Source organism: Nonomuraea muscovyensis (assembly GCF_014207745.1).
In the GTDB taxonomy this organism is placed as follows: Bacteria; Actinomycetota; Actinomycetes; order Streptosporangiales; family Streptosporangiaceae; genus Nonomuraea; species Nonomuraea muscovyensis.
In genome coordinates this window covers 1,125,777-1,181,378 of sequence record NZ_JACHJB010000002.1, presented here as the reverse complement: position 1 = coordinate 1,181,378, position 55,602 = coordinate 1,125,777, and the positions used below count along the sequence as shown (strand labels likewise).

General features: G+C 70.5%; 55 protein-coding genes and 2 pseudogenes (2 of these 57 running past the window's edge). 29 read left to right on the top strand and 28 right to left on the bottom strand.

Features of this window, described 5'->3' with window-relative positions:
• The 5 genes in view from FHU36_RS46465 to FHU36_RS22135 are tightly spaced (at most 40 nt apart) and all read right to left on the bottom strand, a layout consistent with a single transcriptional unit that may run on beyond the window.
• Nucleotides 1–211, bottom strand: the 5' portion of a protein-coding gene (locus FHU36_RS46465; RefSeq protein WP_185085831.1) for an ABC transporter ATP-binding protein. The gene continues 605 nt to the left of window position 1, outside the view; 211 of the gene's 816 nt are visible here — the first part of the coding sequence; the start codon lies at nucleotides 209–211; its stop codon lies beyond the left edge, outside the window.
• On the bottom strand, nucleotides 208–1,197 hold the full coding sequence (locus tag FHU36_RS22150) for an ABC transporter permease (protein WP_185085830.1): 990 nt from the start codon (nucleotides 1,195–1,197) through the stop codon (nucleotides 208–210). The genes FHU36_RS46465 and FHU36_RS22150 overlap by 4 nt, the downstream gene beginning before the upstream one ends.
• Nucleotides 1,197–2,156, bottom strand: a complete 960-nt coding sequence (locus FHU36_RS22145; RefSeq protein ID WP_185085829.1) for an ABC transporter permease — start codon at nucleotides 2,154–2,156, stop codon at nucleotides 1,197–1,199. The genes FHU36_RS22150 and FHU36_RS22145 overlap by 1 nt, the downstream gene beginning before the upstream one ends.
• Nucleotides 2,157–2,158: 2 nt before the next feature.
• Nucleotides 2,159–3,832: an ABC transporter substrate-binding protein gene (locus FHU36_RS22140; RefSeq protein ID WP_185085828.1), complete on the bottom strand. Its 1,674-nt coding sequence runs from the start codon at nucleotides 3,830–3,832 to the stop codon at nucleotides 2,159–2,161.
• Between the two features lie 40 nt (nucleotides 3,833–3,872).
• Nucleotides 3,873–5,798 (bottom strand): glycoside hydrolase family 127 protein, encoded by a 1,926-nt coding sequence (locus FHU36_RS22135; RefSeq protein WP_185085827.1) that lies wholly within the window; start codon nucleotides 5,796–5,798, stop codon nucleotides 3,873–3,875.
• Nucleotides 5,799–5,945: 147 nt separating this feature from the next.
• Here FHU36_RS22135 and FHU36_RS22130 point away from each other — a divergent pair, with 147 nt between their 5' ends.
• From FHU36_RS22130 to FHU36_RS22115, 4 genes are all read left to right on the top strand, one after another.
• Nucleotides 5,946–6,851: a polysaccharide deacetylase family protein gene (locus FHU36_RS22130; protein ID WP_185085826.1), complete on the top strand. Its 906-nt coding sequence runs from the start codon at nucleotides 5,946–5,948 to the stop codon at nucleotides 6,849–6,851.
• Nucleotides 6,852–7,137: 286 nt separating this feature from the next.
• Nucleotides 7,138–7,461, top strand: a complete 324-nt coding sequence (locus FHU36_RS22125; protein WP_185085825.1) for a pentapeptide repeat-containing protein — start codon at nucleotides 7,138–7,140, stop codon at nucleotides 7,459–7,461.
• Between the two features lie 102 nt (nucleotides 7,462–7,563).
• Nucleotides 7,564–8,193, top strand: coding sequence for a class I SAM-dependent methyltransferase (locus FHU36_RS22120; RefSeq protein WP_185085824.1), 630 nt, complete (start codon nucleotides 7,564–7,566; stop codon nucleotides 8,191–8,193).
• 60 nt (nucleotides 8,194–8,253) lie between these two features.
• A protein-coding gene (locus FHU36_RS22115) for an IS5 family transposase (RefSeq protein ID WP_221496752.1) occupies nucleotides 8,254–9,152 on the top strand; the annotation gives its coding sequence in 2 pieces (ribosomal slippage) (nucleotides 8,254–8,596 and nucleotides 8,596–9,152; 900 coding nt in all).
• Between the two features lie 14 nt (nucleotides 9,153–9,166).
• On the opposite strand, the gene FHU36_RS22110 is transcribed toward FHU36_RS22115, so the two are convergent.
• Both FHU36_RS22110 and FHU36_RS22105 read right to left on the bottom strand, forming a co-directional pair.
• On the bottom strand, nucleotides 9,167–9,544 hold the full coding sequence (locus FHU36_RS22110; RefSeq protein ID WP_185085823.1) for a VOC family protein: 378 nt from the start codon (nucleotides 9,542–9,544) through the stop codon (nucleotides 9,167–9,169).
• A gap of 904 nt (nucleotides 9,545–10,448) precedes the next feature.
• Nucleotides 10,449–11,218, bottom strand: a pseudogene (locus FHU36_RS22105) (transposase family protein).
• A gap of 349 nt (nucleotides 11,219–11,567) precedes the next feature.
• On the opposite strand from FHU36_RS22105, the gene FHU36_RS22100 reads away from it, so the two are divergent.
• Both FHU36_RS22100 and FHU36_RS22095 read left to right on the top strand, forming a co-directional pair.
• On the top strand, nucleotides 11,568–13,391 hold the full coding sequence (locus tag FHU36_RS22100; protein ID WP_221496516.1) for a protein kinase domain-containing protein: 1,824 nt from the start codon (nucleotides 11,568–11,570) through the stop codon (nucleotides 13,389–13,391).
• Between the two features lie 133 nt (nucleotides 13,392–13,524).
• Nucleotides 13,525–14,505: a threonine ammonia-lyase gene (locus FHU36_RS22095; RefSeq protein ID WP_185085821.1), complete on the top strand. Its 981-nt coding sequence runs from the start codon at nucleotides 13,525–13,527 to the stop codon at nucleotides 14,503–14,505.
• Nucleotides 14,506–14,513: 8 nt separating this feature from the next.
• Here FHU36_RS22095 and FHU36_RS22090 read toward each other — a convergent pair.
• Nucleotides 14,514–14,771: pseudogene (locus FHU36_RS22090) on the bottom strand (IS982 family transposase); the annotation flags it as partial.
• A 49-nt stretch (nucleotides 14,772–14,820) separates the two neighbouring features.
• Entirely contained in the window at nucleotides 14,821–15,126 is a 306-nt protein-coding gene (locus FHU36_RS22085) for a hypothetical protein (RefSeq protein WP_185085819.1), read from the bottom strand.
• On the opposite strand from FHU36_RS22085, the gene FHU36_RS22080 reads away from it, so the two are divergent.
• A complete protein-coding gene (locus tag FHU36_RS22080; protein ID WP_185085818.1) occupies nucleotides 15,116–15,352 on the top strand; it encodes a hypothetical protein in 237 nt (78 codons plus the stop codon). The genes FHU36_RS22085 and FHU36_RS22080 overlap by 11 nt on opposite strands.
• Before the next feature lie 244 nt (nucleotides 15,353–15,596).
• Here the strand turns inward: FHU36_RS22080 and FHU36_RS22075 are convergent, their stop codons facing one another.
• Entirely contained in the window at nucleotides 15,597–16,763 is a 1,167-nt protein-coding gene (locus FHU36_RS22075; protein ID WP_185085817.1) for an erythromycin esterase family protein, read from the bottom strand.
• A gap of 90 nt (nucleotides 16,764–16,853) precedes the next feature.
• Between FHU36_RS22075 and FHU36_RS22070 the strand changes: the two genes are divergently transcribed.
• The 3 genes from FHU36_RS22070 (at nucleotide 16,854) to FHU36_RS22060 (ending at nucleotide 19,254) form a co-directional block, all read left to right on the top strand.
• The gene (locus FHU36_RS22070) at nucleotides 16,854–17,537 is read left to right on the top strand and encodes a TioE family transcriptional regulator (protein ID WP_185085816.1); all 684 of its coding nucleotides are present in this window, start codon (nucleotides 16,854–16,856) and stop codon (nucleotides 17,535–17,537) included.
• Between the two features lie 160 nt (nucleotides 17,538–17,697).
• Nucleotides 17,698–18,618, top strand: a complete 921-nt coding sequence (locus FHU36_RS22065) for an alpha/beta fold hydrolase (RefSeq protein WP_185085815.1) — start codon at nucleotides 17,698–17,700, stop codon at nucleotides 18,616–18,618.
• A gap of 9 nt (nucleotides 18,619–18,627) precedes the next feature.
• A complete protein-coding gene (locus FHU36_RS22060; RefSeq protein WP_185085814.1) occupies nucleotides 18,628–19,254 on the top strand; it encodes a TetR/AcrR family transcriptional regulator in 627 nt (208 codons plus the stop codon).
• 51 nt (nucleotides 19,255–19,305) lie between these two features.
• Here the strand turns inward: FHU36_RS22060 and FHU36_RS22055 are convergent, their stop codons facing one another.
• Nucleotides 19,306–20,076, bottom strand: a complete 771-nt coding sequence (locus FHU36_RS22055; protein ID WP_185085813.1) for a TetR/AcrR family transcriptional regulator — start codon at nucleotides 20,074–20,076, stop codon at nucleotides 19,306–19,308.
• A gap of 85 nt (nucleotides 20,077–20,161) precedes the next feature.
• Here FHU36_RS22055 and FHU36_RS22050 point away from each other — a divergent pair, with 85 nt between their 5' ends.
• The 6 genes from FHU36_RS22050 (at nucleotide 20,162) to FHU36_RS22025 (ending at nucleotide 25,813) form a co-directional block, all read left to right on the top strand.
• The gene (locus tag FHU36_RS22050) at nucleotides 20,162–21,106 is read left to right on the top strand and encodes an ATP-binding cassette domain-containing protein (RefSeq protein ID WP_185085812.1); all 945 of its coding nucleotides are present in this window, start codon (nucleotides 20,162–20,164) and stop codon (nucleotides 21,104–21,106) included.
• Nucleotides 21,103–21,924, top strand: coding sequence for an ABC transporter permease (locus FHU36_RS22045; protein ID WP_185085811.1), 822 nt, complete (start codon nucleotides 21,103–21,105; stop codon nucleotides 21,922–21,924). The genes FHU36_RS22050 and FHU36_RS22045 overlap by 4 nt, the downstream gene beginning before the upstream one ends.
• Nucleotides 21,921–22,196, top strand: coding sequence for a DUF1707 SHOCT-like domain-containing protein (locus FHU36_RS45790; protein ID WP_312891734.1), 276 nt, complete (start codon nucleotides 21,921–21,923; stop codon nucleotides 22,194–22,196). Before FHU36_RS22045 ends, FHU36_RS45790 begins: the two co-directional genes overlap by 4 nt.
• 248 nt (nucleotides 22,197–22,444) lie before the next feature.
• A complete protein-coding gene (locus FHU36_RS22035; protein WP_312891733.1) occupies nucleotides 22,445–23,248 on the top strand; it encodes an AraC family transcriptional regulator in 804 nt (267 codons plus the stop codon).
• 90 nt (nucleotides 23,249–23,338) lie between these two features.
• On the top strand, nucleotides 23,339–24,244 hold the full coding sequence (locus FHU36_RS22030; RefSeq protein ID WP_185085809.1) for a sterol desaturase family protein: 906 nt from the start codon (nucleotides 23,339–23,341) through the stop codon (nucleotides 24,242–24,244).
• Nucleotides 24,245–24,439: 195 nt separating this feature from the next.
• Nucleotides 24,440–25,813, top strand: coding sequence for a S1 family peptidase (locus FHU36_RS22025; protein WP_185085808.1), 1,374 nt, complete (start codon nucleotides 24,440–24,442; stop codon nucleotides 25,811–25,813).
• A gap of 159 nt (nucleotides 25,814–25,972) precedes the next feature.
• Here FHU36_RS22025 and FHU36_RS22020 read toward each other — a convergent pair whose 3' ends face one another.
• The 3 genes from FHU36_RS22020 to trpB are packed head-to-tail and all read right to left on the bottom strand — an operon-like array spanning nucleotide 25,973 to nucleotide 28,743.
• Nucleotides 25,973–26,728, bottom strand: coding sequence for a GntR family transcriptional regulator (locus tag FHU36_RS22020; protein WP_185085807.1), 756 nt, complete (start codon nucleotides 26,726–26,728; stop codon nucleotides 25,973–25,975).
• A 9-nt stretch (nucleotides 26,729–26,737) separates the two neighbouring features.
• Complete coding sequence (gene trpA / locus FHU36_RS22015; protein WP_312891732.1) at nucleotides 26,738–27,541, bottom strand: tryptophan synthase subunit alpha; 804 nt, start codon at nucleotides 27,539–27,541, stop codon at nucleotides 26,738–26,740.
• Complete coding sequence (trpB, locus tag FHU36_RS22010; RefSeq protein ID WP_185085806.1) at nucleotides 27,538–28,743, bottom strand: tryptophan synthase subunit beta; 1,206 nt, start codon at nucleotides 28,741–28,743, stop codon at nucleotides 27,538–27,540. Before trpB ends, trpA begins: the two co-directional genes overlap by 4 nt.
• Nucleotides 28,744–29,709: 966 nt before the next feature.
• Here trpB and FHU36_RS22005 point away from each other — a divergent pair.
• On the top strand, nucleotides 29,710–30,261 hold the full coding sequence (locus FHU36_RS22005) for a DUF1062 domain-containing protein (RefSeq protein WP_312891731.1): 552 nt from the start codon (nucleotides 29,710–29,712) through the stop codon (nucleotides 30,259–30,261).
• A gap of 18 nt (nucleotides 30,262–30,279) precedes the next feature.
• Here the strand turns inward: FHU36_RS22005 and FHU36_RS22000 are convergent, their stop codons facing one another.
• Nucleotides 30,280–30,468 (bottom strand): DUF4158 domain-containing protein, encoded by a 189-nt coding sequence (locus tag FHU36_RS22000; RefSeq protein WP_185085804.1) that lies wholly within the window; start codon nucleotides 30,466–30,468, stop codon nucleotides 30,280–30,282.
• A gap of 46 nt (nucleotides 30,469–30,514) precedes the next feature.
• Nucleotides 30,515–31,966 carry a MocR-like pyridoxine biosynthesis transcription factor PdxR gene (gene pdxR / locus FHU36_RS21995; protein ID WP_185085803.1) on the bottom strand — a complete coding sequence of 484 codons (1,452 nt, stop codon included), beginning with the start codon at nucleotides 31,964–31,966 and terminating at the stop codon, nucleotides 30,515–30,517.
• A gap of 75 nt (nucleotides 31,967–32,041) precedes the next feature.
• Here pdxR and FHU36_RS21990 point away from each other — a divergent pair, with 75 nt between their 5' ends.
• Together FHU36_RS21990 and FHU36_RS21985 are read left to right on the top strand one after the other, a co-directional pair.
• Nucleotides 32,042–32,986, top strand: a complete 945-nt coding sequence (locus tag FHU36_RS21990; RefSeq protein WP_185085802.1) for an MFS transporter — start codon at nucleotides 32,042–32,044, stop codon at nucleotides 32,984–32,986.
• Nucleotides 32,983–33,639 carry an HAD family hydrolase gene (locus FHU36_RS21985; protein ID WP_185085801.1) on the top strand — a complete coding sequence of 219 codons (657 nt, stop codon included), beginning with the start codon at nucleotides 32,983–32,985 and terminating at the stop codon, nucleotides 33,637–33,639. The genes FHU36_RS21990 and FHU36_RS21985 overlap by 4 nt, the downstream gene beginning before the upstream one ends.
• A 55-nt stretch (nucleotides 33,640–33,694) precedes the next feature.
• On the opposite strand, the gene FHU36_RS21980 is transcribed toward FHU36_RS21985, so the two are convergent.
• The 4 genes from FHU36_RS21980 to FHU36_RS21965 all read right to left on the bottom strand — a co-directional run bounded on the left by FHU36_RS21980 (nucleotide 33,695) and on the right by FHU36_RS21965 (nucleotide 36,346).
• On the bottom strand, nucleotides 33,695–34,069 hold the full coding sequence (locus FHU36_RS21980) for a VOC family protein (RefSeq protein WP_185085800.1): 375 nt from the start codon (nucleotides 34,067–34,069) through the stop codon (nucleotides 33,695–33,697).
• Between the two features lie 105 nt (nucleotides 34,070–34,174).
• Nucleotides 34,175–35,203 (bottom strand): alpha/beta fold hydrolase, encoded by a 1,029-nt coding sequence (locus tag FHU36_RS21975; protein ID WP_185085799.1) that lies wholly within the window; start codon nucleotides 35,201–35,203, stop codon nucleotides 34,175–34,177.
• A gap of 29 nt (nucleotides 35,204–35,232) precedes the next feature.
• Nucleotides 35,233–35,727 carry a DinB family protein gene (locus tag FHU36_RS21970; RefSeq protein ID WP_185085798.1) on the bottom strand — a complete coding sequence of 165 codons (495 nt, stop codon included), beginning with the start codon at nucleotides 35,725–35,727 and terminating at the stop codon, nucleotides 35,233–35,235.
• A complete protein-coding gene (locus tag FHU36_RS21965) occupies nucleotides 35,720–36,346 on the bottom strand; it encodes a class I SAM-dependent methyltransferase (RefSeq protein WP_185085797.1) in 627 nt (208 codons plus the stop codon). Before FHU36_RS21965 ends, FHU36_RS21970 begins: the two co-directional genes overlap by 8 nt.
• Nucleotides 36,347–36,445: 99 nt before the next feature.
• On the opposite strand from FHU36_RS21965, the gene FHU36_RS21960 reads away from it, so the two are divergent.
• The 3 genes from FHU36_RS21960 (at nucleotide 36,446) to FHU36_RS21945 (ending at nucleotide 40,052) form a co-directional block, all read left to right on the top strand.
• Nucleotides 36,446–37,039 carry a helix-turn-helix domain-containing protein gene (locus FHU36_RS21960; protein WP_221496747.1) on the top strand — a complete coding sequence of 198 codons (594 nt, stop codon included), beginning with the start codon at nucleotides 36,446–36,448 and terminating at the stop codon, nucleotides 37,037–37,039.
• A gap of 136 nt (nucleotides 37,040–37,175) precedes the next feature.
• Nucleotides 37,176–38,081, top strand: coding sequence for a phosphotriesterase family protein (locus FHU36_RS21950; protein ID WP_185085795.1), 906 nt, complete (start codon nucleotides 37,176–37,178; stop codon nucleotides 38,079–38,081).
• Nucleotides 38,082–39,005: 924 nt separating this feature from the next.
• Nucleotides 39,006–40,052 (top strand): serine hydrolase domain-containing protein, encoded by a 1,047-nt coding sequence (locus FHU36_RS21945; RefSeq protein WP_246502533.1) that lies wholly within the window; start codon nucleotides 39,006–39,008, stop codon nucleotides 40,050–40,052.
• A 154-nt stretch (nucleotides 40,053–40,206) separates the two neighbouring features.
• Here FHU36_RS21945 and FHU36_RS21940 read toward each other — a convergent pair whose 3' ends face one another.
• Both FHU36_RS21940 and FHU36_RS21935 read right to left on the bottom strand, forming a co-directional pair.
• Complete coding sequence (locus FHU36_RS21940) at nucleotides 40,207–40,923, bottom strand: response regulator (protein ID WP_185085793.1); 717 nt, start codon at nucleotides 40,921–40,923, stop codon at nucleotides 40,207–40,209.
• Nucleotides 40,920–42,137 (bottom strand): sensor histidine kinase, encoded by a 1,218-nt coding sequence (locus tag FHU36_RS21935; RefSeq protein WP_185085792.1) that lies wholly within the window; start codon nucleotides 42,135–42,137, stop codon nucleotides 40,920–40,922. Before FHU36_RS21935 ends, FHU36_RS21940 begins: the two co-directional genes overlap by 4 nt.
• Nucleotides 42,138–42,405: 268 nt before the next feature.
• Here FHU36_RS21935 and FHU36_RS21930 point away from each other — a divergent pair, with 268 nt between their 5' ends.
• Together FHU36_RS21930 and FHU36_RS44720 are read left to right on the top strand one after the other, a co-directional pair.
• Nucleotides 42,406–44,622 (top strand): MMPL family transporter, encoded by a 2,217-nt coding sequence (locus FHU36_RS21930; protein WP_185085791.1) that lies wholly within the window; start codon nucleotides 42,406–42,408, stop codon nucleotides 44,620–44,622.
• Nucleotides 44,623–44,757: 135 nt separating this feature from the next.
• Nucleotides 44,758–45,000 (top strand): response regulator transcription factor, encoded by a 243-nt coding sequence (locus tag FHU36_RS44720; protein ID WP_376774150.1) that lies wholly within the window; start codon nucleotides 44,758–44,760, stop codon nucleotides 44,998–45,000.
• Between the two features lie 50 nt (nucleotides 45,001–45,050).
• Here FHU36_RS44720 and FHU36_RS21920 read toward each other — a convergent pair whose 3' ends face one another.
• Together FHU36_RS21920 and FHU36_RS21915 are read right to left on the bottom strand one after the other, a co-directional pair.
• Entirely contained in the window at nucleotides 45,051–46,214 is a 1,164-nt protein-coding gene (locus FHU36_RS21920; protein WP_185085789.1) for a CU044_5270 family protein, read from the bottom strand.
• On the bottom strand, nucleotides 46,211–46,762 hold the full coding sequence (locus FHU36_RS21915; RefSeq protein WP_185085788.1) for an RNA polymerase sigma factor: 552 nt from the start codon (nucleotides 46,760–46,762) through the stop codon (nucleotides 46,211–46,213). Before FHU36_RS21915 ends, FHU36_RS21920 begins: the two co-directional genes overlap by 4 nt.
• Before the next feature lie 159 nt (nucleotides 46,763–46,921).
• Between FHU36_RS21915 and FHU36_RS21910 the strand changes: the two genes are divergently transcribed.
• Nucleotides 46,922–48,097 (top strand): acetate/propionate family kinase, encoded by a 1,176-nt coding sequence (locus tag FHU36_RS21910; RefSeq protein ID WP_185085787.1) that lies wholly within the window; start codon nucleotides 46,922–46,924, stop codon nucleotides 48,095–48,097.
• Nucleotides 48,098–48,139: 42 nt separating this feature from the next.
• Here FHU36_RS21910 and pta read toward each other — a convergent pair whose 3' ends face one another.
• Both pta and FHU36_RS43660 read right to left on the bottom strand, forming a co-directional pair.
• On the bottom strand, nucleotides 48,140–50,215 hold the full coding sequence (gene pta, locus FHU36_RS21905; RefSeq protein ID WP_185085786.1) for a phosphate acetyltransferase: 2,076 nt from the start codon (nucleotides 50,213–50,215) through the stop codon (nucleotides 48,140–48,142).
• 299 nt (nucleotides 50,216–50,514) lie between these two features.
• Nucleotides 50,515–50,913, bottom strand: coding sequence for a hypothetical protein (locus FHU36_RS43660; protein WP_221496513.1), 399 nt, complete (start codon nucleotides 50,911–50,913; stop codon nucleotides 50,515–50,517).
• 68 nt (nucleotides 50,914–50,981) lie between these two features.
• Here FHU36_RS43660 and FHU36_RS21895 point away from each other — a divergent pair, with 68 nt between their 5' ends.
• The gene (locus FHU36_RS21895; protein WP_185085785.1) at nucleotides 50,982–51,236 is read left to right on the top strand and encodes a hypothetical protein; all 255 of its coding nucleotides are present in this window, start codon (nucleotides 50,982–50,984) and stop codon (nucleotides 51,234–51,236) included.
• A 38-nt stretch (nucleotides 51,237–51,274) separates the two neighbouring features.
• On the opposite strand, the gene FHU36_RS21890 is transcribed toward FHU36_RS21895, so the two are convergent.
• Nucleotides 51,275–52,498 carry a sensor histidine kinase gene (locus FHU36_RS21890; RefSeq protein ID WP_221496512.1) on the bottom strand — a complete coding sequence of 408 codons (1,224 nt, stop codon included), beginning with the start codon at nucleotides 52,496–52,498 and terminating at the stop codon, nucleotides 51,275–51,277.
• 3 nt (nucleotides 52,499–52,501) lie between these two features.
• Nucleotides 52,502–53,158 carry a response regulator transcription factor gene (locus FHU36_RS21885; RefSeq protein WP_185085784.1) on the bottom strand — a complete coding sequence of 219 codons (657 nt, stop codon included), beginning with the start codon at nucleotides 53,156–53,158 and terminating at the stop codon, nucleotides 52,502–52,504.
• A 244-nt stretch (nucleotides 53,159–53,402) separates the two neighbouring features.
• Here FHU36_RS21885 and FHU36_RS21880 point away from each other — a divergent pair, with 244 nt between their 5' ends.
• The 3 genes in view from FHU36_RS21880 to FHU36_RS21870 are tightly spaced (each overlapping or abutting the next) and all read left to right on the top strand, a layout consistent with a single transcriptional unit that may run on beyond the window.
• Nucleotides 53,403–54,293: an ABC transporter ATP-binding protein gene (locus FHU36_RS21880; RefSeq protein WP_185085783.1), complete on the top strand. Its 891-nt coding sequence runs from the start codon at nucleotides 53,403–53,405 to the stop codon at nucleotides 54,291–54,293.
• The gene (locus FHU36_RS21875) at nucleotides 54,290–55,351 is read left to right on the top strand and encodes an ABC-2 membrane transporter-related protein (RefSeq protein WP_185085782.1); all 1,062 of its coding nucleotides are present in this window, start codon (nucleotides 54,290–54,292) and stop codon (nucleotides 55,349–55,351) included. Before FHU36_RS21880 ends, FHU36_RS21875 begins: the two co-directional genes overlap by 4 nt.
• On the top strand, nucleotides 55,348–55,602 hold the 5' end (the start) of the coding sequence (locus tag FHU36_RS21870) for a S41 family peptidase (RefSeq protein WP_185085781.1). The gene runs 1,167 nt beyond the window's last position; only the first 255 of its 1,422 coding nucleotides appear in the window; its start codon is at nucleotides 55,348–55,350; its stop codon lies beyond the right edge, outside the window. The genes FHU36_RS21875 and FHU36_RS21870 overlap by 4 nt, the downstream gene beginning before the upstream one ends.

Below are 55,602 nucleotides of genomic sequence, written 5' to 3'. Positions count from 1 at the left end.
CCAGCCGGACGCTGCCCTTGGTCGTCGCGCCGCGTGGCAGCAGTCCCATGACGGCCAGGCTGGTCATCGACTTGCCGGAGCCGGACTCGCCGACGATGCCGACGGTCTCGTCGCGGCCCACCGTGAACGACACGTCCTTGACCACGTCCACCGGGCCGCGGCTGGTGGGGAAGGTGATGGTGAGGTTCTCCACCTCGAGCAGCTCGCTCATCGGACCCTCACTCTCGGGTCGAGGCCGGTGTAGAGCAGGTCGACCACGACGTTGCCGACCACCACGAAGAACGCCGCCAGCAGGGTGACCGCCATGATGACCGGCTGGTCGTTCTTGGCGATCGAGTCGGCGGCCATCTTGCCGACGCCGTTGAGGCCGAAGACGGTCTCGGTGATCAGCGCGCCGCCCAGGAGCGCCGCGAAGTCCATGCCGAAGATCGTGGCGATGGGGGTGAGCGCGGGCCGCAGCGCGTGCCGCCGCAGGGTGAGCGCGGGACTCAGGCCCTTGGCGCGGGCCGTGCGCATGAAGTTCTCGGCCAGTGTGTCGATGACGTTCGACCGGGTGAGCCGGGCGTAGAGGCAGGCGTACCCGGTCGCCAGGACCAGCCACGGCATCAGGTACGACTGGAACCACAGCACCGGATCGTCGGAGAAGGGCACGGCCGAGGGGAACGGCAGGATCTCCAGCTGCACCACCAGCACGTACTGCAGGGCCAGCGCGAGCACGTAGTTGGGGACACTGGCGCCGCCGAGGGCCAGGCCCATGGCCGCGCGGTCCCACCAGGAGCCCTCCTTGACGGCGCTGACCAGGCCGGCGGTCAGGCCGATGAGCAGCCACAGCACGGCCGCGCCGACCGCCACGGTGGCGCTGACCGGGAGCCGGTCGAGGATCATCTCCCACACCGACTGGCTGGTCTGGAAGGAGTAGCCGAGGCAGGGCGCCGGGCAGTGCACGAGGTTGACGCCGGTTCCGTAGTCCCGCCCGGCGAACAGCCCGAGCAGGTAGCCGCCGAACTGCGCGACGAACGGCTCGTCCAGCCCCAGGACGGTGCGGATCTGCTCGATCCGCTCCGGCGTGCAGGTCTTGCCGCAGATCATCAGCGCCGGGTCCGGCGACAGCTTGAAGAAGATCAGGTACGTGAACAGGCAGACCAGGAACAGGATCATCGCCAGCCCGGCCAGCCGGCCGGCGAGGTAGCGGGCCATCAGGACGCCTCCCCGGCGTCGGCGGCGGCGCGGACCCGGTCCCCGAGCACGGTCAGGGACAGCACCGTGAGGAAGAGGAAGGTGCCGGGCACCGCGAAGTACATGGGGTCCATGGCGTACCAGCTCACCGAACTGGCGATCATCTGCCCCCAGGAGGGCGTGGGCGGGCTGACGCCCACCCCGAGGAACGACAGTCCGGCCTCGGTGCCGATGTAGCCGGGCACGGCCAGGGTGGTCATGACGATGACGGAGTTGCGCAGGTTGGGCAGGATCTCCTTGAACACCAGCGCCCCGGTGGAGGCGCCCGACGCGCGGGCCGCCTCGACGAACTCCCGGTTCGCCAGCGTCAGCGTCTGCCCGCGCACCAGCCGCGCCAGGTACGGCCAGCCGAACAGGGAGATCACCGCGACCAGCAGGACCGACCGGTCACCCGAAGGCAGCGACGACAGGATCGCGATCATGAAGATCAGCGCCGGGAAGGCCATCAGGAAGTCCATGATCCGGCAGATGACCTGGTCGACCCACCCCTGGTAGAACCCGGCCAGCATGCCGAAGACCACGCCGAGCAGAGTCGTCAGCACGGTCGCCGACAGCGCGATGAGGAACGACACGCGGGCGCCGTAGGCGATGCGGGCGAGGATGTCGCGGCCGTTCTGCGGCTCCACGCCGAGCAGGTGCTCGGCGCTGATCCCGCCGAACGAGCCGCGCGGCAGGCCGCCGAGGTCGGAGTTCACGGCGGCCGGGTCGAAGGTGTTCGGGCCGTGACCGGTGAGCGCGGTGATCAGCGGCGCGCAGATCGCCATCAGCACGACCAGGGCGAGGAACCCCGCGCTGAGCACGGCGCCCCGGTCGCGCAGCAGGGCGCGGACGATCCGCCGCCCCTCGGTGGGGGGCGCGCCGGGCGCGTCCCCCACCGAGGCCGCCGCCTTCGCCTCGTGCGAGGGTGTGGCGATGGCCATGCCTACTTGCTCGCGTCCTTGAGGCCGACGGAGACCAGGTCGATGCCGCCGGAGTACGAGTCGTGCAGGTAGGCGCCGGCGATGTTGGCGCCGGTGACCGTCACGTTCTTCTCGTACAGCAGGGGCACGAGCGGCGCCTTCGCCATGATCTGCTTGTCCAGTTCGGCGTAGGCCGCGTTCGCGGCGTCGACGTCGGCCATCGCGGCGATCTCGTCGATCCTCTTGTTGATCTCCGGGTCGTCGATCTGGGCGAGGTTCGTGTTGCCCTTGTCGAAGATGTTGCGGCCGTCGAACAGCGGCGGCAGGAACGTCGCACCGGACGCCCAGTCCGGGCACCAGCCGGTGATGGCGGCGTCGTGCTGCCGGGAGGGGGTGCCGATCACCTCGTAGAAGGTGGACGTGTCGATGTTGTTGATCTTCACGTTGATGTTCAGCGGCTTCAGCGACTCCTGGATCGCCACCGCCATGCCCTGCTGCCGGGGTACCGGGCGGACGTCGAGGGTCAGGTCGAAGCCGTTCGCGAGCCCCGCCTCGGCCAGCAGCCGCCGCGCCTTGTCCAGGTCCGTCGGGTACAGGTCGTAGTCCACCCGCCCGACGATGGTCGGCGGCTGGATGGCGGTGGCCCTGGTCGCCAGCGCGGTGCCGCCGTCGCCCGACACCACGTTGTCCTTGTTGATCGCGTGGTTGACGGCCTGCCGGACCCGCACGTCGCCGAGGTTCTTCTTGGTGGTGTTCAGGCTCATGTACGTCGTGCAGCCCATGTAGCCCGACAGCGTGCGCTCCTTGTAGCGCGGGTCCTGGATCCGGGCCACGGTGGCCGGCTGGATCGCGCTCGCGATGGCGTTCGCGTCCGTGCCCTGCCCGGCGAGCATGCGCTCGTCGATCGTCGCGCCGTCGAGGCCGAAGGTGAACTCGAAGGCGTCCGGCCTGGCCGCGCGCACGGTGTCGGTGGCGGCCTTCCAGTGCGGGTTGCGCACCAGCTTCAGCTTCGAGCCGCGCTGGTAGCTCTCCACCTTGTACGGGCCCGAGGCGATCGGCTTGCTGTCGAACGCCGCGGCGGCGCCCGTGCCTTTCGGGAACGGCACGAAGTTCGGCTGGGTGAGGGCGCTGGGGAAGTCGGCGAACGGCTTCTTCAGGTGGAAGACGACCGTCTTGGCGTCCGGTGTCTCGATCGTGTCCAGGTCACCGGACAGGTACGGGCCCTTGTAGTCCTTGGGCGCCTCGATGAGCAGCTTGGCGTACGGCGAGCCGATGCCCGCCTCCGGGTCCCAGGCGCGCTGGACGCCGAACTTGACGTCCTCGCTGGTGATCGGCTTGCCATCTTCGAAGAAGATGTCGTCCTTGAGGGTGAACGTCCAGGTCTTGTTGTCGTCGGACGGGGTGCCGGTGGTGGTCGCCAGGTCGGGGACGATCTTCGTGCCCTCCGCGCCCTTGCCGGCGCCGAAGGTGGTCAGGCCGCGGTAGATGAGCCGGTAGAAGTTGTTGACCCCGCCGTCCCAGCCCCTGACGGGGTCCAGGTGGGAGTAGTCGGCGGTGAGCAGGACCTGGACGGTGCCGCCGGAGGCGGACGCCGTCGCCGGGGAAGCGGCGGTGGACGCGGGCTTGCCACCGCCGCACGCGGTCACCGCCAGCGTGGTGAACACCGCGATGCTGGCCAGAGCGGCCGATCTCCTCATGTTGCCTTCTTTCAGAATTGCTCGACGGCCGGGTGTGCCGTTACTGCGCCCTGACCCACACGCGCATGGCCGCGGCCGTGCGGTTGCCCCACAGGAAGTAGGGGACGAGGGTCAGGGGGACCTCCGCTTCCCGGGCGGCGGGAGGGGCGGGGGTGAGCTCCGGATAGAGCTCCGCCGGCGGTGGGGGCGCGACGCCCGCCGGCATCCGGAGCACGACCGCCCCCGGCAGCCCGCACTCCGACGTTGAGGTGCCCGCGGACACGCTCGCCTGCGCGAGCGCGTCCGCGGACAGGACGAGGTCGTCCACGGGGACCGGCGTGTCCTGCTGCTCGACGCAGTAGACCAGCGGGCCCCGGGCGACGGCGACCGTGCCGCGGGTCGCGTCCAGGTGGGGGTGGGAGACGTGGCCGCGCACCGGCATCGGCAGCTCCACCCGCAGCCGGTCGCCGTCGGCCCAGTGCCGCTCCACCGTCAGCCAGCCGTCCTGGGCCGCAACCGGCTCGCCGTCCAGCGTGACGTCCCGTGCCCAGGCGGGGATGCGCAGTCTGATCGCGTACGGGCGGCCGGGGGCGCGTTCGACGGTCAGCCGCACCGCGCCGTCCCACGGGTAGTCCGTCTCCAGCCGCAGCGCGAGGTCGCCGGTCTCGATCCTGCTGTCGGCGTACTGGGCGACGTACAGCGTGTCGCCCCGCTCGGCGGCCAGGTAGTCGCCGAGCTGCGCCATCCAGCGCACGACGTTCGGCGGGCAGCACGGGCAGCCGAACCAGGGCCGGCGCAGCGGGTCGCCGCCGGTCTCCGCGCCGCTGCGCTGCTCGTGGTCGGGGCGGCGCTGGAGCGGGTTGTCGTAGAAGAACGCCGTCCCGTCGGCCGACAGGCCCACGGCGTAGGCGTTGAACAGGACCCGTTCGAAGACGTCGAGGTACTTCGCCCCGCCGGTGGCCAGGAACATGCGCCAGGCCCACTGCATGACGCCCACGGCGGCGCAGGTCTCGCTGTAGGAGCGCTCGGGCGGCAGCTCGTACCGGTCGCCGATCGCCTCGTCGGAGTGGCGGCTGCCGAGCCCGCCGGTGATGTAGAGCTTGCCGGCGACCATGTCCTCCCACAGCCGGTCGAGCGCGTCGAGGAGGGTCCGGTCGCCGGTCTCCAGGCAGACGTCGGCCGCCCCGGCCGCCAGGTACGCCATCCGCACCGCGTGGCCGGTGACCGACGGCAGCTCGCGCAGCGGGAGGTGGTCCTGGAAGTAGTCAGGCGGGAAGATGCTGTGCGTGAGCCCGCCCCGGCCGCGCCGCTCCACGAACAGCTCGGCCTGCCGCAGGTAGTCGCGGTCACCGGTCTCCCGGTAGAGCTCGACCAGTGCCATCTCCACCTCGGGATGGCCGCAGACGGCCTCCTCGCCGCCCTCGCCGAAGCGCCGCACGACCAGGTCGGCGAATCTGACGGCCACGCCGAGCAGCCGGTCGTCGCCCATCCGCCGGGTGGCCGCCACGGCGGCCTGGATCAGGTGGCCCAGGTTGTAGAGCTCGTGGCCCCAGGCGAGGTCCTCCCACGGCCTCTTGGTCGCGGCCGGGTCCTGGAAGAACGAGTTGAGGTAGCCGTCGTCGGCCTGCACCCGCTCCAGCAACTCGACGACCTCGTCGAAGAACTCCCGGACGCCCTTGCCGTCACGGCCGGCGCCGATCTCGTAGGCCAGGCCCTCGAGCGTCTTGTACAGGTCGGTGTCGAGGAACGGGTAGCGGCCGCGGTAGGGCGGGGGGTCGGCGGCGAGCAGGCGGCTCAGGTTGGTGACGTTGCCCGCGGCGCGCAGCCGCTCGACGGTGTGCGGGATGGTGGCCCGCCGGTTCCGCTCCTGCCACGCCTGGAGCAGCCCGCCGGTGACGTGCCCGGCCGCCGGCGTGACGGCCCCCTCCGCGGTCCGTACGGCTCCCGGGCGTACGCCGGTGCGTGGCTGGACGGGCACTGAGGTCATCCATTGCTCCCAGTAAGGTGTGCTATTGCAGTGTGGCATTGCACTGTGGCATTGCACTGAACCTTAGGGGTCCGACAGCCGACTGCCAAGAGTCCGCGAAGGATTCGTCGGCTTCACGTCCGTCGCCGGTGGTTCACACTTGCGGGCATGGACGGACATGCCGCGCCCCGGGTCCGGTCGAGTGAGCTGCTGGGGTTCCCGCCCGACGCCCGGGTGCTCATCGTCAACTGCGACGACTTCGGGATGGACGACGCGATCAACGCCGGGGTGATCGAGTCGATCGAGGAGGGGATCGCGAGTTCGTGCAGCCTGATGGTGCCGTGTCCGGCGGCGCCGCAGGCGATGCGGCTGCTTCGCGGGCGGCCGGGGATACCGTTCGGGATCCACCTCACCCTCGTCTGCGAGACGGTCGGGCACCGGTGGGGGCCGCTGAGCGCGAGGGAGGAGGTGCCCTCACTGCTCGACGGCTCGGGCGAGCTGTTCGCGCCCACGCCCGCCGGGCGTGCTGCGCTACTCTCGCGGGCCCGGCTGGACGAGGTGGAGACCGAGTTCCGCGCGCAGATCGACGCCGTGGCCGAAGCCGGGCTCACGCCGACGCATCTGGACTTCCACTGCCTGGCCGACGGCGGGCGCGACGACATCCTCGACCTGACCGCGGCGCTGGCCGCCGAGTACGGGCTGGCCGTGCGGGTCTGGCTCGAACCCGGACGCCGCAGGATGCGCCGGCACGGCCTGCCGGTCGTCGACAACGCGTTCCTGGACAGCTTCTCCCTCGACCTCGACGGCAAGGCGGCCCGGTACGCCCGGCTGCTGCGCGACCTGCCGGCCGGGCTGAGCGAATGGGCGGTGCATCCCGCGGCGCACGCCTGCGCCGGCGGCGACGGGCCGGGGGAGACCGACGGCGGCCGGGGCGTGCGCCGGACGGATCGCGACTTCCTGACCTCGCCCGAGGCTCGCGAACTCGTCCGCCGGGAGAACATCGTCGTGATCGACTACCGGACGATCCAGCGGGCCTGGTCCCGGCCGCGCGACGACCTTCTGCCCGGCAGATGATATGTGGCACCCTCATGGCCGGCGGGATCGGGCCGCCACCGGCACGCCGGGAACGCGGCGTTGACCCATGGACTACGGGCATCCGCCGGCGTTCGGCGTCGCAGCTCACCCCCGCGAGTTCCGCTCCGCAGGCGCCCGTCGAGCCGGCCCGGCTGGGCGAACGACTCGGTTACGACGTGGTCGCCTTCCGGGACGACTCCGGCGAGCCCGTGACCGCCGACGTCTGGACGCTCCTGAGCTGGGTCGCCGGCCGCACCGAGCGGATCCCGAAAGGGCCGGACAGGACGTGGCCGCGCTCGGCGAGGCAGGCAGCGGGCGCGATCCGCAGGAGGAACGCCAGGCCCGTCTCACCGCCCAGCGCATCCTGGCCGACCACCTGCACCACCGCCCCCCGACCCCACGGCGCTGGCGGCAATCACGCCGCGCCGACCCCAATCTCCGCCACTGGCCCGACACCCGGCTCGACCTCACCGGCGCCGCTCTTGTCGACCTCAACCTGCGCGACTGCCGGATCGGCGAGGCTCGGTTCGACGGGGCGACCTTCACCGGCGACGCCTGGCCCGATGAACAGGAGGCGATGCGCCGGGCGGAGGAGGCGCTGGCACCCTAGGGCCTGTCCCGTGATCATGTGATCGGACAGTCAGACCTTAAGGGGTTGGGGGACACGGGGCCGAGAAACTGCGAACGTGCGCGGATGCTAGTTTCTTTCCCCGTGATGAAACATCAGGACGACACCAGGGCGGCCTACGACGGGGTCGTCGAGCTGTATGCGTCGATGTTTGCTAATCAGTTGGAGACGCAGCCGTTCTCGCGGAACATGATCGGTACCTTCGCTGAGCTGGTGCGCGGGACGGGGAACCTGCGGGCAGTCGACGTCGGGTGCGGGCCTGGACATCTGACGGCCATGCTGCACGATCTGGGGCTGGACGCCTTCGGGCTCGACCTCTCCCCGGGCATGGTCGACCACGCCCGGCGGGCCTATCCGGCGCTGCGGTTTGATGAGGCGCGGATGGAGGCCCTGCCGGTCGAGGACGGCGCGCTCGGCGGCGTGCTGGCCCACTACTCGATGATCCACACCCCTCCTGGGGATTTGCCCGCGCTGCTCGCCGAGCAGGTGCGTGTGCTGGCACCGGGCGGCCTGCTCCTGGTCTCGTTCTTCGCGACCGACGGATCGGAGCCGGTCCGCTTCGACCACAAGGTGACGCCCGCCTATAGCTGGCCAGCGGACCGGTTCGTCGAGTTGCTGGCCGGGGCCGGGCTCGTCCCGTTCGCCCGGCTGCTCCACGACCCGGCCTCAGAGCGGGGCTTCCTCGACGCCCACTTGCTGGCCCGCCTCCCCTAGATCGTGCCCGTGGCCTTTGGGGGCGTTTTGGTGTAGATCATCCATGTGGATGAGGAACGTCTGAAGCGTCATGATCTGACGGATGCGGAGTGGCTGCTGTTGGAGCCGCTGCTGCCGTCGCAGACCGTGCATGGAGCTCGGTGGAGTGATCATCGGACGGTGATGAACGGGATCTTCCATCGGACGCGTACGGCCACGCCGTGGCGTGACCTGCCGCCCTGTTATGGCAGGTGGAAGACGGTCTACAACCGGCATCGCCGGTGGTCGCTGGATGGGACGTGGGAGCGGATCCTGGACGGGCTGCGGGCGGGCTGCGACGAGGTCGAGGGCGAGGATTGGACGGTCAGCGCGGACTCGACTGTGGTCCGCGCGCACCAGCACGCGGCCGGGGCACGGCACGCTCCGGCCGTCGACCTGCCTTCAAAGGGGCTTGCAAAGATCACGAAGTGACGTCGGCGGGTCGGGAGGCCCTGGGACGGTCACGGGGCGGGTTGTCCACGAAGATTCATCTGGTGGCCGATCGGCGGTGCCGACCGATCAGCCGGATCCTCACCCCGGGCCAGCACGCGGACTGCCCGAAGTTCATCCCGCTGCTGAAGTCCATCCGCATCCCGCGCCGTGGCCCTGGACGACCCCGCAACCGGCCGGCCAGGGCGATGGCCGACAAGGCCTACTCCTCTCGCGCCAACCGCCGCTACCTGCGCAAACGCAACATCAAGGCCGTCATCCCGATGAAGAAGGACCAGGCCGCCAACCGCACGAGACTCGGCTCCAAAGGCGGCCGGCCCCCGGTCTTCGACCGGGAGGCCTACAAAGAACGCAACACCGTCGAGCGCTGCGTGAATAAACTCCGCCAGCATCGTGCCGTGGCCACCCGCTACGACAAACGACAACGCATCTACCAGGGCACCATCGACGTCGCCTCGATCCGCATCTGGCTCCGCGACCCCGTCACATGATCACGGGACACGGCCTAGCCGCCGTACGGCACCGTGATGATCTCCAGGTTGTGCCCGTTGGGGTCGGACCAGTAGAGGCCGCGCCCGCCGTCGTTGGTGTTGATCTGCCCCGCCCGCCGGTGGAACGGATCGGCCCAGTACGTCAGCCCGCGCTCCTTGATCCGGCCCCAGATCTGGTCGAACTCGTCCTCGCCGACCAGGAACGCGTAGTGCAGCGACGGCAGGTCGTCGCCCGCCTGCACGACGTCGATCGACACGTCGTTGCCGAGCGAGACGACCCGAAACGGGCCGTACTCCGACGCCGGCTCCAGGCCGAGGATCTCGACGAGGAAGGCGGCGGTCGCGTCCCTGTCCCTGGCCGGCATGATGGTGTGGTTGAGATGCACGGACATGCTTGCAGGCTACGCCAGCGCCACCGGGAGCGTCGCGACGCCGTTGACGAAGTCCGACGGCAGCCATGTCACCGGGCCCGTCACCTCGACCCTGTTCGCGTCGTGCGCAGTTCCGCCAGCCGGGCCGCGATCTCGGCGCGGGTGAGCTGCGCGGCCAGGCGGAAGTGCGGGCGTGACCGAAGGTCGGGTGCCTGTTCGGCCGCCTGGCCACATCGAAGCGGTCGGGGTCGTGGAAGACCGCCTCGTCGCGGTTGGCCGACACCGTTCACAACGCCACCACGTCGCCCGCCTCGATGCGCCGCCCGCCCAGCTCAGCCGGGCGGGCGACGACCCGGCCGATGTGGGCGGCCGGCGTGGTCCAGCGCTGTCGAGCAGTTGGCCTTCTGTTCGGAGGTCGTGGCGGAGGGCCTGGCGGCGGATGACCCGTGGCGCGGGTTCTGCCTGGTGATCGAGAAGCTTGCGGCAGGATTTCGTGCTGGAGGACGTCAGCCTGGCGCTGATGGCGAACGAAGGCCTCCGCACCGGGTCACCCCGGATGAGGGTGGCGGCGTCGCGCCGCTTCGCGGCCCTGATGATCCAGTCGTTCCGGGCCGGCCCCGTCCCGGTGCCACTCCCGCCGCCCGTCCGGCTGCCTCTTTAGTTGGACCAGGTGTAGCCGTTGGTGGAAACCTGGCCTCCGGTGGGCGGCTCGTCCACGGCGTGAGCCGGGCTCGCGAGCGCCATACCCGCAGCGACAACTGCCGCGGTGATGAGTATTTTCGTTGCCCAGTTCCTTGAAGCCATGGTTTACCTCCGATTATGAAATCCCAGGTACGGAAGTGATCGTACATATGCCATTGAACCCCGACAAGGGCGCAATTTAGGCGTATTCCATTACGCGGATTACGGCTTTAGTGACCTCTTTTCATCCTCGGGCGACTTCGTAGTTCTGCAGGACGGCGATGGCCTTGCCCAGGCGCCCGGTCTTGAGGGGGCAGCAGCGGAGCTTGCGCAGGATGCGCCAGGTCTCGTGCTGGGCGTTCGCGCTTTCGCCCGGACCACGAAGACGGGCGTGTGATCGGTTGGCCCGCTTCTGAGACTGGGGCTTGTCTTGCCCTTGTAGGGAGTGATAACCGGGTCTTCGGCACCCTGACAGCCCTTGTCGGCCAAGACGATGATTCCGGCCCGCTCCAGCGCACGCAGGATGCCCCAGATCCGGGCGGCGCTCAGGTCGTGCGTCTTGCCCGGCAACACGCCCGAGGTCCACAGGAATCGTCCCGTCCAGCGAGGCGATGACCCGGACGTTCATCCCATGCACGCGGTGCTTGCCAGAGAAGTACGGCCGGTCGGCCTTGATCCGGTCGGTGCGGAACGCCGTGCCGTCCAGCGCCAGGTAGTGCAGTCCGTGCCGCTTGGCCTTCCTCAGCGCCTGATTAGCTTGGGTGAGCGGGCCGACAACAACATCACCGTCTCCTCCACATACCGCCACGCCGGCGCCGTGGACACGCCGAAACCGGCTCCGAGCTCGTCGAACGTCTCGCCCTTGCGCAGGTAGACCAGCACCAGCAGAGCCTGCTGCCCTGGGTTGAGCAGCCGCCAGGCCGACCTGATCGCTTTGCGGTGCCGGCGGATCAGTCCGGCCACGTAGTTCAGGGTCGAGCGCGACAAGTCGACGGCAGCGCGATCGAACAGCACCCGCAGCTCCTGGTTGTGACGGGTGTGGTGGGATGTGATCGGCCTGTGGGGCCTCGCGCCGGCGCCGGACGACTGGCCCCGTTACAGGACCGTGTACTGCCTGGCCGTACCGCTGGACGGCCGGAAGATGACGAGACGGCTGGTCGAGTGACCACGTGTCTCGTGGCGCCGGCACTCCAGACGAGAAAGGCTGATGGCGACACGGGCCTGCATCACGATCGCACTCGGAAGGAACCCGCCTTTCCCTAAGGGCCAGGCCTGCCTGGACTGCAGACCACCCAATTCTCCTGACGAGCCAAGGCTAGTCTTGATCAGCCGCATGATACTCAAGGGAAGGGAGCCACCAGCGGTGCAGTCTCTGCAAGGACAGGACCCGGACCGGATCGCCGACTACCGGCTCATCGGCAGGCTGGGGGAAGGCGGCATGGGCGTGGTCTACCTCGCCCGCTCGCCGCGTGGCCGGATGGTGGCGGTGAAGACCATCCGCGCTGAACTGGCGGCGGCCCCGGATTTCCGCCGTCGGTTCGCCCAGGAGATCGCTGTGGCGCAGCAGGTCGGCGGGCAGTGGACGGCCGCCGTGCTGGCCGCCGACCCCGATGCGGCATTGCCCTGGGTGGCCACGGCGTACGTTGCCGGGCCGACTCTGCATCAGGTGGTAGCGGAGCAGGGCGGGCCGCTGCCAGAGAACTCGGTGCGCGGTTTGGCCTCCGGGTTGTGCCGGGCGCTGGGCGACATCCACGCCGCAGGGCTCATCCACCGTGATTTGAAGCCGTCGAACGTGATGCTGACCATCGACGGACCGAAGGTGATCGACTTCGGCATCGTCCGCGCCTTGGATGCCTCCACCACCGGGGGTCTCACCTCCGCGGGGGCAGTGATCGGCTCTCCCGGCTTCATGTCGCCGGAACAGATCCGGGGCGAGAAACTGACCGGGGCGAGCGACATCTTCTCGCTGGGCACGGTGCTGGCCTTCGCCGCCGCCGGGCGGCTGCCGTTCGACGCGCAGGACAGCCAGTTACACGCTCTGATGTACCGGGTGGTGCACGAGCCGCCGGACCTCACCGGTGTGCCAGAGCCGCTGCTGGGGCTGATCAAGGACTGCCTGACCAAGGACCCGGCTGACCGGCCGACCCTGGAGGAGCTTCTGGCGCGGGAAGAGACGCAGTACTGCTCGCTGGGGCCGTGGTTGCCGTCGGAGGTGCTGGCCCGGCTGGGCCAGGAAGCGGTGCAGCTTCTGGACCAGGAGGATCCGCGCACCCGGATGATCCTCGCCGCGGGCGCCGCGCCTGGCGCGGACCCGGTCGCCGAAGCAATGACCGTGGTCCCGGCCGCCTCACCGCAACCGCTCACTGCCCGGCTCACCATGTCTTTCGCTGACCCTGAGGACCCTGTCGCCGGCAATCAGCCGCATCAGCAGGCTGCCCGGACCGGGAAGTCGGAGGCGCCACAGTTCCGGCTGGTCGACGAACGCCGCCGCGCGCGCGGTCGGGCGCTTCCGGCCGACGGGTACCGGGCCGCTGTCTACTGGCTCCTCGCCCTCTTCGCCCTGGTCTCTGTCCTCACGGCCGTCCAGCAGCTCATTGTCGCCGTCGACGGAGCGGACCAGGACGGGTTATCCACCTTGTGGGATTCGCGGACAGAAATCGAGGAGATCGCCTATGTCCTGCTGGGCGCCCAGATCCTCTCCGGCGTCGGCCTGGTGGTGGGCTGGTTGATCTGGTTCGTCCGGGTGCGCGCCGTCGCTGAGCGGTTCGCGCCCGGGCAACTGCGGTACCGCGAGTTCATGGCGGTGGTCGGCTGGTTCATCCCGGTGGGGAACCTCTTTCTTCCCAAGCAAATCGCCAATGACGTCTGGCATGCCTCCAGCCCGCCCCGCCGGGGCGGCGGCATGGACCCCGCCGGTCTGCTGCACACATGGTGGTTCGTCTGGCTGGCCACCTTCCTGACCTGGCCTCTCTACTGGACCCCATGGACGGAGATGGGCAAGGTGATACATCCGGAAGGGGACCAGCCCTCCTGGTACGAGTTCGAGCCGCTGGCCTGGATCAGTCTGGCCCTGCACGTGCTGGTTGTGCCGACAACGGTCGTGGCGGCTCTCTATGTTCGCCGGCTGACCGCCATGCAGGCGGCCAAACTCGGCGAGCGACCGCTCACCCGCGCCCCGGCGGTGTGACGGCCCGGGTGCCGGGTCGGGTTGGATCGGTGAGCCGCCGTCCGTCTGCGTTGCTTTCAGGGGATCGTCAGACACCCGGTCGCCGGGCGTTCACCCCAAGGGAACAGCGCCGGAGGCGCTACGCTGTCGTGCCGTGCAGGAGACGCGCCTCGACACTGCTCGGATCCGGGCGGCTCGCCAGGTAATCGACCCGATTTTTCTCGACACTCCGATGTACCGCTGCGAGGCGTTGGAGCCCGACCTCGGTTGCACGGTGAGCATCAAGCTCGAAACGGCGAACCCGGTCCGCAGCTTCAAGGCCCGCGGCACCGAGTTGGTCGCCAGCCTGCTCGCCGACAACGGCTCGCGGGCCGTGGTGTGCGCCAGCGCGGGCAACCTTGGCCAGGCCCTCGCGTGGTCCGGTCGCGGCCGGGGGCTCGACGTCACCGTCGTGGCATCCCGCTTTGCGCCCGTGGCCAAGCTTGATCGCATCCGCGCATTGGGCGCCAGGCTGGAGCTGGTGGACGGCGACTTCGACCTGGCTCGCGAACGGGCGGCGACCATCGCGCGGCACGACGGCATCCGGCTGGTCGAAGACAGCCTGGACATCGAGACCTGCGAGGGCGCGGCGACCATCGGCCTGGAACTGGTGGACACCGTGCCGTCGTTCGACGCCGTCCTGATCGCTCTCGGCGGCGGGGCGCTGGCCACCGGTGTGGGTCATGTGGTGAAGTCCTTGGCACCCGGAGTCGAGGTGATCTGCGTCCAGCCGCTGGGCGCACCGGCGATGACACACTCGTGGCGCCGACGGCGCGTCGTGACCACCGACTCGACCGACACCATCGCTGACGGCGTCGCCGGCCGGTGTCCCATCCCGGCCGTCCTGGACGACCTCCTCCTGGTCGCCGACGATGCCGTCCTGGTCCGGGAGACGTCGATCATCGCCGGGATGCGGATGCTCCTCGACCACGCCGGCCTCGTCGTCGAACCGTCGGCCGCGCTCGGCATCGCGGCGATCCTCGAGGACCGTGACCGCTTCGCCGGCCGACACGTGGTCACCATCGTGTGCGGCAGCAACGTCGACGTAGACGCCTATCACCGCTGGGTCGGTGCGGCTCCCATCCACAGGTCTTGACAATCGCTCTGCCGGTTGTATCCAGGCTGGCCTGGGATGCAGGGGAGCATCCCGCTCAGCTCGGCGCGGGCGTGACGCAGCCGGCGGCGTTCGGAGGTGAAGCCCAGCAGCGCTGACAGCACCGCCAGGGTGACCAGCTCGGCATCACTCAGCGTCGGCGCGATGCCGACCTTCGGCCGCCACCGCGCCAGGTGCGGCTGGGCCTTCAACGCATCGTCGATTTGCACGTACAGTGCGGTTGCGAGGGTGTCCAACTCTTTCGTCACACATCGAGGATGGGCACCCTCGCCCTGTCTCCGCAGCTATGCCTTCGCATCAATCATCTAGATCGAGATCACCGTCGCCGACGGCGTCGAACTGCCACCGCTGTCCGACGGGACCGAGCGGATGTCGGAACGGACCCTCACGCTCTTTGTCTTCACCGTCGGCCTCGACGACAACCTGGGCGACTGGACACTTCCACCCCTCGGCGACAACTCGCACAGCTACTACGTGGACACCGGAGGCAAGGTCGAAGGCACCAGGCCCGGCAGCGACGTCGTCCATCGGCTGCGCCTGGACGAGGCCATCCAGGTCGACCTCGCCCGCCCGCCCGAACACGCTCGCCTTCGTGTACGCCATCCTGGCGACGCCGGTCCTGCTCGTCTTCGCCCTCGCGCTGCGGCGGCTGCGCAACAAGAACACCAGTCCTCTGGAGCTGGCGGCGGCTCTGCTCGCGGTCATCCCCCTCCGCCAGGTCCTGGTTCCGTCGGACATTTCAGGCTTCACCTTGCTGGACAAGCTGCTGGGGATCGAGGTGGCGTTCATCACCGCCGTGAGGCTCTTCGCCTACGCCCGCGATAGCTGATCAGGGTGCGATGAGGATCCAGTCGGCGCGGCCGACCTGCCGTCCCTGGCCGGCAGCTCGGCCGGCGTCCCCGACCCCGCCATGCGCCGGCCTCCAGGCTGCTCGTCGGGTTGCGTGCGGGTGTCTCCTCGTCACCAGGAACATGGGATCGCGTCTGCCCTGGTCATCGGAGGTTCTTCCGGATCGTTCGCGGTTTCTGGTGTGGTCGCGTGCGTGTCGGCAGAGCCTGACCCGCAGGCGCCTGTCAACCCAGCTTTTTCAGCCTGACAGCCTGCTTGAGGAAGACGATGCCGTCGATCAGGTCGAGCTGGGCCGGGTCCAGCGGGAAATAGGCGAAATCGTGGGAGATGCGCTGGGCGGGCTTCGTGGTGGCCTCGGCCAGGCGGCGGGCGTCGATGAGAGCGTGGTCCCATGGGAGCGTGGACAGGATGCCCTCGACGGTGTCCGGGGACGGGGTGTTGTCGCCGACCGTGCCGAGGGCTGAGGCCAGGAAGGCGTACCGGTCGCCCAGGTGCGTCCCCGTGATCGCCCCCGCGCTCCACCACTCCAGCGTCTGGTCGCCGAACGACATGAAGGTCTTGTTCCGCTGCAGGTGGAGGTTGCTGGAGTAGACCAGGGCCGGCCCTTGTTCGGCGACGGCACGCAGGTTGGCGGCCATCATCGCGTCCCGCAGGGCCGACAGCCGGGCCCACCGCGCCGGGGACGCATCGGCCATCCAGTAGTGGTAGCGGAGCAGGCCGGTGGCGGTGCGCCCGTACAGCTCCGCCCGCTGCCTGTCCTCCGCGCTCAGCCGCGGCGCCTGCGTGTCGAGCAGCGCCACCAGGTCGTCGGCGATCAGTCGCAGCCGCTGGGCGTCGGCGGACTGGCCGATCGACTGGGACGGATCCATGGCCGTGGCCTCGTTCGCCCACCGGTCGTCGGGGCCCAGCAGCGTGTCGAGGGTTTCCCTGGTGCAGGGGAGCGGGCCGTCGAGGAGGGCGTAGAGCGCGGCGAGCGCCTGGCGCGGGCTCGCCGCCCAGTACTCCAGAGGGCTGTCGACGCCGAAGAACCGGAGCTTTTCGTCATGCTCCTCGTTGTACGTCCGCATCCAGCGTACGAGGTCGCGGTTGGCCGGGGACGTGCCGAAGTCGTGGCTGAAGCCGCGTTCCATGACGTCGTCGAGCGTGCCCGTACCCGTCGTGATGTAGTCGTCGACCACGAGGCCCATGAGACAGTCGCTCTCGATGGCGAACGACCGGTAGCCCTCGTGCTCGACCAGATGCCGGAAGATCTCGTTGCGCAGGTCGCCCAGTTCCTCCACGAAGTGCCTGGCCTCGCCCAGGCCGAGCAGCAGGGGCTTGGCGGGAAGCGACCGGAGGAACGCCGAGACGCCCGTGCCGTCGAGTGGGCGGGCTGTGTCCTTGATATCCATGCCTTCAACGGTATCGTTGAACTTTCGGTGTAGACTTTGCCGATAAATCCCTGCTCCTATCGCGATGGACCTTCAATCGGTGATGCACCCATGAGGCCAGTGGACCTGGCGCGCGAGCACGGCCTGTCCACCCAGGCGATCAGGAACTACGAGGACGCCGGCATCCTGCCCGCCGCCGAACGCACCGTCCACGGCTATCGCACCTATACGCCGCTGCACGCGCAAGCCCTGCGCGCGTTCCTCGCCCTCGTGCCCGGGCACGGTCACCAGACGGCCACGTCGATCATGCAGGCGGTCAACCGGGGTGCCGCCCAGGACGCGCTGCGGCTCATCGACGAGAGTCACGGCCAACTCCTCGACGACCGCCGCACCCTCCAGGCCGTCGAAGCCGCGCTCGGCGATCTGGCGCCCGTGCCGCAGGAGCGCGGCGACACGTTCATCGGCCCCCTGGCCAGGAGGCTCGGCATCCGCCCCGCCACCCTGCGCAAATGGGAGAACGCCGGGGTGGTCCGGCCGCGCCGCGATCCGCAGACGGGCTACCGGATATACAGCGCGGCCGACGTACGGGACGTCCGGCTGGCCCACCAGCTCAGGCGTGGCGGCTACCTGCTGGAGCAGATCGCCCCGCTGATCGCTCAGGTCCGCTCCGCCGGAGGCGTCACCCCGCTGGAGTCGACCCTGCGCGACTGGCAGGCCCGCCTGTCCGCCCGGGGTCGCGCCATGCTCAAGGGCGCCGCCGACCTGGACGCGTACCTCTGCGCACGCGAACCCTGAGGCCGAGTCACGTCCTTGAACCGGAACGAGGCCGGCGCTTGGCGGAAACCATCCACACCCTGGCCCGGTCCGCCCTCCCATGAAGGCCGGGCAAGATCCGCAGGATGGGCAGTCAGCTGTTAGGATACAACTGTATCCTTTCGGAGGAGATGAGGTCGCCATGCGCGCACCCGACCGGCCGTCGACCTTCACCAGCGATTCTGCCCGTGACAAGTACTTCGCCGTCTATGGCCGAGCGGTCGACGAGCTATGGCGCGTGCCGGTGGGGGCCATCGACGTCGAGACCCGCGCCGGCAGTGTGCGGATCCTCCGGGCCGGGCCCGCCGAAGGGGATCCGGTGATCCTCCTGGCCGGTGCCGGTGGGAACGCGTTGGCCTGGTACCGCTACATCGAGCCGCTGGCACGCATGCGTCCGGTCTTTGCCGTCGACCCGCTCGGCGAGCCCGGTCGCTCGGTTCAGACGCAGCCGCTTACCACCGGTGCCGAGGTCGGCGGCTGGCTCACCGACGTCCTGGCCGCGGTCAGCGCCGAGCGCGCGCACGTGGTGGGTTCCTCTTACGGCGGCTGGACGGCGGTGGAACAGCAGCTTGGCGGGGGCGGCCGGGTCGCGGCGCTGACGCTGGTGGATCCGGCCGGCTTCGCGCCGTTGACCGGCCGGTTCTACCGGTGGCTCATCGTCGGCGGTACGGCCGCCCTGCTCCCGCGGGCGCTGCGGCGCCGCGTCGCCGGCGCCGTCGGCAACGGCACGCTGCGCGAGGACGCGCTGATGAAGCTGATGGCGGCCGGCCGGTCCTTTCGCCGGCGGCTGCCCATCCCGCCCGCCTACACCGACGAGCAGGTGCGTGAGCTGTCCGTACCCGTGCAGGTGCTGCTCGGCGCCCGCAGCGCGCTGCACGACGCGCAGGCGGTGGCCGCGCGGCTGGCCGAGATCGCCCCGTCGTGGCGGGTGGAGATCGTGCCCGATACCGGACATGCGCTGCCCGTCGAGGCTCCAGACCTGGTCATCGAGCGGATCCTCGCCTTCCCCGGCCGAGCCCGGGCTGAGATCGCGACGCCGGAGCACAGCACGGACCGCAGCTAGGCAACCGCCATGCCCAAACAGGTGAACCATGATGAGCGCAGACGCCAGTTGACCGAGGCGCTGCTGCGCATCGCCGGCACCCGCGGCTTGCAGGCGGTGTCGATGCGTGAGATCGCCGCCGAGGCCGGAGTCTCGCTGCGCGTCGTCCAGTACTACTTCACCGACAAGCAGGCCCTGCTCGACTCCGGCCTCGCCGAGCTGACCGCCCGTCTGGACCGCCGAGTCCGGCAGCGGGCCGCCGCCGCCACGGGCGGGCTGTCCACGCGGAGCGTCTTCGAAGCCGTCCTCGGCGCGATCCTGCCCTCCGACGAGCAGAGCCGGCTGGACTCGCTGGCCTGGACCGCCTACTACACCGCCGCCCTCACCGACCCGGCGCTCGCCGCGGCCGCGCTCACCCGACCCGACGCGCTGGAAGAGTTCCTCACCACCCGGCTCACCACCGCGCAGCAGGCCGGGGCCCTCGCCTCCGATCGCGACCCGCGCACCGAGGTCGCCACACTTCTGGCTCTCGCCAACGGCCTGACCGCCAGCGTCCTGGGCCGGCAGCGCAGCCACGAGGCCGCCACCGCGATCATCGGCTACCACCTCGACCGCCTCTTCGGACCGACGGCCACACTCCGGCCGCCCCCTGACTGAGCCGTACTCGGACCGCAGCACGCGCTGCCGCCGGCCATCGCCCGGCCGGTGCTAATCGTCGCGGTCTTCCTGCCCCTTTCGGGGCGCCGCCGCCGGAGGCTCGACCGTTGACGGGAGGGCCGCGGCGATGCAGTCGAGGACGCGCTCCAGCCCGTACCGGAACTGGTCGTCGCGGCTCAGGTGCGGCTGGCGCGCCTCTGTCACGATCTTGGTGAAGATCGGGTACTCGCGGCTCTCCAGCAGCTGGTTGACGCGCGGGGAGCTTCGCGCCATCCACTCCGACTCGCTGAGCCCGCTGCGCCGGACTTCCTCGGCCACGCTGACCTCCTCGCGGACGGCGCCCTCGACGTAGCCGTTCAGCATGGCCATGAGGCCGAGGTTCTCGTCGATGGGGACGTGGGCGTCGAGGACTCCGATCACCCGTTCGATCAAGAGCAGCTGGTTGGGGCCGAAGCTGGGGAGTGACCGGTGCACGGTGGCGATCCACGGGTGCCGCAGCCACATCGCCCGCAGCCCGTCGGCGTAGCGCGTCAGGTCCGCGCGCCAGTCGCCGGAGGGCATGCCCGCGACGTCGATCTCGCCCTGCAGCCGGTCGGCCATGAGCTCGATGAGGTCGTCGCGGCTCGGGACGTACCGGTAGAGGGACATCGCACCCGCGCCGATCTCGGCGGCGATCCGCCGCATGGTGGCGGCCTCCAGCCCTTCGGCGTCGGCGATCCGGACGGCCGCCTCGGTGATCTGCGCGCGGCTGTAGGTCGGCTTCGGCCCGCGGGCCGGGCGCTCGGGCCGCATCCAGATGTTCACGTACTCGGCGTCGGTCACCGTTCCACCTCCTTGTTGCGTACATGGTACCCAGTGACCTAGTCTGGCCGCTGTAACCGCGTACAACGTACCCAGTGGAGGGGTAATGACGGATCCGATCGTGGTCGCCGAGGGGCTGCACAAGTCCTTCGGCGACAACCATGCGCTGCGGGGGCTGGACCTGAGCGTCCCCGCGGGAACGGTCTGCGGCGTGCTGGGACCGAACGGCGCGGGGAAGACGACCGCGGTGCGCATCCTGGCGACCCTGTCCGACCCCGACGCCGGGCACGCCCGCATCGCCGGACACGACGTCGTCCGCGAGGCCCACAAGGTGCGGGCCAGGATCGGGCTCGCCGGCCAGTACGCCGCCGTGGACGACAAGCTCACCGGCCGTGGCAACCTGCGCATGTTCGGGCGCCTGTCCCACCTGCCCCGGCGCGAGGCGCACCGGCGGGCCGACGAGCTGCTCGAACGCTTCGGCCTGATGGACGCCGCCGACCGTCAGGTCACCGGCTACTCCGGCGGCATGCGGCGCCGCCTGGACCTGATCACCAGCCTCATCCTGCGCCCCGAGGTGCTCTTCCTGGACGAGCCGACCACCGGCCTGGACCCACGCAGCCGCGGAGAGATCTGGGACAGCGTTCGCGAGCTGGTGGCGGAGGGCACCACGGTGCTGCTCACCACGCAGTATCTGGACGAGGCCGACCACCTGGCCGACGACATCGCCGTCATCGACCACGGGCAGCTGATCGCCACGGGTACTCCCGACGAGCTGAAGGCCACGATCGGGGACCGCCTCGACGTCGTCGTCGAAGACCCCGCCGCGCTGCGTCCGGCGGCGACCGTGCTGAACGCCCTGACCAGAACCGATCCCACGATGACGGGCGCCGACCAGCTCAGCGTGGCCCTGCCCGGCGGCGGTTTCCGGCTGGCGGACATCGTGCGCGAGCTCGACCGCGCCGGGGTCGCCGCGGCCGACGTGAGGTTGCGCCGCCCCACCCTCGACGAGGTGTTCCTGCGCCTCACCGACCGCAAGGAGACCGTCTCATGACCGACCTCGCCCCGCCGCTCGGCCACCGCCTGCGCTGGACGTTCATCGACGGGCTGACCCTGGTCGGCCGCGAGCTGGGACGGCTGCGGCAGGATCCCGGAGAACTCGTCGCCGCGCTGGTCTTCCCGGCCGTCATGGTGGTGCTGTTCGGGTACGTCTTCGGCAGCGCGATCCAGGTGCCGGACGGCGGCGACTACCGCGAGTACCTCATGCCCGGCCTGTTCGCGATGGTGACCTTCTCCGCGGTGATGGGGGTCATGACGCGGATGGCCGCCGACGCCTCCCGCGGTGTGATGGACCGGTTCCGCTCCATGCCGATGGCGCGCTTGGCGGTGCCGTTCGGGCAGACCGGCGCCGACCTGCTGACCGGCCTGCTGATGCTGGCCATCATGGTGAGCGCGGGCCTGCTGGTGGGCTGGCAGCCGCACCGCGGCCTGATCCCCACGGTCCAGGCGTTCCTGCTGATGATCGTGCTGCGGTACGCGCTGGGCTGGGTGGGCGTCTATGTGGGCCTGGCGGTGAAGAACGACCAGGTCGCCGATGCGATGGTGCCGCTGTTCCTGCCGTTCACGATGCTGTCGAACGCGTTCGTCCCGACCGGCGGCATGCCGGGATGGCTGCGGTTCCTGGCCGACTGGAACCCGGTGAGCGCGCTGACGGCCGCCTCACGGGAGCTGTTCGGCAACCCGGGCGCCCCGTCCGGGGACGTGGCCTGGCCGCTCGCACATCCGGTGGCCGCCGTCCTGCTCTGGTCGGCCGCGCTGCTGGTGGTGTTCGTCCCGCTGTCGCTGCGTGCCTACACGCGCAGGGGACGGTGAAGGGCCGGGCCGGCGGGTCGGACCACCGGCCGCCCCTGATCAGCGAAGACGACCGCGACATGGCCGTGCGGCGCGTGCAGGAGGCGTACACCGAAGGGCGCATCTCGCACGAGGAGATGGACGAACGCCTCCACCAGGTGCTCACTGCCAGGACACACAGCGAGCTCGTGTCGGCTGGGACGGTTGAAGATCCGCCACGCGCGGCGTTGAGGCCCCATCCGGCACCAGGACCACCTGTCCGGCACTTCTTCGTCCCCGCTCGACGCCGATGAGCCGGGGTGGTCAGCATCGCGTCGAGGTCGTACGGGGCCCGCGGTCGTAGGGCAGCTTGGCCGGCGCCATGCCGGGGGCGCAGGTGCCCGACAGGGCGGCGAAGGTCCGGCGCCGAAGCTGGCGTGGGCAGTGCAGGTCAACGACCAGGTGATGGGGGTCGGCGGGCTGGTCGTGCCCGGCACGGTGCGCCGCGTGAAACCACTCGGGTCTGTGCCACGATTCGTGATGGTTTTGCATGGGAGGCAACGTGAGCGTCACGACCACTCCTGCCGGCCTGGCGGCCCCGGCAGGAGTGCCGCGTAAGCAGCAGGCTCAGGGAGGGCACTGGGCGGGGACGGCCACGGCCGCCCCGGGCCTGCTCGCCTTCACCGGTGCGATCGGGTCGGCCGAGCCGCATGCGCACGCCGCGGTGCAGGTCCTGCTGGTGCTCGACGGCGAGGTGATCCTGACCGACCGGCACGGCCACCAGCGCCGCGCGGTGGCCGCGATCATTCCGGCCGGTGTCCGGCACGAGCTTCACGCCGTCCCTGGCGCTCATGGTCTGCTGGCCTACCTTGATCCGGCCGGTCCGGCCGGGCGCGCGGCCGGCGCCCGCGTCGCCACGAGCGGTGCCCTGGACGTCGTCGGCACCTGGCTGGCCGCCGCATTCACCGACCCGGTCACCGGCGCGGCGGCTCTGCCCGGAGTGCTCTGCGCGACCGGGTCGGCTGCCGGCAGCAAGGGATTTCCCCCTGCCTTGTCCCGCGCGCTGGAGGCGATCCCGCAGCTCATCGAGGGGCCGCTGCTGCTGGGCGAGCTCGCTGCCCGGGCCGGGGTGTCGGCCAGCCGGCTGGGGCATCTGTTCGCCGAGCACCTGAGGTTGCCGTATCCGGCTTGGCGGCGCTGGGCCCGCCTGCTGCACGCCATCGAGACGGTACGCGGCGGCGCCACGCTCACCGAGGCCGCGCACGCGGCCGGCTTCGCCGACAGCTCCCACCTGACCCGCGTCTGCCACCAGATGTTCGGCCTGGCCCCCTCCCACCTGGTCCACCTCGTACGCCCCACCGCCTGACAGCTGCGCCTGACACCTACGCCTGACGCGCCTGCGGCTCAGCGGATTCGTCCAAGCCTGGGATGGCCGGCGGCCACGATGCTGATGCGCATGTTGAAATCCGTTGTCCGCTACGGCTACGTGCCGTTCATGCTGCTCGGCGTCAACGGCGCCGCCATGGCCCTGGCGGCCTCCGGCGCCTCCAAGCTTTTGCTGATCGGGCTGCTGCTGGCGGCGATCGGCTGCTCGTTCGCCGCCGAACGCGTCCTGCCGTACGAGGCGGAGTGGAACAGCCCGGCCGGTGATGGCGGCCGTGATGTCGCTCATGCCGGCGTCAACGAGCTGCTGCTGCTCATCAGCGTGGGCATCATCCCGGTGCTGGCCGCCGCTGTCACCGTCGCCGACGTGTGGCCGCATGCGTGGCCGTTCGTGCTGCAGGTGCTGGTCGCCATCTTGATCGCCGACCTCGGCATCACGCTGACCCACTACGCCAGCCACAAGATCGGTCTGCTGTGGCGCTTCCACGCCGTCCACCACAGCGTCAAGCGCTTCTACGGCTTCAACGGCCTGATGAAACACCCCCTGCACCAAACCCTGGAGATGAGCGCCGGTGTCGCCCCGCTCGTTCTCATCGGCCTGCCCGTCGATGTCGCCTCGGCCCTGGCCGTCACCGTCGCCGTGCAACTGCTGCTGCAGCACTCCAACGCCGACTACCGCATCGGCGCCCTGAAGTCCGTGCTCGCCCTCAACGAGGGCCACCGCTTCCACCACCTCAAATGGGCCGGCGTCGGCGACGTCAACTTCGGCCTGTTCACCCTGGCCTGGGACCATCTGCTCGGCACCTTCTCCTACGACCCGATGCGCCGCTTCACCTCCGACCAACTCGGCATGGCCGCCAAACCCGACTACCCCACCGCCTACCTGGCCCAGCTCGCCGAACCCTTCCGCGCCTCCGGCGCCTGCCATGCCGACCCCACCGGCCATGAGCCCGCCGTCCAGGAGCAGGCGGTGACGTGATCCGGCACCGCCTTCCCGCGCTCGCGCAGGCTGCGCGGGGGCCGTCAGGGTCGAGGGTGATGGTCTCGCCCTTGGCGTTGTCCCTCTCGGTCGGTTGCTCCCGGGCATCGCGTGCACCTACGACTTCGCCGGGATCAAGTGGATCTTTCCCATTATGATCATCTCGCTTCGTCAACCCCGCTGAAAGGTGAGCCCGTGAAGAAGTCCGCCTCCGTTGCGGTACTCGCGTTACTCGGCGTCCCCCTGCTGACCGTCCCGGCGTCCGCCACGCCGGGTGCCGAGATCCGGGTACTGGCCGCCAGCACCCAGCCGAAGATCGACAGGCCCCAGCTCGACAAGATCAAGGCCGACGCCGCTGCCGGGGGCGTCCCGCTGGCGCAGGCGCTGACCGACTACTTCGCGCAGGCCAGGACGTCCCTGACCGTGGCCGACGAGCCGGATGGGCCTGTCGCCGTACCTGAGCTGAACGTGGACGACCTGACTGCCGCCGAGCTCACCGATCTCACGCAATACGCCAAGGATCAAGGGCTCGACCTCGCACAGACGATCGACCGGCGCGGCTGGCAGACCAAGTTCTCCGACGTCGCCGAGAAGCTGGAGGCGGACTTCGGGGCCGAGTTCTCCGGCGCCGCCATGGCCGAGGACGGCTCGTCGGCCTGGTTCGCTTTCAAGGGCGAGACGCCGGAGGCAGCGCTGGCCCTGGCCAGGACGCTGCCCGTGGAGGTGCACCTGCAGAGCAACCGCGGCTACTCCGAGGCCGAGCTCGCGGCGGCAAGCGAGAGCGTGAACGCGCAGCTCAGCGCCGATCCCCAGATCGCGAGCACGTCAACGGCCTACAACATCCGGTCCGGCACGATCGAGGTCGAAGCGATACCGACCCCGGCCGCCCAGCAGACGCTGAAGAGCGTTCTCGCTCCCTCTTCCGGGATCGAGGGCGTCGGCGTCAACGTGACGATCATCGACAAGCCGAACGAGCCCTACGACAAGTACGTTCGCGGCGGCGGCTATCTCACCGATGCCGGCAACTGCACCGCTGGATTCAACTTGAAGTACGCCACGTCGGACACCAAGCGGCTGGCCACGGCAGGGCACTGCGACCCGGCGACCTGGGTCTACCGCAACCACCCCGGACAGGGCGGCACCCGTACCGTCAAGAAGGTGTGGACGCACATCGGCAAATATGGCGACATCGGCTACTACACCCACGGCGGAGGGACGCCGACGCGCACGTTCTACTACGCGAAGAACCTGGCGCGCTACGCCACCTCCGCGGCGATGAGCCGACCGGCCGTCGGCACCATGATCTGCAAGTACGGCTGGAACACCGGGGCCAACTGCGCAACAGTGAAGTACCGGAACGTCACAGGCGGAACCTGGTCCGATGGCAAGGCCCGCAAAGGCCTCGTGCAGATGAACACGGGCATCGCCAAGGGAGGCGACAGCGGCGGCCCGTTCTACTATGGGGGCAAGGCCTATGGGCTCACCACCGGCGGCAGCCCCGCGCGGACCTTCTGGACTCCGACGTTCATGTTCAACGACGCCAGAAACTACAAGGTCTGGACGAAGTAGGCACCCTCAGCCGGGGCGGGCCTGCATGGGCGCCGCCCGCCCCTGGCGCTGCGGTCGCTTTCCCCAAACCCTTCGTGCCGCGCTCCGCCCGCGAACGCGACGGGCAAGGTCCGCGAGAACCTGCTCGTCGTCACGGTGGGACATACCGCGCACAGGTTCTCAGCTGGTGGCGCCCCAGGTGAGAGACAGGCCGGTGGCGGCGCGTTCGGTGCGGATCTCCATCATGCTGCCGAGGATGGTGGCGTGGTCGGACACCACGGGCGTGGCGTCGAGCGTGTAGGTGATCCGGGTGCTGACGAGCACCGGGCTGCCCTGCGGCTCGTGGAGGTGGCGGGCGGCGGCGGGGTCGAGCAAACCGGGCCGGACCACCTCGGACGCCCGGGCGACCGCCACTCCCGCGTCAGCGAGGGCCGTGTAGAGGGAGACGGCGGTGAAGTCGCGGTCGCGGATCTGGTCGGCCACCGGCCGGCGGACCCAGGACACCTGGTGTACGGCGGGACGTCCCGCGAACTCGCGGACCCGCTCCAGTCGCAGGGCGGTGTCGCCGGGACGCAGCCGCAACTCCACGGCGATCTGGGCGGGGGCCCGGCGCACCGCCCGCCCGGCCACCGCGGTGCGCACGTCGTGGCCCTGTTTACGCAGGTCGTCGACCAGACTGCGGAGCGAGTCGAGCTGGTAGGCCAGGTGGGGCGGGGCGACGAACGTGCCCCTGCCGGGCTGCTGCACGATCAGCCTCTCGTCGCTGAGCTCCCGCAACGCCTGGCGCAGCGTCATGAGGGTCACCCCGTAGGAGGCGCTCAGCTCCCGTTGTGGAGGCAGGGCCTCACCGGGGGCGTAGTGTCCCGACCGGATCTTCGCGGCGAGGTCGGCGGCGATGGCGCGGTATCTCGCCTCGTGCCCGGCGTCGGGGGTCATCGTGGTCGGTCACACCTCCTGGTCGAGGGCCCGCCGCAGGGTCGCGACGAAGGCCCGCAGGTCGTCCGGCCCCGCCCCGTCGAGCACCCGGCGCACGACCGCGGCGCCGACCACCACGCCATCGGCGTGCCGGCCGGCCTCCCGCGCCTGGTCGGGCGTGGAAATGCCAAATCCTAGCAAGACCGGCCGGTCGGTGCCCCGTCTGATCCGCGCGGTGAGCTCCGCCGCCGAGGCGGCGAGGGCGGCCCGCTCGCCGGTGGTGCCCATCAGCGACACCGCGTAGACGAATCCGCGGCTGCGGCTCGAGATCTCTGCCAGCCGCGGCTCCGGCGTCGCCGGCGACGCCAGCAGGGCCAGCTCGATCCCGGCGGCGGCGGCCACCTCCGTCAGCTCGTCCGCCTCGTGCACCGGCAGGTCGGGAACGATCAAGCCGTCGACGCCGGCCCGGCGCAGCGCGGCGCAGAACGCCTCGGGGCCGTCGTGCAGCACCAGGTTGTAGTAGGTGCTGGCGACCAGAGGCACGTCCAGGTCCGGCATGCCGGACAGGTCGGCGAGGATCCGGCGGGTGCTCGCCCCCCGGGCCAGTGCCGTGTGGCCGGCCTGCTGGATGGTGACGCCGTCCAGCGTGGGGTCGGAGAAGGGCAGGCCGACCTCGATCGCGTCCGCGCCGGCGGCGGCGAACGCCCGCAGGTAGTCCGTCCAGCCGGGCGTGATCCCCCCGGTGACGTACGGCATGAGCAGGCCGCGGCCGGTGTCCCGGCGGGCTCGCAGGTGGCGTTCGACCGCGCCCGCGGCCAGGGTGGGGTTCGTCACAGCAGCTCCTTCAGGGTTGAGACGTCCTTGTCACCCCGGCCGGACAACGTCATCAGCACCGTCGATCCTGCGGGCAGGTCTCCGCCGCCCGCCTCGCGGATCACCCAGGCGAGGGCGTGCGCCGATTCGAGCGCCGGGACGATGCCTTCGGTACGCGCCAGCCGTACCGCCGCGCCGACCGCCTCGTCGTCGGTCACCGTGACGTAGCGGGCCCGGCCCAGGTCGCGCAGGTGGGCGTGCTCCGGGCCCACTCCCGGGTAGTCGAGCCCTGCGGCGATGGAGTGCGCCTGGGTGATCTGCCCGTCGTCGTCCTGCAGGAACAGCGAGCGGCAGCCGTGCAGGACGCCGAGCCGGCCGCGGGCCGCGCCGGCGCCGCCCTCCGCCTCGACACCGACCAGGCGCGCCGGGGTGTCGGCGAATCCGGCGAACGTGCCGGCCGCGTTGGAGCCGCCGCCGACGCATGCGACCACGTAGTCCGGGACGCCGGTCCGCAGCTCGGCGGCGCACTGCCCGCGGGCCTCGTCGCCGATGATCCGCTGGAACTCCCTGACCATCCATGGGTACGGATCCGGCCCGACGACCGAGCCGATGCAGTAGTGGGAGTCGCCGGTCGCGCCCACCCAGTGCCGCATGGCCTCGCTGGTCGCGTCCTTGAGGGTACGGCTGCCCGTGGTCACCGGGACCACCTCGGCGCCCAGCATGCGCATCCGGAAGACGTTCAGCGCCTGCCGCTCGATGTCGCGCTCGCCCATGAACACCGTGGCCTCCAGCCCGAGCAGCGCGGCGGCGGTCGCGGTGGCCACCCCGTGCTGGCCCGCTCCCGTCTCGGCGATCAGCCTGCGCCGTCCCATCCGGGTGGCCAGCAGGGCCTGGCCCAGCACGTTGTTGATCTTGTGCGATCCGGTGTGGGTGAGATCCTCGCGCTTGAGGTACAGCTGCACGCCCAGGGCCTCCGACAGCCGGCGGGCCGGTGTGAGCGGGGTCGGCCGCCCGACGTGCTCGGCGAGCAGCCGCGCCAGGGCGCCGCGGAACCCCGGATCCGCCCAGGCCTCCCGGAACGCCCCGTCCACCTCGCGGCACGCCTCCACCAGGGACTCCGGCGCGTACCGGCCGCCGTACTCGCCGAATCGGCCCCGCGCTCGGGGCTCGCCCATCGTCCCGTCCAGCGGGACTGGCTCACGCCAAGGCAACACGTCTTGCATGCCATGCTCCATCGTTCTATAACTCTGCAATGAGTTCTATAACAGTGAGTGTGGCATGTGCGGCGTGGAAGCGCCACCACCGGTGCTCGGCACGGCAGACAGGAGGGCCTTCGGCCGCGAATCGCAGCACAGCTCGGGCGCGCCACCGGCGCGGTCACACACATGATCGACCGCCTGGAGAAGGGGGCACCGTGGACTCCCGGAGGGCGTGACATGAAGCGGTTGGCGAGCAACGCGACCTGTGGAAACGTCCCCCCGCCGACGGCATCGCGACGGCGAGCCCGACACCTTCCCGCCGGCGGCAACCGACTGCCTTCACGCTTCGGCGAACCTAGATCAATTACCGGGCGTCGGAGCTCAGGGGCCGTTCACCGGTGCGAGCCGGTGGCGGGTTCAGGCGATCAGCATGCGAAGGCCAAGCTCTGCCGCGTCGAGGTCGACGAGGTCTCGGTTGCGTTCGGCCCACCGACCGGATGCGAGGTCATCCCGGAGGCTGTCTTTCCGGCTGTCACCCATCGTCCCCGCACAGTGCCTGTGCCTGGCCAGCGTGTCACTACGCGGGATGTCGCTTGATCGCTATTTCACCATATTGATCGGCAGGTGAGGAGCCGTCGTCTGCGTCTCCTGTGGTGCGTTACCGCCATCCACGCTCCGATGCGGGAGGCGGATGGCGGACTTGCTGGGTGAACGCGAGCGACAGGGGACCACCGCCGCCGGAAAACCGTTTGAGCCTTCCTTTCGTGTTCCCGTACGTTGTCTGCGGCCCGTCGCAGTGAGGACAGAGGACAAAACCGCGTGACCCCGCCTGCTCTTTAGACCTGACACCTTCTTCCGCTCACCTTCAAGCCGACCCTCCCGTCGGCTCTGCCGGGCTGCCCGTGTGCGCCCGGTCATACAGCGTTTGAGGCCGCGCGCAATCGGCCTCGTGTCAGGTCTAGAGAGATCATGTCTTCACAACCTCATACTGTGCTGCCCTGGGTCGTCCGTCGGACCAGGCTGCCCCTGCTGTCGTTGCGGTGCGTGGACTGCCGGTCGGAGTCGGCCACCACCGGCGAGGGCAGGTTCCGCGTCAACGCCAACGGCAAACTGCTGGACGTGTGGCTGCTGGTCCACTGCGTGTCCTGCGATCGGACGAGCAAGCTCACCGTGCACGAGCGAGCGCCTGTCAGATCCTTCGATCCGACCGAGCTCGACGGCTACCACGCCAACGATCCGAAGCTGGTGGCGTCCAGGCTGCTGGATCCGCTGCTCGCCCGGCGCAACCGCTTCATCCTGGACTGGAAGGATGCCTGGCGGCTGGACACCCCGTCGGCCTGGCTCGACGAGGCGTGGCCGGTCCAGGTGGAGGTCGTCTTCGAGGATCCGGTGCCGCTGCGCCCGGATCGGCTCATCGCGCAGGGACTCGGCCTCAGCAGGAACGAGGTGCTGCGCCGGATCAAGTGCGACATTCCGCTGCGCCGTCCGACAAGTGCCGGGTTCACCTTTACCGTGATGGCCGGGGGATCAGCGGGGACGTAGCCGCGGCGCGTGATCCCCTCAAGCATCGGCGGTGACGGGCTGGAGGCTGAAGCCGAGCTTCATGTGCGCGCCGCGGCGGCGCTCGATCAGCCTCCGGTCCTCGTCATCGAGGAAGAACACCCGTTCCAGGTCTGCCTGCGACGGCACCTCCGCGTACTCGCCGTACGCGGATCCTTCGTCATGGGTCAGGACTCCACCACCGGGCAAAGGTCCAGGACCCCTACGGCTACGGCCAGGGGGCCGGCCTCGGACGCTACGTCCGCCGTGGCGAGGAGACCTCCGCGCGCCTGACCGCCGATCGCAGGAATCCCGGCGAGACCCCCTGTAGCTGGGAGTTCGGCCCTGGCTGGGCGAAGCAGGCGGCGAAGGTCGCGGTCAGAGCGTCCAAGGCCGAGGTGTAGGCGTGGTCGGGGGGACGGCCGTAGCCGATGATGACACCCTGGCGGGTGGAAGGCAGTTCGCTGCGCTCCGACAGGTAGCCGAGGGCGAGTCCGTGGGCCCGCGCGGCGGTTCGGATGTCGGTCTCGGTGGGGCCGTCCGGGGGGAGGAGGGCCAGGGCGTGCAGGCCGGCGGCGATGCCGGTCAGCGCAATCGGAAAGCCTGCGAGATGGTGTCGGAGTTGGTCCCGGCGGCGGAGGTACCGCTGGCGGGACGTGCGGATGTGGCGGTCGTAGCCGTGGCGGGTGATCAGGTCGGTCAGGGTCAGTTGACCGAGGTGCTCGGTGTGGTGGTCGGTGTGCAGTCTGGCGTCGGCGACCGGGGCGACCAGGCGGGGCGGCAGGACCATCCAGCCGATCCGCAGCGCCGCACCGAGCGTCTTGGACGTCGTGCCCAAGTAGGCCACGTGGTCGGGGTCGGCGCCTTGCAGCGCGCCCACAGGCTTGCGGTCGTAGCGGAATTCGGCGTCGTAGTCGTTCTCGACGATCAGGCCGCCGGACGAGCGCGCCCAGTCCAGCAGGGCGCGCCGCCGGTCGGGGTGGAGGGTCCGGCCGGTGGGGTACTGGTGGGCCGGGGTGACCTCCACCGCGTCGGCGCCCAGGCCGCCGAGGAGGTCGGTACGGGCGCCGAGATCGTCGACTGGTAGCGGGATCACCCGTGCGCCGGTGCGGCGGACCGCCTCGCGGTGCATCGGGACACCCGGGTCCTCCATCGCGAACGTCCCGCCGATGACCGCGGCGAGCAGCGTCAGTCCCTGTAGGTACCCGTTGGTGACCAGGATCGAGTCCGGGTGGGCCGACACGCCCCGGGCCCGTCCCAGGTATCCGGCCAGCGCGGCCCGCAGCTCCGGGCGGCCCCGCGGATCGCCGTAGCCGAAGGCTCCGGCTGGAGCCGACCCCAGGGCGCGCCGCGACGACTCGAGCCACGCCGCCACCGGGAACGCCGACGCGTCCGCGCTCCCCGGACGCAGATCGTGCCGCGGCTGCTCCACCGCCGCCGGCGCGGCTGAGGGCGCCGACGCGACCTGCGGCGGTAGCGCCACCACGGTGCCCGAACCCTGCCGCGCGGCCAGGTACCCCTCGGCGATCAGCTGGTCGTAGGCCGCTCGCACCGTGCCCCGCGCCAGCCCCAGATCCTCCGCGAGCCTGCGGGTCGCCGGCAGCCGCGTCCCGGTCGCCAGGCGCCCCGACCGCACCGCCTCCCGCAGCGCCCGCTCCAGCCCCGTCCGCAGCCCCTCGGCGGCGTCCAGTTCCAGATGCAGATCCATCCCAGGATTGGGCCACTCATCCACCATGGAATTGGATCTTACCGGCGGCCCAATCGTGTCCTTAGGGTCGTCCGGGTGACCACGGTTCGACCTTCGCGGGCCGTCTCCCGCAAGACCATCCGGCTGCTCGCGGCGGCGTATGGGCTGACGATCGCGAACCTCTACCATTGCCAGCCCCTCCTGACGGAGACATCCCGATCCCTCGGCCCGCACGCCGCCGCCCGCACCGCCGGCCTCCTCCTGGCAGCCGGGGCACTCATCGGGCTCACCGCCGCCGCCGTCGTCAACACCCTCATTCCCTACGCCGCCGCCCTGGCCGCACCCGATGAACGCGGTCGCGCCATAGGGACGATGCTCACCGGTGGCCTCACCGGCATCCTGCTGTCCCGTACGGTCGCGGGTCTGGTCGCGCAGGTCGCCGGTTGGAGGGCCCTGTTCGCGGCGGCGGCGGTCGTCACCCTGCTCCTGGCCGTCGTCCTCACCCGTGTCATGCCGCCCGCCCCACCCGATCTGGCTCTCCCTTACCGGGCCCAGTTGCGCGCCACCGTCCGACTGGCCGCCACCCACCGCCTGCTGCGACGGCGCTCCTTCATCGGGGCCTGCTCCTTCGCCGCCTTCGGCGTGTTCTGGTCCGCAGTCGCTCTCCGCCTCACCGAGCCGCCCCACGAGTACGGCCCCGCCCAGATCGGATTGCTGGCCCTGGTCGGCGCCGCCGCGTCCTTCGCCGCCGTGTGGGCTGGCGGACACCATGTCGCCTGGCTACTCATCGGGCTCCTGGCCATGGACACCGCCATCAACGCCACCCATCTGCTCAACATGAGCGTCGTCTACGGCATCGACGACGCCCGCGCCCGCCTCGCCTCGGTCTACATGACCGTCTACACCCTCGGCGGCGTCACCGGCGCGGCCGCCGGACCCTCCGCCTACGCGGTCGGCGGCTGGAGCGCGGCCGGCCTCCTCGGCGCCGCATTCCTCGCGACCGCCCTCGTCCTGACGTTCACCCGAACGGAGAACCCATGAAACCCCAGCTGGTCATCTTCGACAACGACGGCGTCCTCGTCGACAGCGAACCCACCGCACACCGCGTGCTGTCCGAATACCTGACGGAACTGGGCTTCCCCTTCACCCTTGAAGAGTCCTACCGGCACTTCCTCGGCAACGCCGCCCGCAACATCCACACGGTCGTCGCCGACCGATACGGCGGCACGCTCCCCGCCGACTTCACCGCACGCTGCCACGAGCGGGTCTTCACCGCCTTCAAGCAGGGACTGGACGCCGTTCAGGGCGCTGACACGGTCCTGACAGAGCTACGGCGCCGTGGCATCCCCTACTGTCTGGCATCCTCCTCCGACCACGCCTGGATCGACCTCACCCTTGACCGGACGGGGCTGCGCCCCCTGCTGCCGCCCGGCGTGGTCTTCAGCGCCCAGGACGTCGGCGGCGTCGGCAAACCCGCCCCCGACCTCTTCCTCCATGCCGCCGCCTCGTTCGGCACCGAGCCGCGCGACTGCCTGGTCGTCGAGGACAGCCCCAACGGCGTGCGCGCCGCGAAAGCCGCTGGCATGCCCGTCGTCGGCTACACAGCTCTCACCCCTGCGAGCAGGCTCATCGGAGCCACATCCTTCATCACCCGCCTGACCGGGATCCTCGACCACCTCGACCACGACCGTTGAAATACCGAACCCTGGCTCCAACCCGCCACGAACGCGATGAGGCCCACCGAGCAGCTCAGCTCAGGCGGGCTCGCAGAAGGCAGAATTCGTTGCCTTCGGGGTCGGCCAGGACGTGCCAGGGCTCCTCACCGCTCTGGCCGATGTCGGCCGGGCGCGCCCCGAGCTTCAGGAGGCGTTCGAGTTCGGCGTCCTGATCGCGGTCGGTGGCGTTGACGTCGAAGTGCAGCCGCAGCCTGCCCGCCTTGGGCTCGGTAGTGGGGCTGAAGACCAGAGTCGGCTGCAAGCCGCCGAATCCTTCCCGTGGTCCGATCTCCACCGCGCCTTCGTCCTCGGTGTCGAGCACGATGAAGCCCAGCACCTCGCACCAGAACGCCGCCAGCCGTTGCGGATCCCGGCAAGGAATTATCAGTTCGGAAATGCGACACGCCATGAGCGGCATCCTATGGGGCGTCAACCGCCAATCCTTGAACGGGCCAGGGCCGCAACACAGTGGGCACCCGGGAGCGGCGGGTGTCAACGCCATCAGCGACCGGACTCATCCGCCGAGGAAACGTAGGAGCTCCGCAGTGACGAACCGAGGGTTCTCCTCGACGAGCCAGTGCCCCGCGTGCGGCACGTCCACGGCGCGCACGATCTTGGTCATGCGCGGGGTCACTGTGGCTCGGATGGCGTCGAGCTGACCCTGGGCGGTCATGAGCAGGGTGGGGACATGTACCGGTGCCGCTGCCGCGGTGTCGCGGACGTCTTTGTCGAGGGCGCGGTAGAGCTCGAAGCCGCCCGACAGGGTTTCTGGCCGGCTGTAGGTCCGCGCGTACTCGTTGATCTCGGTGTCGGTGAACGGGGACCGGTCTGAGGTGCCACCGAACGCCGTCCCGCCGAACGAGACCTGGGGATAGAACAGAGCCAGGTACTCGCGGACGTCGTCGCCCACGACCGCCTCGGGGACCCGTCGTTGGGAGTGGAAGGCGATGTGCCAGCTCAGTGAGCGGTACGTGGCCGCATCGACCGTGGGGCCGGGCAGCGGCAGGTCGAAGTAGCCGAGGCGTGCGGTGTCGTCGGGAAATCGGCTGGCGTACTGGAATGCCACCGCGGCGCCGAAGTCGTGGCCGACGACGGCGGCGTCCCGGACCTTGAGCCGGTCGGCGATCAACGTGTGCACGTACCGCGCCAGGGTGGCCTTGTCGAAGCCGGTCGGTGAGCCGATACTGTCGCCCAGTCCCGGAAGGTCGACAGCGTAGACGGTGTGGTGTTCGGCGAGCGCCGGCATGATCGGCCACCAGCCGTACCAGGTCTGGGGCCAGCCGTGGATCAGTACCACCGGTGTGCCGCTGCCGCCGGTCACGTAGTGCATGCGGACGCCGTCGACATCGGCGAACTCGTGCCGGAAGGTGTTCTCGAACTCCGGGTCGTCCTGGGTGGCGACGGCGTATGGGGGAACGTCGCCGGCTTCCGGCGTGGAACAGGCTGCGGTGCCGATCGTGAGCAGGAGAGTGAGCGTGACGGTCGCCAGCGTGCGCGCGGATCGGAGGAACCGGCGCGACAACGGCCGGATTGCAGTGATCATGTGTTCCTGTCCTGGAGAAACTGGTGAGGTCAGCGTCCGGTCGTGCCGTCGATCAGTTCGCGGAGGAGGTCGGCGTGGCCGGCGTGGCGGCCGGTCTCCTCGATCATGTGGGTGAGTGCCCAGCGGATGCTGGGAGCGGGGCGGTCCGGCCGCGGCCGGGGGACCGGTGCGCCGGGGTCGGTGCACGTGTCGAGAACGTCGTTCGCGCGCTCGACCGTCTCCCGGTAGCGGGCGACGACGTAGGCCACGCTGTGCGCCGGTGCGGCCTGGAACGTCGCCTGCCAGTCGGTGACGTCGTCTCCGAGGAACGTTGCGCGTTCGACGAAAGTCAGGTGATTGAGCAGGCCGAGCAGGTTCGTGCCCGATGGCACTGCGGCTGTCCGGACCTGAGGTTCGGGGGCACCGTCGACCTTCGCGGCGATCGAGACCCGGAGGTGGTCGAGGAATCCGCACAGGACCTCGGCCTCGCTGCTCCCGGTCCGGGGCGGCGGAGTGTCGCGGCGGCGGCGCACGGTGTCAGGCACCGCGGCGGATGAGCAGCACGTGGTCGGTGACCTCGGCGGTGCGCCCGCCCGGCCCGGTCGCGATCCTGCGGGGTGCGTCGGCCCGCTCGACCGTCCACGTCGCCGGGTCCAGATCGATGCCCGCGGCGACCTCGTGCGGGGTCGGGTACCGGACGTCGGGATCCTGGTTCCACGACCACGGCGCGGTCGAGCCGTGGTCGACGATCAGCAGCCGCCCATCCGGGCGCAACGCGTGCGCGGCCGAGCGCAGGACGGCGGCTCTGTCCAGGTCGAAGGGGGTGTGCAGATAGTGGGCGCAGATCAGCTCGAACCCGCCCTGCGGGAACGAGTCGCGCAGGTCGTGCCGCACGGCGGTGACGCGACCGCCCAAGCCGTGTGCGCGGGCGAGTGCCGCGAGCCGCTCGACCGCCACGGCCGAGATGTCGGCGGCGGTGACGTGCCACCCCTGGCGGGCGAGCCACAGCGCGTCGCCGCCGGCGCCGCAGCCGAGGTCCAACGCGTCACCGGGCGGCAGGCTCGCGACCACTTCGGTGAGGCGGGCGTTCGGCCGCGGATCGGTGGCCGCCGGTCGTGCCGCGTACACGTCGTCCCAGAACATGACGGCATCGGTGGTATTCATCAAGACTCCTTCCGTCGGTGTCCGCTCAGTCTCGCCAGGCGCGCACCGATCTGGCACGAAATCTTGCGGTTCTGGCAAGATGGCCTCGTGGACCATGAAATGGACGAGGTGCTCGGCGCGGTGGGGCCGCGGCTTCGTGCGCTGCGTCGTCACCGGGGCATCACCCTCGCCGACCTCGCGACGACAACCGGCGTGTCGGAGAGCACCCTGTCCCGGCTGGAGAGCGGGCAGCGCCGGGCGACCCTGGAGTTGCTGTTGCCGCTGGCCCGTACGTACAACGTTCCGCTGGACGACCTTGTAGGCGCCCCGCGCACCGGCGACCCCCGGATCCACCTCACGCCGATCCGGAGGTTCGGGATGACCTTCGTGCCGCTGTCCCGGCGGCCGGGCGGGGTGCAAGCGTTCAAAATGATCATCCCCGCGCAGCCGGAACCGCTCGTACCGACCCCGCAGACCCATGACGGCTTCGAATGGTTGTACGTGCTCAACGGACGCCTGCGGCTCATCCTCGGTGAGCGCGACCTGACGTTGCCGTCCGGCGAGGCAGCCGAGTTCGACACGTCCTTGCCGCACTGGCTGGGCAGCGCCGACGGCGGCGTGGTCGAGCTTCTCATCCTGTTCGACCCGCAAGGGATGCGTACGCACATACACGCCGACCCGCATCGGCCGTCACACGGCGGGAGGCAGCTGTGAGCTCGGCGAGAAATTTCAGTATTCGCGTGCGGCAGGTCTTCGTGCACCCGACGCCCTACATCGGCGTGCCCCAAGCGCTGGCCGGGCTGCGCGTCGCCTCGGCCGCGCTAGCCGACGCGGAGCAGGAGGCCGGACGATGAGCGCGACGATCCGGACCGTGCTCGGGGACATCCCGCCCGAGGAGTTCGGTACCTGCGACGCCCACGACCATCTGTTCATCAGCTCGCCGACACTGCCGGGCCAGGAACTGGACGACGCCCAGGCCGCGCTCGCCGAACTCGACATCTTCGCCGCCCTCGGCGGTCGCGCCGTGGTGCAATGGACGCCGTGGGGAATGGGACCACGAACGGAAGAACTACCCGGTCTGTCCCGGCAGTCCGGCGTCCACATCATCTCCGCCACCGGAATGCACCAGGCCAAGCACTATGACCCAGGTGAGCTGGAACGCCTCCACGGAGGGCTGGCCGACCTGTTCATCCGCGAACTGACCAACGCTCCCGTGAAGGCGGGAATGATCAAAGTCGCCGGCGCCTATCACCGCCTCGACGACCACACCCGTCACGTCATGGCGGCCGCCGCTGAGGCGCACCACGCCACCGACGCGCCCATCGGCGTCCACCTGGAGGCCGGAACCGCCGCCTTGGACGTGCTCGACCTGCTGTGCGGGACCCACGGGGTCGCTCCGCACCGCGTGGTCCTCGGGCACCTGCACCGATTCCCGGACACCAGAATCCACCGGCAGGCCGCCGAAGCCGGCGCGTTTCTCGCATTCGACGGCCCCTCCCGTGTGCACCACGGCACCGACTGGCGCATGCTGGACAGCCTCGCGGTCCTCGCCGAGGCCGGCCACGCCCACCAGATCCTGCTCGGAGCCGACACGGTCACCCCGACCGCCCGGTCCAGCGCCGACGGACCGGGAATGCCGTTCCTGCTCAGCGGCCTGCGCCCGCGGATCGAGCGGGAACTCGGCCCCGAACTCGCGTCCGCGATCTTCACCGAGAATCCCGCCCGCGCGTTCGCGGTGCGATGGCGGCAGCCATGACCTGACGCCTTCCGAGGGGCTGGCTGCTTCGCCGGACTGATCGCTGGTCGAGCTCCAAGAGCTTCTGGATGAATGGCTGATTGCGAAGTGGCAGAACCGGCCGCACGACGGGCTGCGTCGCCCGCTGACGCCGGGACAGCCGGCGACGCCCAACGAGGAGTACGCCGCGCTGGTCGAGACCGCAGGATGCGTTCCGGCGTAGCCGCACCGGTCATGGATCTGCGTGCATGCCTTCAGCAGGGCGGAGCCGACGCCGTGGCGGCGGGCTGTCTCGGTGACGGCGATCGCCTTGATCTTGGTGAGGTCCGTCGCTCCGGACAGCAGGAGCATGTGGCGGAAGCCGTCACCGCCGCCGCGTAGCCCGGCCTGCAGGGCCGCGCCGCTGAGGCCGGACCACACCGCGGTGGCCACCACCTCATCCAGCCTGACGCCGGCCATCGGCGCCAGAGCCGCGACGCTGTCCAGGTCGGCGCCCGTGGCCTGACGCAGGCGAACACCGGCGCCGCCACCGGGTGGCAGCACCGGCGGCGGCAGTCAGCGGAGCCGTATCCGGACCGGGGGACCAGGACCAGGGTCCTGGTCGCGGGCCGGGGGAAGGATCCAGGGCCCCGGTCCGGATCATCCGCTGCCAGGAGGTTTGCCGCCTCTCGGGGTGATGGTCTGGATATCGGGAGGGAGCCCCCGGCGGGCGTTCGTCTTCAAGTCCGACCGCCGGAGGACAGCGTGATCCGCCCTGACCGGACACTCCACCGGACACCCATGGTGGGCAGCATCGAATCTGCCGGGAGGCAAGGAATGATTATGAAGAGTGTGGGCTGGCGTCGTTTCCATGCGGTCGTGGCGTCAGCGGCCGTGGCCGCGTCCGTCGGCGCGCTGGCGGTGGGTCCGGCTCACGCATCGTCGTCCGGATACGATCGGGCGGCCTTGCAGGCGGATCTGGATGCGATCCGCGACGCCGGCACGCTGGGAGTGCAGGCGCGGGTGGTCTCACCCGGCGGTGACCTGGCCGCGGCGAGCGGTACGGCGGTGCGGGGCCGCAGCGTGCCGATCCCGCTCGACGGGCACTTCCGGATGGGCAGCAACACCAAGACCTTCGTCGCTGCTGTGATGTTGCAGTTGGAGGCGGAGGGCCGCCTGTCCCTTGACGACAGCGTCGAACGGTGGCTTCCCGGGCTGGTGCGCGGCAACGGCAACAATGGGCGCGCGATCACCATCAGACACCTGCTCCAGCACACCAGCGGCCTGTATGACTCCGTGGGCGACATCGAGAAGAAGATGCGCACCGAGCGGGGTTACCGCACCTACCGGTTCCTGCGCATGAACCCGCGGCGACTGGTGGCTCTCAGCGTCGCCCACCGCCCGCTCTTCGCCCCCGGCTCCCGCTGGAGCTACTCGAACATCAACTACCTCTTGGCCGGACTGGTCATCGAGCGGGCCACTGGGAACTCCTGGCGCAAGGAGGTGAAGCGCCGGATCATCACGCCGCTGCGGCTGCGGAACACGACGTTGCCCGGCGACTCCCCGCTCCTGCCCACGCCGCACGTGCAGAGCTACACCCAGGACGCCGAGACCTCCAGGCCGTTTCGCGTCACCCTGCTCAGTCTCGGCTGGGCCGGTGCGGCGGGCGAGGCCGTCACCACCACCGGCGACCTGAGCAGGTTCTGGCGTGCGCTGCTGGGCGGGAAGCTGCTGGCGCCGCAACAGTTGAAGAAGATGACGACCACGGTTCCCATCGGCGCGCCCGGCAGGGAGTTCGGCCTGGGCCTGGCCAAGCAGCAACTGAGCTGCGGGGTCACGGCCTGGTCGCACCCCGGCGGCACACCCGGGTTCATCACCGACAACGCCGTCACCCAGGACGGCCGCACCAGCGTGATCGTCTCACGCACCACCTACCCTGGCACGCGAGAGCAGGGCCAAGCCACTGCCCGCCTGATCGACAACGCGCTCTGCGGCACCTCACCGACCGATTGATCATCCCGTGCGGCAGGACCGGTGGTCCGCATGGTGCTTTGCTCGCTGCCCGACGTCGGGGTGGCGCTGGCCGAGGCCCGGTGGGTGCTGAAAGCCGACGGGCAGATCCGGTCCCTGGAGCACGTACGCGCCGACACGCGTGTCCTGGCCCGGGCTATCCGGGGTGCCGGTCGCCGGGCGGGTCCCCGGCTGCCACGCGGGCGGTGACCAGGCCCGATTCGTAGGCCACGATGACCGCCTGGGCGCGGTCGCGGACGGCGAGCTTGTCGAAGATACTGGTGATGTAGTTCTTGACGGTGGAGAGGCTGATGTCAAGGACGCGGGAGATCTCGGTGTTGTCGAGGCCGGTGGCCATCAGACGCCACACCTCCACCTCGCGGGGCGTGAGTTCACCCAGGCCCGTGGGGGTCGGTGGCGCACCGTGGGGTGTGCGTACGTAAGTGGAGATCAGCCGGGTGAGCAGGCGCGGGGCGACGGCGGCCTCGCCGGCGTGGACGGTGCGGATCGCCGCGCTCAGGTCCTCCGGAGAGCTGTCCTTGGGCAGGAACCCGTAGGCTCCGGCGCGAAGGGCGCCCACGACGTACTCGTCCATGTCGAAGGTGCTGAGGGCCAGGACCCGGGAGCCGGGCACGGTGGCGGCGAGTTCCCTGGTCGCGCCGACCCCGTCGAGGACGGGCATCCGGATGTCCATCACCACGACGTCGGGGCGCAGCCGGCGGGCGAGGGTGACGGCCTGCGCGCCGTTCTCGGCCTCTCCCACCACCTCGAAGGACGGGTCAGGGGAGAGGATCAGCGACAGGCCGCGCCGTACCAGCAGCTGGTCGTCCACGAGCAGCACCCTGATCGGCGGCGTCGGTCCGGTCCCGGTCATCGGCGTGCCCCCTCGTGCTGGACGGCCGCCCCGTCCGTGGTCAGCGGCAGGTCGGCCACTACGGCGAACCCCCCGTCGGCCTGCGGGCCGGCGGTGAGAGTGCCGCCGTGCAGGGCGACGCGCTCGCGCATGCCGATCAGACCGTATCCGCCGGGGCCCACCGCCGGCGGCCCCTCCTGCGGCGGTGTGCCCCCGCCGTCGTCCCGCACCTCGACGGTGACCCGATCCTGACGGTACGTCAGCTGTAGGAACGCGCGGGCGGGCCCCGCGTGCTTGCGGGCGTTGGTGAGGGCCTCCTGGGCGATCCTGAACACCGTGAGGCCGACGGTCGGCGACAGCGGGTGCCGCGGCCCGTGGACGCTGAACTCGGTCGGCAGTCCGGCGAGGCGGGACTCGGCCACCAGGCGGTCGAGGTCGTCGGCGCCTGGCTGGGGCTGCGACGGCACGGCCTCCGGTTCGTCGCCGTCCCGCAGTACGTCGAGGAGTTGCCGCATCTCGCGCAGCGCGAGCCGCCCGGAGGACTCCAGAGTGACCAGGGCGTCCTGGACCACCTCAGGTTCGGCGATGTTGGCCCGGGCACCGCCGGCCATCAGCTGCATGGTGGTGATGTGGTGGGCCACGATGTCGTGCAACTCGCGTGCGATGCGGCGGCGTTCGTCGGCCACCGCACGGTCGGCGAGGAGCCTGCGGTTGGCCGCCACCTCCTGCTGCCAGCGGTTGACCGCCATGGCGGTGCCGACGACGATCAGGGTGGTGAGGGGCGGGATAACGGCGTCCTGCCAGGGCGGAATGCGGCCGTTGCTCTGGCTCAGCAGCGTCAGCGACACCGTCGCGGCGGCCGCGACCGCCGTCACCCTGCCGGGGCAGGCCCTGGCGACCGAGTACAGGGCGACCACCAGGACGGCACCGAAGTGCCTGGGCAGCGGCACGGTCAGGGTGGCCGTCGCATCGAGTACCAGGATGGCCACGAGCGCCGCCACCGGGTGGCGGCGACGGGCGAGCAGCGGCAGGGCTGCCAGCGCGACGAGGAGGAACCCTGCCACGCTCACGGCGTGCCGGCCGTCGGGGGCGTTGAAGAACGCGTAGCTGAGCAGGTTCATCACGCACGCCCCGCCGGTCACGAGCGCGTCGTTACGGGTCCACGGCGGCTCGGCGCTGTCGATGTGCGGCAGCTCCCGGGCATCGCCAGGCCCGACGTGTCGGCTCCTGGGCATGTCTGTTCCCCCTGTATCCGGCCTCCTGGCCCCGGACCAGGGTTGCACAGCAGCCGCAGTGGCAGCACCGGCGGCGGCAGTCGGCGAACCCGTATCCGGACCGGGGGACCAGGACCAGGGTCCTGGTCGCGGGCCGGGGGAAGGATCCAGGGCCCCGGTCCGGATCATCCGCTGCCAGGAGGTTTGCCGCCTCTCGGACTGATGGTCTGGATACCGGCCGGGAGCCCCGGCAGACGTCCGCATTCAAGTCCGTCCGCCGGAGGACATCGTGATCCGCGCCCTGACCGGATACTCCACCAGACGCCCGTGGAAGGTCATCGCCCTCTGGGCGGTGCTGGGTGTCGCACTGAGCGCCCTGACCCCGACGCTGTTCGACCGCGTCACCCAGAACCGGGCAGGGGACTTCCTGCCCCGGAGCTACGACTCGGCCGCCGCGCTGCACATCGCCAAGGAGCGGTTCGGGGTGAACCCCGACGCCACCACGGTGACGGTGCTCGTCGCGCGGTCCGACGGCAAGGCTCTCAGCGCCGCCGACCAGAAGCGGGTCGAGGCCGAGGCGGCGAAGCTGGGCAAGCGCCGGGTGATCATGCCCAGGGAAGACGACGGCCCGCAGCAGTTCCTGATCCCGGACCGCTCCCAGACGCCCCGGATCGCCCCGGCGATGACGGCGCCCGACCGGAGTTTCGAACTGCTCTCCTTCGAGCTGATCGGGAATCGTGCGGACAAGGGGGTCCAGGGCGTCTACCGGACCTTCCGGGAGGCCGCCCGGACGCGCTTCTCCGAGGCGGGGATGCGTACCGGTTTCACCGGTGCGCTCGCCGACACCGTCGACACCGTCGATTCCCGCAAGACCGCCACGACGGTCGGGAGCGGCCTCATCATGGGGCTCATCATCCTGCTCAACGTGCTGGTGTTTCGCAGCGTGCTGGCGGCCCTGCTGCCGCTGCTCGCGGTCGCCGTGATCGGCTTCGTGGCGGCGGGAGCCGTCGCGGGTGCCGCGATGCTCACCGGGCTCAAGCTCGACGCGAGCACCCCGGGGCTGATCAACGTGGTTCTGTTCGGCATCGGCATCGACTACCTGCTGTTCCTGCTGTTCCGCTTCCGCGAGCAGTTGCGGGCCAGGCCCGAGCAGTCCGCCCGCGAGGTGGCCGCGCAGGTCTCCGGCAGGGTGGGCACCGCGATCACCTCGGCGGCGCTGACCATCGTGGCCGCGTTCGCCACACTGGGCGTGGCGACCTTCGGGCAGTTCCGCTCGATGGGCCCCGCGATCGCCGTCGCGGTCCTGGTGATGCTGCTCGGCAGCCTCACCCTGCTGCCGGCACTGCTCGCGGCCGCCGGGCGCAAGATGTTCTGGCCCTCCCGGGCGGCCTTGCGCGGCGAGCCACGCGGGGGTCGTGCCGCCCGCCTGGGCGCGCTGGTCACGCGACGACCGCTGATGATGCTGACCGCCTCCGTCGCCCTGCTTGCCGCGCTGGCCGCCGGGCTGATCGGCATCAGCATGGACTACGGTCAGGGCGGCTCCGGTGCCCGGACCCCCGCCGCGGCCACCGCGGCCGAGATCTCCCGCACGCTGCCGGCCGGCGTGTCGGATCCGACGAGCGTCTTCGTCACCGCCACCGACGGCGGCACCCTCACAGCCGACAGGCTCGACGGCCTCTCCCGTGCGCTCACCCAGGTCAAGGGCGTGGGCCAGGTCGCAAGGACCGTCCTGAACAAGGACCACCGTGCTGCCCGGATCGATCTCTACCCGACCGCGGACCCGCAGAGCCAGCAGGCCCGCGACCTGGCCTCCGGACCGATCCGGGCAGCGGTCGCCCAGCACACGCCCGCCGGGACGACGGCACACGTGGGCGGGACGCCGGCGATCATCGCCGACATGTCGGCCGCCGTCGACCGCGACCTCACGATCGTGTTCCCGGTCGCGGCCGCGCTGATCGCGCTGATTCTCCTGCTGCTCCTGCGCAGCCTGCTCGCACCGGTGATCCTGATGCTCTCCGTCGGGCTCGCCTTTGCCGCGACCCTCGGCGCCGCCACGCTGCTGTTCCAGCACGTTCTCGGCAAGCCGGGCGTCAGCTTCGCCCTCCCGCTGGTGCTGTTCCTGTTCGTCGTGGCGCTGGGCACCGACTACAACATCCTGATCACCGACCGGATCCGGGAGGAGATGCGGCGACCGGGTACGGCTCGCGCCGCCGTGGCCCGCGCCGTCCAGCACACGACACCGGCCATCGCGACGGCCGGCGTGGTACTGGCCGCCTCCTTCGCCAGCCTCATCACCTCCCCGGGCAACGAGCAGATGGCCTTCGCGATGACGCTCGGCATCACGCTCTCAGCGCTCGTCGTGTCGCTGGTGCTGGTCCCCGCCCTTGCCGCGCTCCTCGGCCGGGCCATGTGGTGGCCGATCCGCCCGCGGCCCACCGCAGGCGGCCACAGGCAGGACCGTGTGACCGAACCTGCCCCGGAACCCGACCGGGTCACGGCCTACTGAGGCTTGGACCGCTTTGCGCGCGACCGCCTGAAAGTCGTTGGACCGTGCGGGCATTCCCCCACGGTAACGGCGGGCACCGGCAAGTTGCCGCTGCAGCGAACCGACCGTCCACGAGATGGAGCTAGATCAGCTGCCGTGTCGATCACCGAGCGCGCGCGTGAGCGGGCCCGCCGGGCCGTCGCGGGACTCACCGGCCGGGAGCGGGACGTGCTCGCCGGTCTCGGCGAGGGCCTGTCCAACGCCGAGATCGCGGGCCGGCTGTACCTGGGGGAGACCACGGTCAAGGGATATGTCTCCCAGGTCCTGACCAAGCTCGGCTGCGCCAACCGTACCCAGGCCGCGCTCGTCGCCCACGACGCCGGGCTCACCCGCCGCTGAGGCCCGGCCTCCGCGGGCGCGGGCCACAGGGCGAGGTCACGGTGAGCGGCTCAGTTCCGACGGGTGGGCAGGTCCGGGCGTTCGTCGGTCCAGCCGACCGCCTGGAACGAGGTGGTGACACGGAGCTCCGCCCGCCGCCCGTCCGCGAGCTCGGTGGTGTTCGTCCTCACCTCGGCGAGAAGCAGGCCGGCGCTGGGATCGACCACGAGTCGGACCTTGGAGAACAGGCCCGGCTCTATTTCCTCCTGATAGCTGAGCGTCTGCCCTCGCCGGCCCAGCGGGTCTGTCATCTCCCCCTCGGCCCGTATTGCGGGCAGAGACGCAAGGATTCGGTACGCGGATGCCCGGGTCTCGGGCGAGGCGGGCAGGGTACTGATGATGTCCACACAGTCTCGGAGAAGGATGTGTGCCCTCGCCTCCTCCACGTCCATCCCGGATCCGGTCAGATCCAGCCGGCCGATGCGCTCTTCCAGGTAGCTCCGGAGCGTCTCGGGCTCGCCCGGGATCGCGCGCGTCTCCTTCCAGGTCAACGATTTCCCTGCCAGGTCACCGGCCTGGCCCTTCCAGGTGCCGCGAAGCTGTTCGGCGGTTCGCTCACCTGCCGCCGCCTCCAGCGGCCCGAACGGGACGGCGAACAGGTTCTCCGTCTTCATGTTCTCGGGGTATCGCCAGCTGGTGGGCGCCCCCGCGGCCCGCCAGGCCGCCTCGTCCCGCGCGGTCGCGGGCTTGACGCCGAGATCCTGACGGATGCGCCAGCTCCGCAGGTCCGGCTGCTTCGCCAGCCACTGCTCCGTGGACCGCTTCTCCTCGAGCACATAGCTGCGGGTGGGGTCGGTCAACATCGCCTGGGAGACCGTCCTGACGCGCCAGTAGTCGCCATCCGCACGGGCCTGCTCCACGGCGACGGCAGCCGCGAGCAGGATCTGCCGGGCGGTCGGCTCGGCTGCCACGGACAGCGACGTGGTGGGCTGAGGCCCGGCGGGGGGCGTACCGTCAGGCAGCATCCCGGGGGCGATGACCGCCACCGCGGCGGCGGTCGCGGCCAGGCCGAGCAGAGCGCGGCCAGAAGAGGGCATGCGCCGCCGCCTGGCGGGGGTGCGCTCCAGCGAGACGATCTCCGCCAGCAGCGCGTCCGCCCCCGCGGTGGACGCCCGGCCGGTCAGGTCCTCGTCCAGCGCTCTCGCCCGGTTCTTGAAGATCTGGTCGCTGTTCACCCTGACTCCTTCTCGACGAGCGGCCGTGATGCGAAACCAGCGGCCGATGGGCGGGTCTTCTCCAGGGCCTTGGCGAAGCGTTTGCGGGCCCGGTGCAGGCGGATACGGGCGGCGTTGCGGGAGCAGTCCAGCACGGTCGCGATCTCGCCGGGGTCGAGCCCCTCCCAGAGAGTCAGGGCCAGCAGCTCACGATCGCTGTCGGCGAGCATGTTCATGGCCTCATCCACGCCGTGCTGCTCACTGTGGTGGGAAGGGGCGGCGTAGAGCTGTTCGATCTCGGCGGTGAGTTCGGTGTGCCGGGTGAGCCTGCGCCGCTCGCTACGCCGGTGGTTGGCCAGGACCCGGCGGGCCACCCCGTACAGCCAGAGCCTGCCGGCCTCGCCGTCGGGGAGCTCGGTCATCCGCCGCCAGGCGACCACATAGGTCTCGGCCACGACGTCGGCGGCGTCCTCAGGAGAGGAGCACCGCCGCACGGCGTATCCGAGGATCTGCTCATAGGTTCGCCGGTACACCGCCTCGAACCGGGACCGGTCATCTTGTTCACTCACGCGTCATCCTCGTCAGGCCTTCCGAACGCTGCGGGCTTTCACCTCCTACGTGTCCGCGGCCGACGGCAGAATTTCAGGCCGGGCATGAGCGACCGAACCGACATCCGGAACGGTCGGCCCGCTCATGGCTGATCGCCGCACGGAAATAGGCTCGTGGGCATGAACAGTCCCATCCTCGTCCTGAACACGGGATCCTCCTCCATCAAGTACGAGCTCATCGACCCGCGCACCCGCACGCGATCGGCCAAGGGCCTCATCGAGCGCATCGGACAGGAGCAGGGACGGCTGACGCACCGCGGCGCGGATCGGCCGCCGTACGTCAGCGACCGTCGCTTCCCCGGCCACGCCGAGGGGCTGGACGCGATGATGGAGGCGTTCACCGCCGCGGGGCCGGAGTTGGCTCCGGTCGCGGTCGGGCACCGGGTGGTGCACGGCGGCACGAGGTTCGCCGAGGCCGTGCTCATCGACGACGAGGTCATCGCCGCCATCGAGGAGCTGGCCCCGCTCGCGCCCCTGCACAATCCGGTCAACCTGACCGGCATCCGGCTGGCGCGCAAGGTGTTTCCCGAGGTGCCGCAGGTGGCCGTGTTCGACACCGCGTTCCACCGGACGCTGCCGCCCGAGGCGTACACGTACGCGGTGCCGCGCGAGTGGCGTGAGCTGGGCGTGCGGCGCTTCGGCTTCCACGGCACCTCCTGCGCCTACGTCACCCGCCGCGCGGCCGCGCTGCTCGGCCGCGACCTTGCGGGGCTGAACCTGATCGTGCTGCACCTGGGCAACGGCGCCAGCGCCACCGCGATCTCCGGCGGACGAAGCGTGGACACCTCCATGGGCATGACACCGCTGGAAGGGCTGGTCATGGGCACCCGGTCCGGCGACGTGGACCCCGCTCTCGCCGGTTACCTCGCCCGGGCGAGCGATCTGGACGCCCAGCAGGTGGAGCACGCGCTCAGCCACCGGGCCGGTCTGCTCGCGCTGACCGGGTCCCGGGACATGCGTGAGGTGCGCGCCCGCAACGACGACGAGGCCAGGCTGGCCCTGCAGATCTACACGCGGCGGATCCGCAAGTACGTCGGCGCCTACTACGCGCTGCTCGGGCGGGTCGACGGGATCGTGTTCACCGGCGGGGTGGGCGAGCACGATGCCGCCACCCGCGCCGCATGCCTGGCGGGGCTCGACCGGCTCGGCATCGCCGTCGACGCCGCGCTGAACCAGACGGAGTCGGGCGAGGAGCGCGAAGTGTCCCTTCCCGGAGCCGAGGTGCCCGTCCTGGTCATCCCCACCGACGAGGAGTGGGAGATCGCCAGCCAGACCCTCGCGCGACTGGCGTCCTGACCCCGGTCAACAGGCCGTCCTCGAGCCGGCGGGTCCGCCCTCTCACCGGCGTGTCGCCGCCTCTGGCAGCTCGTCCTCATGCCGAGCCCGCTCGTCGCGCGCCTGCGCGGCCGTGACGGCGACGGTGGTGACGATGTCGGCGACGGTGGCGCCGCGGGACAGGTCGTTGACCGGCTTGCGCAGCCCCTGCAGCACCGGTCCCACCGCGACTGCCCCCGCGCTGCGCTGGACGGCCTTGTACAGGTTGTTGCCGGTGTTGAGGTCGGGCACCACGAAGACGGTGGCGCGTCCGGCCACCTGGCTCTCGGGCATCTTGGTCCGCGCCACGGCGGGATCCACCGCGGCGTCGTACTGGATCGGCCCCTCCACCTGAAGGTCGGGGCGGCGCTCGCGGACCAGCTCGGTGGCGGCGCGGACCTTGTCGACGTCGGCGCCGGCGCCCGAGGTGCCCGTCGAGTACGACAACATCGCGATTCTCGGCTCGACGCCGAACAGCGCCGCGGTACGAGCTGAGGAGATCGCGATGTCGGCGAGCTGCTCGGCGGTCGGATGGGGGTTCACCGCGCAGTCGCCGTACACCAGCACCCGATCGGCCAGGCACATGAAGAACACGCTGGAGACCAGGCCCAGGCGCAGGATCTCGAACGCCGGCCTGATCGTGTGCGCGGTGGTGTGCGTCGAGCCTGAGACCATGCCGTCGGCCATGCCGGTGTGCACCATCAGGGTGCCGAAGTAGGAGACGTCGGTCACGGTGTCGCGGGCCAGCTCGACGGTCATCCCTCGGTGCGCCCGGACGGCGGCGTACTCGCGGGCGAACCGCTCGCGCAGCTCCTTGTCGAACGGGCTGATCACGCCGGCCCCTGCCAGGTCGAGGCCGAGCTGGGCGGCCTGGACCCTGATGCGTTCCTCGTCGCCGAGCAGGGTCAGCTCGGCCACTCCCCGGCGCAGCAGGATGTCGGCAGCGCGTAGGATGCGCGGCTCCTCGCCCTCCGGCAGCACGATGTGGCGACGCCGGGCGCGCGCCCGGTCCAGCAGCTCGTACTCGAACATCAGCGGCGTCACGACGTCGGTCTTGGCGATCGCCAGCCGCTCCAGCAGCAGCCTGCCGTCCACGTGCTCGGAGAACAGCCGCAGTGCCGTGTCGATCTTCCCGCCGGCCTCGGGCGTGAACCGGCCCTCCACCGCCGACAGGCGGGCCGCGGTGTCGAAGGTGTCGTGCTCGGTGGTGATCACCGGCAGCGGGGTCGCCATGCCGCTCAACAACCGGTCCACCGGGGCCGGCAGATCCGTGCCGCCGGTCATCACCACCGCCGACAGGGCGGGGAAGCCCGGCGCCGTGTGCGCCGCGATCAGCCCGGGCAGCAGCGCGGCGGCCCGATCGGAGGGGATGATCACCGCGGCGCCTTCGGTGAGGCGGTCCAGGATGCCGGGCAGTGACATGGCGCCCACCATCAACGCGCTCACCTCCCGGCCGAGCCCGTCGCGTTCGCCCAGGAACAGCCGGCCGTCGCAGGCATTCAGCAGGTCGGCGACCGTGGGCGCGCGCAAAGAGGAGGTCTCCGGCAGCACGAACACCGGAGTCGGATGCGAGGTCGCCGCCAACCCCTCCGCCGCACGGGTGACCACGACCGCGAGCTCGCGGGCGTGATGGTGCGCCAGTTCCCTGGACGACAGCTCGACCGCGGCGGCGACCTGCGCAGGCGTCCTGCCCCTGGCGTTCACCACGTTGATCACCGGCGTGCCCAGGTCAGCGGCCAGCCTGGCGTTGAAGCCGAACTCCGTCGGCGCGCCCACGTCGGTGTAGTCGGTGCCGATCACCACCACCGCGTCACACTGCCTGGCCAGAGCACGATAGCGGGCCACGACGTCGCCAGCCGCGCGTTCCACGTCAGCGTGCACCTCGCCATAGGTGACACCCGCGCACGCGTCGTAGGGCAGGGCGAGCTGAAATCTGCTGCGGATGGTGTTGATCAGGGCGTCCTCGCGCCCCTCCCGCACCACCGGACGGAACACCCCCACGCTCTCCACCTGCCGGGAGAGCAGCTCGACCAGGCCCAGGGCGACGGTTCCCTTGTTGCTTTCCGCCTCGCCCGCCGCGACGTACACCGCACGTGTCATGTTCCCATTGTCGTGGCCCCCGCCCGCCCCCTTCGCCGCAGGTGGGCCCAGGGTGCCGGCGGCCGCGGCGGACGACGCCGAGTCCGGCCGGGACTCAGCACGGCTTGAAGGCCCAGGTACTCGAACCGCCCCGGGACTTCGACGGCGTCCACGACGCCTTCACCGAGGCGAGGGGTCCCGGGCCAAGAAGATCACTGTCAGCGATATCCGCGTCCGGCCCGAGAGCGACCGGGACTTCGGACAGACCGCCACCTACAACGCCATGTTCTCCGTCACCCTCGACGGCCCTGTCCCTACTCCTACGACGGGCGCCTGCAGATCATCGATGTCGACCGGCCTGGAGAGTCCGCTGGACTCCGACGGCGATCCATCCCGACCTGCAGGGCAGCGGCTTCGGCGAGGTGCGGCAGATCCGCGTCGCCCCCGGACCGGACGGCTCCTCCCGCCAGGTGCTGCTGGAAACGCGAGCGGAAGCAGAGCAGGCGGGATCCCTCTTCGCCGACGAAGGCCTCAAACTGGTCCGGTACAGCCGTTAGCGCTGAGAATGATCTTTTGGCCTCGTCGTGTTCGCGGAGCATCCGCAGGACGGTTGCGGGTGAGGGGTGTCGGCCCTTCTTCTTGCCCTTGGTGATGACGAGTTCGGCCGCGATCTTGCGCAGGCTGAGGTTCTTCTCGCGCAGGTGGAGGGCGTTGGACAACTGAGCCACAGTGCATCATGGGAGTCACGACCGCCGGACGGAAACTTGCGCCCCGGTGCCGGAGACTCTTGAGTTCGTGGAAGGTCTCGATCTGGTCCACGACGTTCTTGACGGTGCGCACCTGGGCGGCGGCCAGCGCTCACGGCAGGGGCAGGCAGCGGCAGCGGGGCGACCTTCTTGGCCGGGTCGCCGTGGCGCAGCAGGCCGGCGGGGGCGTGCGCGGCCAGATCGAGGTAGCGCTCCATCCACGCGGGGAGGCTGTCGTCGGCCGGATCGAGGCGTTCGGGAAGCCCGACCTCTTTCGTGAAGTGATTTCGGCGTGATCCTGCCCGGCGGGTGCGGACCCCGAGCTTGAGCCGGATCACTTCACGGAAGGGCTATTTCCTGAAGCGAATCGGTGGTCCTGCGATCTCGCGTCCTTCGTCACCGGGTTCTGCGGGAAGTCGACGGTGATGTCGAGGCCGCCGCCGGTCCGGGCGGCGACCGCGATCCGTCCCCGGTGGGCGAGGGTGACCGCGCGCACGATCGACAGTCCCAGCCCCAGCCCGTCGGTGCGGACGCGGGTGCCCTCCCCGTGCACGAACGGCTCCAGCAACGTCTTCGCCTCGTCGGGCGGGATCTGTCGCCCGGTGTTGGAGATCCGCAGGACGGCGCGCCCACCCGCCGTACCCGTATCGACGACCAGGTGGCCGCCTGCCCGGTTGTAGCGGACGGCGTTGTCGACCAGGTTGCCGATCATCCGTTCCAGCAGGACCGGTTCGCCGGTGACCGGTGCCGGCCGGAGCTCGCGTCGTACGGCGACGCCGGCGGCTGCCGCCCGCGTTCCGGCGGCGTTGAGGGCGGCGTCCGCGACAGCGGCCAGGTCGACTGTCTCCCGCGCGGTGAGCCCGGCCTGGCTGCGCGCCAGCAGCAGCAGCCCGTCCAGGACGCGCTGCATGTGCTCGACGGCGCCGCGTACGTCGCCGGCCATCGCGAGCAGCTCGGCCCGGCTGGGGTTCCCGTCCAGGGTGACGTCGATCGCCGTGCGCGCGGTGGTCAGCGGCGTACGCAGCTCGTGGGCGGCGTTGGCGGTGAACAGCCGCTGACTGTCCAGGATCCGGTCCCGCTCGAAGACGCCGCGCTGGATGCGGTCCAGCATCCCGTTCACTGTGCCCGCCAAAGCGGACAGCTCGTCGGCGGGAGCGGTGACCGGCACCCGCTCGGTGAGGTTCTCGGCCGACAGGCGCCGGGCGGTGGACGAGATGACGCGGATCGGCCGCAGCACCCGGCCGGCCACCAACCAGCCCAGTACGGCGGCCAGGGCGGTCACCACGATGAGCGCCAGAACGGCCTGGGGCAGCAGCGCGGACAAAGTGGCGGTCTGCACCCGGTCGGCGAAACCTTGCAGGTCCACGGCTGTCGGCATCGGCGGAGGAGTGCCCGATGGGCCGGTGCCGCTCCGGTCCAGGCGGGTGAAGAAGGTGTTGCGGCGCATCAGCAGGTAGGTCAGCCCGGTCAGCGCGGCGCCGGCGGCCAGCACCAGAGCGGTCTGCAGCAGAGTGAGCCGGGCCCGGGCAGTCAACCGGGCCGTCCTGAGCCGGACCACGCCTCACCCTCCCATTCGGTAGCCGGCGCCGGTGACGGTCTCGATCAGCGGCGGGTCGCCGAGCTTGCGGCGCAACGTGCCGACGGTGATCCGGACCGCGTTGGTGAACGGGTCCGCGTACTCGTCCCACACCTTGTCCAGCAGGGTTTCCGCGCTGACCACATCGCCGCCGGCGGCGATCAGCCGCTCGAGCACGCCGAACTCCTTGGGCGTCAGACGCAGCAACCGCCCGTCCCGCTCGGCGCTCCGCCGGGCCGGATCCAGGGTCACGCCGGCGGCGCGCAGCACCGGCGGGCGGGCCGGTGCACTGCGCCGTACCAGGGCGTGCACCCTGGCGACCAGCTCGGAGAACGCGAACGGCTTGCCCAGGTAGTCGTCCGCGCCCAGCATCAGCCCGCCCACTCTGTCCTCAACGGCGTTGGACGCGGTCAGCATCAGCACCCGCGACACCCCCCGCTGGACGAGCCGGCGGCACACCGCGTCGCCGTGCACGACCGGCAGGTCCCGGTCCAGGACCACCACCTCGTACGGCGTGATCTCGCACTTGTCCAGCGCGCTTTGGCCGTCGAGGGCGACATCGACGGTGAAGCCGTGCTTGCGCAGCCCGGCCTCGATGTACCCGGCGAGGGGCTGCTCGTCTTCGACCAGGAGCACACGCATCCGGGCAGTATCGCAACGCCCGCATATGGAACACATATGGTCCGCCGATCGCCCACCGATAGGCGCCGGCCGGTAGATGTGATCGCTGGCAAGGCCGGCCGGGCCGGCCTGGACGACGAAATCACCGAGGCCCTGTTCATGACCACCTTTCGGACCACCGCTCAGGAGGACATAGCGTGACCGAGCGAAGCGAGGGCACCAATCAGCACAGCACTCAAGTCATGAACGCTCCGAAGGAGCTCTCGTGACTTCTGTCCTGCGGGCCCAGGCACTGGGCAAGAAGTACGGCAAGCGCTGGGCGCTGCGCGAGTGCACCGTCGACATCCCGGCGGGCCACGTCGTCGGGTTGGTAGGCCCCAACGGGGCCGGCAAGACCACGCTGCTGAAGCTGGCCGGCGGCCAGCTCCAACCGACGGCGGGCGCCATCACCGTGCTCGGCGGCCGGCCTGCCGACGGCCCGGCGCAGCTGGCCAAGGTCGGGTTCGTCGCCCAGGACACCCCCGTCTACGCGGCACTGACCGTCGCCGATCACCTGCGACTGGGGGCACGGCTCAACCCCCGCTGGGACGACGCCATGGCGCGGGAGCGCATCGCGCGGCTCGGCCTCGATCCCACCCACCGGGCGGGCAAGCTGTCCGGCGGCCAGCGTGCCCAACTCGCCCTCACCCTGGGCCTGGCCAAACGGCCCGAGCTGCTGATCCTGGACGAGCCGGTCGCCTCGCTCGACCCGCTGGCCCGCCACGAGTTCATGCAGGGGCTGCTAGAGGCAACAGTCGAGCACCAGCTCAGCGTCGTGCTCTCCTCCCACCTGGTCTCCGACCTGGAAAGGACGTGCGACTACCTGATCGTGCTCGTCGAATCGCGCGTGCAGGTGGCCGGGGAGGTCGACAAGCTGCTGGCCACCCATCACCGGCTCACCGGCCCGCGCCGCGATCCCGACCGGCTCCCCGCCGACCAGCACGTGATCTCCGCGTGCCACACCGAGCAGCAGAGCACATTCGTGGTCCGTACCGACGCCCCGATCCACGACCCCGCCTGGACGGTCACCCAGCTCAGCCTCGAGGACCTCGTCCTGGCCTACATGGACAAGTCCACCGCCGAGGACCGGCGCGTCGCCCTGGAGGTGCAGCGATGATCTGGCTGACCTGGCGCCAGTTCCGCGGCTCGGCCGCGATGATGGCCGCCGTACTCGGCGTACTCGCCGTCGCCCTGGCCGTGACCGGCCCTGGACTGGCCTCCGCCTACTCGGCGGGGATCGCCGACTGCACCACGGACGACACCTGCGCCGGCTTCTACAACCGCTTCTTCGGCGAGTACGACCTCCCGTTCCTGGCCCTGACCCTCGTCGTGCTGATCCTGCCCGCCCTCATCGGGCTCTTCTGGGGAGCACCGTTGATCACCCGCGAGCTGGAGGCGGGCACGCACCTGCTGGTGTGGAACCAGAGCATCACCCGCGGCCGCTGGCTGGCGGTCAAGCTCGGGCTCACCGGCCTGACCGCCATGGCAGCCGCCGGCCTGTGCGGCCTCATGGTGACCTGGTGGTCCGACCCCCTGGACAAGTCGGCCGCCGAGGGCATGGCCCTGATGGCTCCCCTGGTGTTCAGCGCCCGCGGCATCGCCCCGATGGGGTATGCGGCCTTCGCCTTCGTGCTCGGCGTGACCGTGGGTATGGTGGTGCGCCGCACGCTGCCCGCCATGGCCCTCACGCTGGCCGTTTTCGCCGCGATCCAGCTCAATCTGCCGACGATGGTCCGTCCCCATCTGGTGGCCCCGGTGACCGCGACCTTCGAGCTCGGCATGGAGAACATGGAGAGCCTCAGCATCCCCCGGGAGGGAGGCGAATCCCCGCGGCTGTTCCTGAGGGAGGCTGTTCCCGGCCACCCGGGTTCCTGGGTCCTGGCCAACGAACTGCTCGCCCCATCCGGACAGGTGATCTCCGGCGGCGACGGCGGCGCCGGAGCCGTCATCAATGTCTCCTCGACGTCGGGGCCCTGCGCACCGGGGAGTGCGGCGGCGGGCGCCGGGGACGGCTGCTTGGGCGAGGTCAACCGCCTCGGCTACCGGCAGCAGGTGACCTACCAGCCCCTTGAGCGCTTCTGGCTGTTCCAGTGGATCGAAACGGGGATCTACGCCCTGCTCACCGTCGGCCTGACGTGGTTGTCGTTCTGGTGGATCCGGAGGCGCCTGTCATGACCGCCATCAGGACCGCCACCGCCGGGCTCGCCCTCCTGCTGGCTGCGGCCTGTACGGCGCCGACGGCGCCGCGCAGCGAGACGAGCGCGGCAGGCAGCACGGTCTGCGCACAGCCTCAGGGCCGCATCCCGGCGCAGACGCCCACCACGATCGACGTCGTCGAGCAGGCGTACTTCTGCATCCTGGGCAACTACTACAGCGGCGCCACGCTGGACGCCCGCTCGCTGCTGACCGCCGGGTTCATCGCGTTG

Coding starts and splice junctions, on each gene's coding strand:
- FHU36_RS22150 (WP_185085830.1), bottom strand. CDS start 1,197: ATGGCCCGCTACCTCGCCGGCCGGCTGGCCGGGCTGGCGATGATCCTG.
- FHU36_RS22145 (WP_185085829.1), bottom strand. CDS start 2,156: ATGGCCATCGCCACACCCTCGCACGAGGCGAAGGCGGCGGCCTCGGTG.
- FHU36_RS22140 (WP_185085828.1), bottom strand. CDS start 3,832: ATGAGGAGATCGGCCGCTCTGGCCAGCATCGCGGTGTTCACCACGCTG.
- FHU36_RS22135 (WP_185085827.1), bottom strand. CDS start 5,798: ATGACCTCAGTGCCCGTCCAGCCACGCACCGGCGTACGCCCGGGAGCC.
- FHU36_RS22130 (WP_185085826.1), top strand. CDS start 5,946: ATGGACGGACATGCCGCGCCCCGGGTCCGGTCGAGTGAGCTGCTGGGG.
- FHU36_RS22110 (WP_185085823.1), bottom strand. CDS start 9,544: ATGTCCGTGCATCTCAACCACACCATCATGCCGGCCAGGGACAGGGAC.
- FHU36_RS22085 (WP_185085819.1), bottom strand. CDS start 15,126: ATGGCGTACACGAAGGCGAGCGTGTTCGGGCGGGCGGGCGAGGTCGAC.
- FHU36_RS22075 (WP_185085817.1), bottom strand. CDS start 16,763: ATGGATATCAAGGACACAGCCCGCCCACTCGACGGCACGGGCGTCTCG.
- FHU36_RS22070 (WP_185085816.1), top strand. CDS start 16,854: ATGAGGCCAGTGGACCTGGCGCGCGAGCACGGCCTGTCCACCCAGGCG.
- FHU36_RS22065 (WP_185085815.1), top strand. CDS start 17,698: ATGCGCGCACCCGACCGGCCGTCGACCTTCACCAGCGATTCTGCCCGT.
- FHU36_RS22060 (WP_185085814.1), top strand. CDS start 18,628: ATGCCCAAACAGGTGAACCATGATGAGCGCAGACGCCAGTTGACCGAG.
- FHU36_RS22050 (WP_185085812.1), top strand. CDS start 20,162: ATGACGGATCCGATCGTGGTCGCCGAGGGGCTGCACAAGTCCTTCGGC.
- FHU36_RS22045 (WP_185085811.1), top strand. CDS start 21,103: ATGACCGACCTCGCCCCGCCGCTCGGCCACCGCCTGCGCTGGACGTTC.
- FHU36_RS22030 (WP_185085809.1), top strand. CDS start 23,339: ATGTTGAAATCCGTTGTCCGCTACGGCTACGTGCCGTTCATGCTGCTC.
- FHU36_RS22020 (WP_185085807.1), bottom strand. CDS start 26,728: ATGACCCCCGACGCCGGGCACGAGGCGAGATACCGCGCCATCGCCGCC.
- trpB (WP_185085806.1), bottom strand. CDS start 28,743: ATGCAAGACGTGTTGCCTTGGCGTGAGCCAGTCCCGCTGGACGGGACG.
- pdxR (WP_185085803.1), bottom strand. CDS start 31,966: ATGGATCTGCATCTGGAACTGGACGCCGCCGAGGGGCTGCGGACGGGG.
- FHU36_RS21985 (WP_185085801.1), top strand. CDS start 32,983: ATGAAACCCCAGCTGGTCATCTTCGACAACGACGGCGTCCTCGTCGAC.
- FHU36_RS21980 (WP_185085800.1), bottom strand. CDS start 34,069: ATGGCGTGTCGCATTTCCGAACTGATAATTCCTTGCCGGGATCCGCAA.
- FHU36_RS21975 (WP_185085799.1), bottom strand. CDS start 35,203: ATGATCACTGCAATCCGGCCGTTGTCGCGCCGGTTCCTCCGATCCGCG.
- FHU36_RS21965 (WP_185085797.1), bottom strand. CDS start 36,346: ATGAATACCACCGATGCCGTCATGTTCTGGGACGACGTGTACGCGGCA.
- FHU36_RS21960 (WP_221496747.1), top strand. CDS start 36,446: ATGGACGAGGTGCTCGGCGCGGTGGGGCCGCGGCTTCGTGCGCTGCGT.
- FHU36_RS21950 (WP_185085795.1), top strand. CDS start 37,176: ATGAGCGCGACGATCCGGACCGTGCTCGGGGACATCCCGCCCGAGGAG.
- FHU36_RS21940 (WP_185085793.1), bottom strand. CDS start 40,923: ATGACCGGGACCGGACCGACGCCGCCGATCAGGGTGCTGCTCGTGGAC.
- FHU36_RS21935 (WP_185085792.1), bottom strand. CDS start 42,137: ATGCCCAGGAGCCGACACGTCGGGCCTGGCGATGCCCGGGAGCTGCCG.
- FHU36_RS21910 (WP_185085787.1), top strand. CDS start 46,922: ATGAACAGTCCCATCCTCGTCCTGAACACGGGATCCTCCTCCATCAAG.
- pta (WP_185085786.1), bottom strand. CDS start 50,215: ATGACACGTGCGGTGTACGTCGCGGCGGGCGAGGCGGAAAGCAACAAG.
- FHU36_RS21885 (WP_185085784.1), bottom strand. CDS start 53,158: ATGCGTGTGCTCCTGGTCGAAGACGAGCAGCCCCTCGCCGGGTACATC.
- FHU36_RS21875 (WP_185085782.1), top strand. CDS start 54,290: ATGATCTGGCTGACCTGGCGCCAGTTCCGCGGCTCGGCCGCGATGATG.